At 72.0% G+C, this 45,404-nt stretch carries 48 protein-coding genes, 1 tRNA gene and 1 riboswitch; of the genes, 23 read left to right on the top strand and 26 right to left on the bottom strand.

Annotation, left to right across the window (positions count from 1 at the left end; genetic code table 11):
* Window positions 1-132 precede the first annotated feature (132 nt).
* From ACZ62B_RS37560 to ACZ62B_RS37540, 5 genes are all read right to left on the bottom strand, one after another.
* Window positions 133-537 (bottom strand): VOC family protein, encoded by a 405-nt coding sequence (locus ACZ62B_RS37560; protein WP_468722017.1) that lies wholly within the window; start codon window positions 535-537, stop codon window positions 133-135.
* A 106-nt stretch (window positions 538-643) separates the two neighbouring features.
* On the bottom strand, window positions 644-1,375 hold the full coding sequence (locus ACZ62B_RS37555; protein WP_344559463.1) for a nucleotidyltransferase family protein: 732 nt from the start codon (window positions 1,373-1,375) through the stop codon (window positions 644-646).
* 357 nt (window positions 1,376-1,732) lie between these two features.
* Complete coding sequence (locus tag ACZ62B_RS37550; RefSeq protein WP_344559461.1) at window positions 1,733-2,176, bottom strand: hypothetical protein; 444 nt, start codon at window positions 2,174-2,176, stop codon at window positions 1,733-1,735.
* Window positions 2,177-2,358: 182 nt separating this feature from the next.
* Window positions 2,359-3,447 carry an ABC transporter ATP-binding protein gene (locus ACZ62B_RS37545; RefSeq protein WP_344559459.1) on the bottom strand — a complete coding sequence of 363 codons (1,089 nt, stop codon included), beginning with the start codon at window positions 3,445-3,447 and terminating at the stop codon, window positions 2,359-2,361.
* A gap of 277 nt (window positions 3,448-3,724) precedes the next feature.
* The gene (locus ACZ62B_RS37540; protein ID WP_469693809.1) at window positions 3,725-4,696 is read right to left on the bottom strand and encodes a helix-turn-helix transcriptional regulator; all 972 of its coding nucleotides are present in this window, start codon (window positions 4,694-4,696) and stop codon (window positions 3,725-3,727) included.
* A 92-nt stretch (window positions 4,697-4,788) separates the two neighbouring features.
* Here ACZ62B_RS37540 and ACZ62B_RS37535 point away from each other — a divergent pair, with 92 nt between their 5' ends.
* Entirely contained in the window at window positions 4,789-5,202 is a 414-nt protein-coding gene (locus ACZ62B_RS37535) for a DUF3224 domain-containing protein (protein WP_468722021.1), read from the top strand.
* Window positions 5,203-5,286: 84 nt separating this feature from the next.
* Window positions 5,287-5,360: transfer RNA gene (locus tag ACZ62B_RS37530), tRNA-Thr, on the top strand.
* A 42-nt stretch (window positions 5,361-5,402) separates the two neighbouring features.
* Here ACZ62B_RS37530 and ACZ62B_RS37525 read toward each other — a convergent pair.
* The 3 genes from ACZ62B_RS37525 to ACZ62B_RS37515 are packed head-to-tail and all read right to left on the bottom strand — an operon-like array spanning window position 5,403 to window position 8,503.
* Entirely contained in the window at window positions 5,403-6,317 is a 915-nt protein-coding gene (locus tag ACZ62B_RS37525; protein WP_469693813.1) for an aminoglycoside phosphotransferase family protein, read from the bottom strand.
* Window positions 6,314-7,288 carry a zinc-binding dehydrogenase gene (locus ACZ62B_RS37520; protein ID WP_469693807.1) on the bottom strand — a complete coding sequence of 325 codons (975 nt, stop codon included), beginning with the start codon at window positions 7,286-7,288 and terminating at the stop codon, window positions 6,314-6,316. Before ACZ62B_RS37520 ends, ACZ62B_RS37525 begins: the two co-directional genes overlap by 4 nt.
* Before the next feature lie 54 nt (window positions 7,289-7,342).
* Complete coding sequence (locus ACZ62B_RS37515; RefSeq protein ID WP_344559421.1) at window positions 7,343-8,503, bottom strand: FAD-dependent oxidoreductase; 1,161 nt, start codon at window positions 8,501-8,503, stop codon at window positions 7,343-7,345.
* 133 nt (window positions 8,504-8,636) lie between these two features.
* Between ACZ62B_RS37515 and ACZ62B_RS37510 the strand changes: the two genes are divergently transcribed.
* The gene (locus ACZ62B_RS37510; RefSeq protein WP_469693805.1) at window positions 8,637-9,314 is read left to right on the top strand and encodes a pentapeptide repeat-containing protein; all 678 of its coding nucleotides are present in this window, start codon (window positions 8,637-8,639) and stop codon (window positions 9,312-9,314) included.
* A gap of 15 nt (window positions 9,315-9,329) precedes the next feature.
* Here the strand turns inward: ACZ62B_RS37510 and ACZ62B_RS37505 are convergent, their stop codons facing one another.
* The gene (locus ACZ62B_RS37505) at window positions 9,330-9,830 is read right to left on the bottom strand and encodes a hypothetical protein (RefSeq protein ID WP_469693803.1); all 501 of its coding nucleotides are present in this window, start codon (window positions 9,828-9,830) and stop codon (window positions 9,330-9,332) included.
* Window positions 9,831-9,880: 50 nt separating this feature from the next.
* Between ACZ62B_RS37505 and ACZ62B_RS37500 the strand changes: the two genes are divergently transcribed.
* Window positions 9,881-11,284: a M1 family metallopeptidase gene (locus ACZ62B_RS37500; protein ID WP_468885491.1), complete on the top strand. Its 1,404-nt coding sequence runs from the start codon at window positions 9,881-9,883 to the stop codon at window positions 11,282-11,284.
* A 68-nt stretch (window positions 11,285-11,352) separates the two neighbouring features.
* Here ACZ62B_RS37500 and ACZ62B_RS37495 read toward each other — a convergent pair whose 3' ends face one another.
* Complete coding sequence (locus tag ACZ62B_RS37495; RefSeq protein WP_030864397.1) at window positions 11,353-11,928, bottom strand: TerD family protein; 576 nt, start codon at window positions 11,926-11,928, stop codon at window positions 11,353-11,355.
* Between the two features lie 173 nt (window positions 11,929-12,101).
* Here ACZ62B_RS37495 and arfB point away from each other — a divergent pair, with 173 nt between their 5' ends.
* Complete coding sequence (gene arfB, locus ACZ62B_RS37490; protein WP_073934378.1) at window positions 12,102-12,539, top strand: alternative ribosome rescue aminoacyl-tRNA hydrolase ArfB; 438 nt, start codon at window positions 12,102-12,104, stop codon at window positions 12,537-12,539.
* A 131-nt stretch (window positions 12,540-12,670) separates the two neighbouring features.
* Here arfB and ACZ62B_RS37485 read toward each other — a convergent pair whose 3' ends face one another.
* Complete coding sequence (locus ACZ62B_RS37485; protein WP_469693801.1) at window positions 12,671-13,144, bottom strand: GNAT family N-acetyltransferase; 474 nt, start codon at window positions 13,142-13,144, stop codon at window positions 12,671-12,673.
* Window positions 13,145-13,208: 64 nt separating this feature from the next.
* On the bottom strand, window positions 13,209-13,793 hold the full coding sequence (locus ACZ62B_RS37480; protein WP_468889575.1) for a flavin reductase family protein: 585 nt from the start codon (window positions 13,791-13,793) through the stop codon (window positions 13,209-13,211).
* A 316-nt stretch (window positions 13,794-14,109) separates the two neighbouring features.
* Here ACZ62B_RS37480 and cdgB point away from each other — a divergent pair, with 316 nt between their 5' ends.
* Window positions 14,110-15,816, top strand: a complete 1,707-nt coding sequence (gene cdgB, locus ACZ62B_RS37475) for a diguanylate cyclase CdgB (RefSeq protein WP_344559408.1) — start codon at window positions 14,110-14,112, stop codon at window positions 15,814-15,816.
* A 117-nt stretch (window positions 15,817-15,933) separates the two neighbouring features.
* Window positions 15,934-16,869, top strand: a complete 936-nt coding sequence (locus ACZ62B_RS37470) for a carbohydrate-binding protein (protein ID WP_344559406.1) — start codon at window positions 15,934-15,936, stop codon at window positions 16,867-16,869.
* A gap of 6 nt (window positions 16,870-16,875) precedes the next feature.
* On the opposite strand, the gene ACZ62B_RS37465 is transcribed toward ACZ62B_RS37470, so the two are convergent.
* From ACZ62B_RS37465 to ACZ62B_RS37455, 3 genes are all read right to left on the bottom strand, one after another.
* Window positions 16,876-17,805: a 1-phosphofructokinase family hexose kinase gene (locus ACZ62B_RS37465; protein ID WP_344559741.1), complete on the bottom strand. Its 930-nt coding sequence runs from the start codon at window positions 17,803-17,805 to the stop codon at window positions 16,876-16,878.
* Window positions 17,806-17,925: 120 nt separating this feature from the next.
* A complete protein-coding gene (gene nagA / locus ACZ62B_RS37460; protein ID WP_468722049.1) occupies window positions 17,926-19,071 on the bottom strand; it encodes an N-acetylglucosamine-6-phosphate deacetylase in 1,146 nt (381 codons plus the stop codon).
* Window positions 19,071-20,033 (bottom strand): ROK family protein, encoded by a 963-nt coding sequence (locus ACZ62B_RS37455; protein ID WP_344559402.1) that lies wholly within the window; start codon window positions 20,031-20,033, stop codon window positions 19,071-19,073. The genes nagA and ACZ62B_RS37455 overlap by 1 nt, the downstream gene beginning before the upstream one ends.
* Window positions 20,034-20,153: 120 nt before the next feature.
* Between ACZ62B_RS37455 and ACZ62B_RS37450 the strand changes: the two genes are divergently transcribed.
* Together ACZ62B_RS37450 and ACZ62B_RS37445 are read left to right on the top strand one after the other, a co-directional pair.
* Window positions 20,154-21,422 carry an extracellular solute-binding protein gene (locus ACZ62B_RS37450; protein ID WP_344559400.1) on the top strand — a complete coding sequence of 423 codons (1,269 nt, stop codon included), beginning with the start codon at window positions 20,154-20,156 and terminating at the stop codon, window positions 21,420-21,422.
* Between the two features lie 10 nt (window positions 21,423-21,432).
* Window positions 21,433-21,690 carry a DUF3263 domain-containing protein gene (locus ACZ62B_RS37445; RefSeq protein ID WP_344559398.1) on the top strand — a complete coding sequence of 86 codons (258 nt, stop codon included), beginning with the start codon at window positions 21,433-21,435 and terminating at the stop codon, window positions 21,688-21,690.
* Window positions 21,691-21,807: 117 nt separating this feature from the next.
* On the opposite strand, the gene otsB is transcribed toward ACZ62B_RS37445, so the two are convergent.
* Genes otsB through ACZ62B_RS37430 form a run of 3 tightly spaced genes read right to left on the bottom strand, consistent with a single transcriptional unit; the run spans window position 21,808 to window position 25,162 of the window.
* The gene (gene otsB / locus ACZ62B_RS37440; protein ID WP_344559396.1) at window positions 21,808-22,671 is read right to left on the bottom strand and encodes a trehalose-phosphatase; all 864 of its coding nucleotides are present in this window, start codon (window positions 22,669-22,671) and stop codon (window positions 21,808-21,810) included.
* 60 nt (window positions 22,672-22,731) lie between these two features.
* Window positions 22,732-24,132 carry an alpha,alpha-trehalose-phosphate synthase (UDP-forming) gene (locus ACZ62B_RS37435; protein ID WP_468722055.1) on the bottom strand — a complete coding sequence of 467 codons (1,401 nt, stop codon included), beginning with the start codon at window positions 24,130-24,132 and terminating at the stop codon, window positions 22,732-22,734.
* A gap of 58 nt (window positions 24,133-24,190) precedes the next feature.
* Window positions 24,191-25,162: a glucosyl-3-phosphoglycerate synthase gene (locus ACZ62B_RS37430; protein ID WP_344559392.1), complete on the bottom strand. Its 972-nt coding sequence runs from the start codon at window positions 25,160-25,162 to the stop codon at window positions 24,191-24,193.
* A 140-nt stretch (window positions 25,163-25,302) separates the two neighbouring features.
* Window positions 25,303-25,450, top strand: a riboswitch (SAM riboswitch).
* Window positions 25,451-25,467: 17 nt separating this feature from the next.
* On the opposite strand from ACZ62B_RS37430, the gene thrC reads away from it, so the two are divergent.
* From thrC to groL, 4 genes are all read left to right on the top strand, one after another.
* Window positions 25,468-26,754 carry a threonine synthase gene (gene thrC / locus ACZ62B_RS37425; protein ID WP_344559390.1) on the top strand — a complete coding sequence of 429 codons (1,287 nt, stop codon included), beginning with the start codon at window positions 25,468-25,470 and terminating at the stop codon, window positions 26,752-26,754.
* A gap of 81 nt (window positions 26,755-26,835) precedes the next feature.
* The gene (locus ACZ62B_RS37420; RefSeq protein ID WP_030864454.1) at window positions 26,836-27,111 is read left to right on the top strand and encodes a ubiquitin-like small modifier protein 1; all 276 of its coding nucleotides are present in this window, start codon (window positions 26,836-26,838) and stop codon (window positions 27,109-27,111) included.
* A gap of 430 nt (window positions 27,112-27,541) precedes the next feature.
* Complete coding sequence (locus ACZ62B_RS37415) at window positions 27,542-27,745, top strand: cold-shock protein (protein ID WP_004929928.1); 204 nt, start codon at window positions 27,542-27,544, stop codon at window positions 27,743-27,745.
* A gap of 325 nt (window positions 27,746-28,070) precedes the next feature.
* Window positions 28,071-29,693 (top strand): chaperonin GroEL, encoded by a 1,623-nt coding sequence (groL, locus tag ACZ62B_RS37410; RefSeq protein ID WP_073934393.1) that lies wholly within the window; start codon window positions 28,071-28,073, stop codon window positions 29,691-29,693.
* An 86-nt stretch (window positions 29,694-29,779) separates the two neighbouring features.
* Here the strand turns inward: groL and ACZ62B_RS37405 are convergent, their stop codons facing one another.
* Window positions 29,780-30,136, bottom strand: a complete 357-nt coding sequence (locus tag ACZ62B_RS37405; protein ID WP_344559386.1) for a hypothetical protein — start codon at window positions 30,134-30,136, stop codon at window positions 29,780-29,782.
* A 156-nt stretch (window positions 30,137-30,292) separates the two neighbouring features.
* On the opposite strand from ACZ62B_RS37405, the gene ACZ62B_RS37400 reads away from it, so the two are divergent.
* Complete coding sequence (locus ACZ62B_RS37400; RefSeq protein ID WP_344559384.1) at window positions 30,293-31,423, top strand: NADH:flavin oxidoreductase; 1,131 nt, start codon at window positions 30,293-30,295, stop codon at window positions 31,421-31,423.
* 248 nt (window positions 31,424-31,671) lie between these two features.
* Window positions 31,672-33,144, top strand: coding sequence for an MFS transporter (locus ACZ62B_RS37395; protein WP_469693797.1), 1,473 nt, complete (start codon window positions 31,672-31,674; stop codon window positions 33,142-33,144).
* Window positions 33,145-33,346: 202 nt separating this feature from the next.
* Here ACZ62B_RS37395 and ACZ62B_RS37390 read toward each other — a convergent pair whose 3' ends face one another.
* The 3 genes from ACZ62B_RS37390 to ACZ62B_RS37380 form a co-directional block, all read right to left on the bottom strand.
* The gene (locus ACZ62B_RS37390; protein WP_344559380.1) at window positions 33,347-33,916 is read right to left on the bottom strand and encodes a hypothetical protein; all 570 of its coding nucleotides are present in this window, start codon (window positions 33,914-33,916) and stop codon (window positions 33,347-33,349) included.
* A 49-nt stretch (window positions 33,917-33,965) separates the two neighbouring features.
* Window positions 33,966-34,901, bottom strand: coding sequence for an N-acetylmuramic acid 6-phosphate etherase (murQ, locus tag ACZ62B_RS37385; protein WP_468722064.1), 936 nt, complete (start codon window positions 34,899-34,901; stop codon window positions 33,966-33,968).
* Window positions 34,902-35,002: 101 nt separating this feature from the next.
* A complete protein-coding gene (locus ACZ62B_RS37380; RefSeq protein WP_469693795.1) occupies window positions 35,003-35,944 on the bottom strand; it encodes a MurR/RpiR family transcriptional regulator in 942 nt (313 codons plus the stop codon).
* A gap of 56 nt (window positions 35,945-36,000) precedes the next feature.
* On the opposite strand from ACZ62B_RS37380, the gene ACZ62B_RS37375 reads away from it, so the two are divergent.
* Together ACZ62B_RS37375 and ACZ62B_RS37370 are read left to right on the top strand one after the other, a co-directional pair.
* Window positions 36,001-36,414, top strand: a complete 414-nt coding sequence (locus tag ACZ62B_RS37375; RefSeq protein WP_344559374.1) for a hypothetical protein — start codon at window positions 36,001-36,003, stop codon at window positions 36,412-36,414.
* Window positions 36,411-36,689: a DUF4031 domain-containing protein gene (locus ACZ62B_RS37370; RefSeq protein ID WP_073934401.1), complete on the top strand. Its 279-nt coding sequence runs from the start codon at window positions 36,411-36,413 to the stop codon at window positions 36,687-36,689. The genes ACZ62B_RS37375 and ACZ62B_RS37370 overlap by 4 nt, the downstream gene beginning before the upstream one ends.
* Here ACZ62B_RS37370 and ACZ62B_RS37365 read toward each other — a convergent pair.
* Entirely contained in the window at window positions 36,671-37,759 is a 1,089-nt protein-coding gene (locus ACZ62B_RS37365; protein WP_469693793.1) for a GNAT family N-acetyltransferase, read from the bottom strand. The two genes, ACZ62B_RS37370 and ACZ62B_RS37365, sit on opposite strands and share 19 nt — an antisense overlap.
* Before the next feature lie 10 nt (window positions 37,760-37,769).
* Window positions 37,770-38,432, bottom strand: coding sequence for an HD domain-containing protein (locus ACZ62B_RS37360; RefSeq protein WP_344559369.1), 663 nt, complete (start codon window positions 38,430-38,432; stop codon window positions 37,770-37,772).
* A gap of 48 nt (window positions 38,433-38,480) precedes the next feature.
* Between ACZ62B_RS37360 and ACZ62B_RS37355 the strand changes: the two genes are divergently transcribed.
* The 3 genes from ACZ62B_RS37355 (at window position 38,481) to ACZ62B_RS37345 (ending at window position 40,393) form a co-directional block, all read left to right on the top strand.
* Window positions 38,481-38,894 carry a cytidine/deoxycytidylate deaminase family protein gene (locus ACZ62B_RS37355; RefSeq protein ID WP_344559367.1) on the top strand — a complete coding sequence of 138 codons (414 nt, stop codon included), beginning with the start codon at window positions 38,481-38,483 and terminating at the stop codon, window positions 38,892-38,894.
* Window positions 38,895-38,927: 33 nt separating this feature from the next.
* Window positions 38,928-39,608 (top strand): maleylpyruvate isomerase family mycothiol-dependent enzyme, encoded by a 681-nt coding sequence (locus ACZ62B_RS37350; RefSeq protein WP_344559365.1) that lies wholly within the window; start codon window positions 38,928-38,930, stop codon window positions 39,606-39,608.
* Window positions 39,609-39,703: 95 nt separating this feature from the next.
* Window positions 39,704-40,393: a copper homeostasis protein CutC gene (locus ACZ62B_RS37345; RefSeq protein WP_344559363.1), complete on the top strand. Its 690-nt coding sequence runs from the start codon at window positions 39,704-39,706 to the stop codon at window positions 40,391-40,393.
* Window positions 40,394-40,613: 220 nt separating this feature from the next.
* Here the strand turns inward: ACZ62B_RS37345 and ACZ62B_RS37340 are convergent, their stop codons facing one another.
* Window positions 40,614-42,722, bottom strand: coding sequence for a HelD family protein (locus ACZ62B_RS37340; RefSeq protein WP_469693790.1), 2,109 nt, complete (start codon window positions 42,720-42,722; stop codon window positions 40,614-40,616).
* 277 nt (window positions 42,723-42,999) lie between these two features.
* Between ACZ62B_RS37340 and ACZ62B_RS37335 the strand changes: the two genes are divergently transcribed.
* Window positions 43,000-43,185, top strand: a complete 186-nt coding sequence (locus ACZ62B_RS37335) for a hypothetical protein (RefSeq protein ID WP_344559354.1) — start codon at window positions 43,000-43,002, stop codon at window positions 43,183-43,185.
* Between the two features lie 10 nt (window positions 43,186-43,195).
* On the opposite strand, the gene ACZ62B_RS37330 is transcribed toward ACZ62B_RS37335, so the two are convergent.
* Window positions 43,196-43,936 (bottom strand): helix-turn-helix domain-containing protein, encoded by a 741-nt coding sequence (locus ACZ62B_RS37330; RefSeq protein WP_344559740.1) that lies wholly within the window; start codon window positions 43,934-43,936, stop codon window positions 43,196-43,198.
* A 221-nt stretch (window positions 43,937-44,157) separates the two neighbouring features.
* Between ACZ62B_RS37330 and ACZ62B_RS37325 the strand changes: the two genes are divergently transcribed.
* Window positions 44,158-44,826 (top strand): DUF4097 family beta strand repeat-containing protein, encoded by a 669-nt coding sequence (locus ACZ62B_RS37325; protein WP_469693788.1) that lies wholly within the window; start codon window positions 44,158-44,160, stop codon window positions 44,824-44,826.
* Window positions 44,827-44,874: 48 nt separating this feature from the next.
* Window positions 44,875-45,404 (top strand): ABC transporter ATP-binding protein (locus ACZ62B_RS37320; protein ID WP_469693784.1); only part of this gene is annotated, 530 nt, incomplete at its 3' end.

Below are 45,404 nucleotides of genomic sequence, written 5' to 3'. Positions count from 1 at the left end.
TTTCCCCCCTCCCCGGAACCACACCCCTCCCCCCCCCCCCCCCCCCCCCCCCCTCTCCGCCTCCCCCCCCCCCCCCCCCCCCCCCCCCCCCCCACCGCCGTAGAGCGGTGGCTACGGACGGCCGGCCGTCCGTCATGCCCCGCTCGCCCGGCCGCGCTGGCGCAGTGCGATCCGGTTGCCGTCCGGGTCCACGGCCTCGATGCGCACCCCGAACGGGTAATCCTCCGGCTCGGGCTGGTCGAACGTCACACCGCGGTCGCGCCACACCGCGAAGTCCTTCCGCAGGTCGTCCGATTCGAGGAAGACCACACCGAGCGCCCTGCCGTCCGGCTCACCCTCGGCCGGCCGCCCCGCGCCCGCCGCGTGCGGCCACAGGAGGAACTCCAGAGCACTGCCCGGGACACCCACCGTGAGGAAGCGCCCCTCGGGGCCCGGATGGTCCACACGCTTCTCCAGGCCGAGCTGGTCCGTGTAGAACCTCAGAGCCCGGTCCTGGTCGGTCACGTTGATCGTCACGTACATGACGCTGGTCAGCATCGTGCGGCCCCTTCCCGCCACCCGTCCGACGCGGCGGGTCGCCACGTCGTGTCACGTCACTGACGGACGACGGCCGGACGATGTGACGGGTGGAAGGAGAAAGACTTCAGCGGCTCTGCGCCGAGAGCTCCTTCGCCGCCTCCGTCAGGTCCTTCGCGGTGTCGATCGCCCGCCAGTAGGAGCCCTGGGGGATGGGGAAGCCCGCCAGGCGGCGTTCGCGCGCGAGGTGCGGGAACGTGGTGCGCTCGTGGTCGCCGCGCTCCGGGAGCAGGCCGGCGAACTCGGGGGAGAAGACGTACACGCCCGCGTTGATCTCGAAGGTCGACGGCGGGGCCTCGATGAAGTCGGTGATGTGCCCGAAGCCGTCCGTGCGCACCGCGCCCCACGGGATGCGCGGGCGGGCCAGGGCGAGGGTCGCGACGGCGTCGCGCTCGGTGTGGAAGTCGGCCATGTCGCGCAGCGAGAAACGGGTCCAGATGTCGCCGTTGGTGGCGTACCAGGGCCGGTCCGGGTGCGGGAGGTGCGCGGCGGCGTACTTCAGGCCGCCGCCGCGGCCGAGGGGTTCCGTCTCGACGACGGTGGTGACGGAGAGGGGCAGGTCGGCGGTGTCCAGCCACTCCTGCAGGACCTCGGCGAGGTGGCCGCAGGAGACCACCACGTCCGTCACGCCCTCCTCGGCGAGCCAGGAGAGCTGGTGGCCGATGATCGGGGTCCCCGTGCCGGGGATCTCGACCATCGGCTTGGGGCGGTCGTCGGTGTACGGCCGCAGCCGGGATCCCTGGCCTCCGGCCAGGACCACGGCTTGTACGGGGCGGGCGACGGCTCGCGGATCGGTCATGCCCGCACTTTACGCGGCGCGGCGTTCGGTGCCTTTGCGGGTGCCCTGTGCTGGCGCCGGCCGGGGGTGGGTCGTGGGACCCGGTGCTTTGCGGGGTCCCACGGTGGTGTGGGCCGGGGGTGTTCGCGCGGCCCGGCGCTCACGGGGTGCCTCCCCCACTCTCGGCTTCTCCCCCACTCTCGGCTTCGCTCGAGCGGGAGGTGCCCCCATCGCCCTGGGGGCACCTCCCAGGCCCTTGAGGCACTGGGGGAGGCACGACTGCCCGCGGCGGGCGCGGCAGGCGGCTGCCCGTGGAGGGCGGGGCGGCGGGCTGCCCGGGAGGGCGCGGCAGGCGGCTGCCCGTGGAGGGCGGTGGGGTCAGCGGTTGGCCGTCGTGACGCCTGAGGCGAAGGAGGTGTCGCAGACCGGGCGGGCGTAGGACTGGGCCCTGGTGGGGCCGTAGACGCGGACCGCCGCCTTGCCGAGGGCGCGGGCGATGGACGCGCAGTGCTTCGCCAGCGACGGGCGGTCGTTCACCGCCTGCTGGAGGTGGGTGAGCGCCACGCCCGGGTTCTCCTCCTGCAGTTCCACCAGCAGCTTGTCCCGCAGCACATGCTGCGGCGCCTGGGCGTCGGCACGGGAGGACGCGCCGGAGGCGGCCGTGAGCACGGGGCTCGAGGAGGCCCCCGACCAGTTGACCCGCGCGACCGCGAAAGTCCCGGAGAGCACCAGGACGACGGGCAGGACGAAGGCGAGGGAGCGGCCGATCCGGCGGGCGGGGCCCTGGCCGCGACGCGTCTGACGGTTAGTGGAGTGCTTCACGCGTGTGAGGGTAGCGCCCGGTAGCGACAAGAAAACATTCCGTCACCGTTACGGGGGACAAGGAACCCTGGACTCCGGGCGCAGTGTTGACGTACAGGGTCGAAATGACCGATGTGCCGGGGTATTTGTCGACAACGCGAAGGGCCCCGCAGCGATCTGCGGGGCCCTTCCACGGAACAGCGTCAGTCGGACAGGCGCGCACCGGTCGACGTCGAGAACACGTGGCTCTCGCCCGTACGCGGCACGACGTGCAGCTGGCTGCCCTTCTCCGGGACCTCACGGCCACCGACGCGGACGACGATGTCCTTGGACTCGCCACCGACCTGCGTGGTGCCGTAGACGTACGCGTCGGAGCCCAGCTCCTCGACGACGTTCACGGTGACCGCGACACCCTGGTCGGAGTCGGCGCCGGCCACGTCGAAGTGCTCGGGGCGGACGCCCACGGTGACGGTCTTGTCGCTGGTCGCGGAGAGCGCGTCACGCTGCACCGGCACCACCGAGTTGCCGAACTTCACACCGCCGTCGGTGACCGGGACCTCGATCAGGTTCATGGCCGGGGAACCGATGAAGCCGGCGACGAACAGGTTCGCGGGCTTGTCGTACATGTTGCGCGGGGTGTCGACCTGCTGGAGCAGACCGTCCTTGAGGACCGCGACGCGGTCACCCATGGTGAGGGCCTCGACCTGGTCGTGGGTGACGTAGACGGTGGTGATGCCCAGACGGCGCTGCAGCGACGCGATCTGCGTACGGGTGGACACACGGAGCTTGGCGTCCAGGTTGGACAGCGGCTCGTCCATGAGGAACACCTGCGGCTCACGCACGATGGCGCGGCCCATCGCGACACGCTGGCGCTGACCACCGGAGAGCGCCTTCGGCTTGCGGTCCAGGTACTCGGTCAGGTCGAGGATCTTCGCGGCCTCCTCGACCTTCTGCCGGATCTCCGCCTTGTTGACACCGGCGATCTTGAGCGCGAAGCCCATGTTGTCGGCGACCGTCATGTGCGGGTAGAGCGCGTAGTTCTGGAACACCATGGCGATGTCCCGGTCCTTCGGCGGCAGGTGCGTGACGTCGCGGTCACCGATGCGGATCGCGCCGCCGTTGACGTCCTCGAGCCCCGCGAGCATGCGGAGCGAGGTGGACTTGCCGCAACCGGACGGGCCGACCAGGACGAGGAACTCGCCGTCCGCGATGTCGATCTCCAGGGCGTCGACGGCGGGCTTGGTGGAGCCGGGGTAGACCCGGGTCGCCTTGTCGAACGTGACAGTGGCCATGGTGAATGGTCCCCTTCTACCGGCAGGAACGTGCCGGACGATCCGAGTAGGAAGGTGTTGCCACGACGGGTGTTCCGTTGTGGTGTTGGTCCACACGAGTGAACTGGCACAGGACGGTACCTGGCGTTCATTTGCTTGTCAGCAGTTCCAGGGCTGTGAATTTCACGGAAACTTTCGACCGTGGGGGTGACGGCCCGGTTGCGTAAGCGATCACCGGTCGGCCGCGTACGGGGTCACCGCCCGGCCCGTACAAGGTGATACCCGGTCGTGCAGGGGATCACTGCTCAGTCCCGTACCGGTCCGCCAGCACCGCCACCGCCGACGCGACCGCCTCCCGCAGCCCCGCCGGACCGAGTACCTCCGCCTCGACGCCGAGCCGCAGCAGATCGCCGGTCGCGACCGGCTCCGACTCGACGGCCAGCTCCACCTCCACCCAGCCCCGCCCGTCCGCCGGCCCCGCGTCCGCGAGCGCCCGCACCCCCGCCGCCCCGAACTGCATCGGCAGCAGCTTCTGCCCGCGCGGTGACAGCCGCAGCCGGGCCGTGCCCTGCCGCGTCGCCGCCTCCATCCGCCGGGAGGACTCCGTCCAGTACGCGGCCAGGTCGAAGCCCGGGGGCCGGGTGAACTCCACGCCCGTCTCCGTCACCGCCTGGAACCGCGACACCCGGTAGGTGCGCACCGAGTCCTCCGCCAGCGCCACCAGGTACCAGATGCCGCCCTTCAGGACGAGCCCCAGCGGACGCACCTCCCGGTGCACGTCACCGCGCCAGCGCCGGTAGTGGGTGCGCAGCACCCTCCGCTCCCACACCGCCCGCGCGACGGCCTCCAGATGCGGCACGGGGTCGGCGTCCCGGAACCAGGCCGGCGCGTCCAGGTGGAACCGCTCGCGCACCCGCCGCGCCTGATCCGCCAGTTCGCCCGGAAGGGCGGCCTCCATCTTCAGCTGGGCGCTCGCCAGGACGGCACCGAGGCCCAGGTCCCTGGCCGGTCCGGGCAGCCCCGCCAGGACCAGCGAACCGGCCTCCGCGTCCGTCAGCCCGGTCAGCCGCGTGCGGTAGCCCTCCATCAGGCGGTAGCCGCCCTCGGGCCCGCGCTCGGCCCGCACCGGTACCCCGGAGGCGCCGAGCGCCTCGACGTCCCGGTAGACGGTGCGCACCGACACCTCCAGCTCGGCCGCCAGCTCGGAGGCGGTCATCCGGCCGCGGTTCTGCAGCAGCAGGAGCAGGGAGAGAAGCCGGTCGGCACGCATGGGAACCATTGTCCGGCCGTACCTGACAGAAGGTGTCAGGTACGGCCGGAAGAGTGGGGGCACACCGTCGGCCACCCCGGAAGGGAACACACATGCCCACCACCACCGAGCTCACCGGCCACTTCACCTTCGCCGACTGGAAGGAGAGTGCCGTCACCGGCGAGGACGGCCTCCCCCGGCTCGCGAACGCCACGGTCACCAACGCCTTCTCGGGCGGCATCGAGGCCGAGGCCACCACCTGTGACTACTCGATCGCCTACCTGACCGGGGGCACCGGCACCTTCGCGGGCATGGAGCTCGTCAGCGGCCGGGTCGACGGCCGCGCGGGCACCTTCGTCCTGGAGGAGCGCGGCCGCTTCGAGAGCGACGGCACCGTCCACTGCGCCCTCGAGGTCGTCGAGGGCTCGGGCACCGGGGAACTGACGGGACTGCGCGGCTCGGGCGGGTTCACCTACCGGCACGGGGAGACGAAGGTGGCGTACACCTTCGAGTACGGCCTGGGGTGACCGGGAGGGCCCCACTCCCACAAGTGCGTGGCTCGGCGAAACCGGCTCTGTGTACAGTGGACCAGCCTTCGCGCGCCGCGCGGTGCCTCCTTAGCTCAGTTGGCCAGAGCAACGCACTTGTAATGCGTAGGTCGTCGGTTCGAATCCGACAGGGGGCTCTGTCGAAATCCCAGGCCGGAACTGCTCCGGCCTGGGGTTTCTCATGCCGTACGACCGCGCAGCCGGCGCGCGATCTCCAGGTCCGCCTCGTCCAGGGGGCGGCCGTCCTCGATCTCCCAGAGGCAGTTCTGCAGCAGCCTGCCGTACGTCCACGCGCGCGCCCGCGCGCGGTCCAGGCCGAGGACGTCGGTCATGGCGTCGAGGCGCCAGACGACGTCGTCGGGGTCGAAGTTGTTGGCGAGGGCGGGCCAGAGGTCGAAGCCGGGGTCGCCGGCCAGGGGTTTGGGGTCGATGGCGAGCCAGGGGGCGCGGTCGGCGGCGAGGACGTTCTCGTCGTGCAGGTCCCAGTGGAGGAGGCGGTCGCCGGGTTCGTCGGCGACCTCGCGTACGGCGGCGGCGCAGTCGGCGACGAGGCGGCGGGCGGCCGGGTCCGGGACGCGGTCCAGGGCCGCGGGGGTCCGTTCCAGCATGGCCGGTGCGATGTCGCGGAGGTGGCGCATGCCCTCGGGGGCCGGGGTGGTGTGGAGGTGGGCGAGGAGGCGGGCGATCACCAGGACGCCCTCGTGGACGTCCTCCTGGTGCGAGAGCATCCGGGAGGCGTCGAGGCGCTCCAGGAGCATGGTGCCGGTGGGTTCGTCGTGGTCGAGCAGGCGGACCGCGCCGTCACCGTTCCACAGGCGCAGGGCGACCGGTTCGCCGTCGGTCTCGTGGTCGCGGATCTGGAGCTTCAGCACCGCGTGTGTGCCGTCCGCGCGGGCGACGGGGAGGACCAGGGCGCTCACGCCGTGCATGGGCGTTCCGATGACGCGCAGCTCCCAGCGGTCCAGGAAGGCGTCGGTGAGGTCCGGCAGGGCGGCGATGAAGGCGCGGCCCGCCTCCTTGTTGTACTTCTCCTGGGCGGCGGCGAGTTCCGCGGGGATGTCGATCACCTCTCGCACAGTAGTGGTGCCCGCTATGGCTCCAGTACGACTTTTCCGGTCGTGGCCCTGTTCTCCAGGGCCCGGTGGGCGGCGGCGGCCTCGGCGAGGGGGAAGCGGTGCACGGCGGGGGTGAGCCTGCCCTCGGCGGCCTGGGCGAGGGCGCGTAGTTCGAGGGTGCGGACGGGGTCGGGGCCGCCGGCCCTGCGCATCATCTCGGGGCCGAGGACGTTGTGGGAGACGCCCTCGACGACGTACGGGCTGTCGCCGTCGATGCCTTGGGAGGACCAGCCGAACACGATGTGCCGGCCGTCGGGGGCGAGGAGACCGACCGCCGCGCGGGCGACGTCTCCGCCCACGCCGTCGTACACGACGGTGACCTTGCCCCGGTGGGCGTCGAGCAGTCCGGGCCAGTCCGGGTCCGTGTAGTCGACGGCGAGGTCGGCGCCGTTCGCTGCCACCCGGGCCTTCTTCGCGGGGCCGCCGGCCAGGCCGATGACGGTGGCGCCGGCGTTCTTGGCGTACTGCACGAGGAGCGTGCCGATGCCGCCGGCCGCCGCCGGGATGAGCACCACGTCCGCGGGGCCCGGTTCGGCGAACTGCACGATCCCCATCGCCGTACGGCCCGTGCCGATCATGGCGACGGCCTCGGCGAAGTCCAGGCGTCCGGGGATCTCGTGCAGCCGGCCGGCGTCGGTGACGGCCAGTTCCGCGTAGCCGCCGGGGGCGAAACCGAGGTGGGCGACCACGCGGCGGCCGAGCAGGTCCTCGGGGGCGCCCTCGCCGAGCGCGTCGACCACTCCGGCGACCTCGCGGCCGGGGACGGTCGGCAGGGCGGCCGGGGCCGGGCCGGGGCCCCGCATGCCCTCGCGCAGGGCGGTGTCCAGGAGGTGGACGCCGGCCGCGCGGACGGCGACACGGACCTGCCCCGGGCCCGGCCGCGGGTCCTCGACCTCCTCGTGGGTGAGGTTCTCGGCCGGACCGAAGGCGTGCAGACGGATGGCGTGCATGTGGGATCCCCCAGGAGTCGGGTCGTGCGCCGCTACGGCTCCCACTCTTCGACCTCAAGCATGCTTGAGGTCAAGGGTGTTCCGGCCGAGGGCGAGGGAGACGGCCGTCAGGGCGCTGTTGAAGGAGACCTCGGAGAGCACTCCGGGCGCGGCGACCTGGTCGCCGGCGAGGTAGACGCCGTCGCCGCGGTCGACGGCGGGGCGGTCGCGCCAGCTGGTGCCGGGCAGGTCGACGGCGCCGGTGCGGCCGTTCGCCACCGCGTCCCGCCGCCAGGTGACCCGCTCCCGCCAGCCCTGGAAGGCGAGGTCCAGCAACTCCTCCGCGCGGGCGGCGCCGTCCGCCTTGGACTCGTGCGGGCCGATGGGGATCTGACCCTGGACGAGCTGCTCGCCGGCGGGGGCGAGGGTGCGGTCCTGGGCGGTGAAGCGCTCCAGCCAGCCGGGCGCGTCCAGGTCGGACACGGCGAACGCGTCGCCGCGCCGGGTGCGCACGGCGAGGTCGACCAGGACGGTGCGGCCGCTCGGCCAGGCCAGTGAGGGGTCGCCGAGGAGGCGGCGGGCGGAGTCCAGCGAGGTGGCGACGACGACGGGGGTGTCGGTGGGCAGGGTGTCGACGCGGGACAGCGTCTCCAGGCGCACGCCCAGGTTCCACGCGCGGGCGGCCATCCGGTCGACGAGGCCGCCCCAGCCGCCGCGCGGGTAGTGGGCCTCCGGGGGCAGTTTGGTGGCGCGGCGCAGGCGTTCCTGCACGAACGCGGCGGACAGGGAACCGGGGTCGTGGTGGAACAGCGCGACCGCGGCGTAGTGGGCGGCGGCCCGCGCGCCCTCCTCGCCGGCGATCCCGGTGGCCCAGGTGAGGAAGTCGGTGTCGACGGGGGCTTCGGCGCCGCCGCGGCGCAGCAGCTTGAGCATGGCGAAGGGCGGGGTGCGGCGCAGGGCGCCCCGGTGGCGGAGCCGCAGCCGGGCCGCCTCCAGGGGCGGGAGCGGGGCGAGGGGGCCGATGAGGCCGCGCTGTCGGAGCCAGGTCCAGTGCGGGCCGCCGTTGTAGAGGGCGTGGGGTCCGTCGTTGGTCCGGTAGGGGCCTTCGGCGGTACGGGCCCGGCCGCCCAGGGTGTGGTGGGCCTCGTGGACGGTGACCTTGGCGCCGGCCTCCGCGGCGGTGATGGCCGCGGTGAGTCCGGCGAATCCGCCGCCGATGACGGTGATGCGGTGCATGGCTGGGGGTCTCCCTCGGTCGGGGTCGCCTTCCGGCTTTGCGCATACGACGGAGTGAGGGCGCGGGGATGTGACATGCGCGGTGTTTTCGCAGGTCGGGGGGTTTGTCAGTGGTGGGGTGCAGCATGGGGTCATGGCGAGGAGAGCGGTGGGCGGTACGGGAGTGAAGGGGGCGCTCCGCCCCGAGTTGCGGCTGCCCGCGCTGGAGCGGTGGGAGGGGGGCGGGCTGGAGCCGGACGGGGATTACGACGGGCTGGAGTTCCGGGAGGCGGACCTCGCCGGGCAGGACGGCGGCGGGGCGCGCTTCATGGACTGCGCGCTGACGGGGTGCGCGCTGGACGGGACGCGGCTGTCCCGTGCGCGGCTGCTGGACTCGGCGCTCGCCGGTGTCCGGGGCGTGGGCACCGACCTGGCCGAGGCGACCCTGCGCGATGTCGAGCTGACCGACGCGCGGCTCGGGGGGACGCAGTTGCACGGGGCCGCGCTGGAGCGGGTGCTGGTCCGGGGCGGGAAGATCAACTTCCTGAACCTGCGCTCGGCCCGGCTCAAGGACGTCGTCTTCGAGGGCTGTGTCCTGGTCGAGCCGGACTTCGGCGGTGCCCGGCTGGAGCGCGTGGAGTTCGTGGACTGCGCGCTGAAGGGCGCGGACCTCTCGGGGGCCACGCTGAAGGACGTGGACCTGCGTGGGGCCGCGTCGCTGGAGATCGCGAGGGGGGTGGACCGGTTGTCGGGGGCGGTGGTCAGCACGGCCCAGTTGCTGGACCTGGCGCCGGTGCTGGCGGGGGAGCTGGGGATCCGGGTGGAGGACTGAACCGAGGGGAGGGGGTCACTTCACGCGGGGGAAGCGGGCCTGGAGGGTCCAGATGGCCGGGTTTTCGCCGAGGTCCTCGTGGAGGTCGGTCAGGTCGGCGAGGAGGTCGTGGAGGAAGTCGCGGGCCTCGCGGCGGAGTTCGGTGTGGGAGAAGGTCAACGGGGGTTCGGCGGCGGGCAGCCACTCCGCTTCGATGTCCACCCAGCCGAAGCGGCGTTCGAAGAGGAGGCGGTCGGTGGACTCGGTGAAGTCCAGTTCGGCGTACTGGGGGCGGGAGGCGCGGGAGCCGGCCGGGTCCTGGTCGACTCGCTCGACGATGTCGCACAGTGCCCATGCGAAGTCGAGCACCGGCACCCATCCCCAGGCTGTGGACAGCTCGCGGTCCGACTCGGTGTCGGCGAGGTAGACGTCCCCGCAGAACAGGTCGTGCCGCAGGGCGTGGACGTCCGCGCGGCGGTAGTCGGTCTGCGGGGGGTCGGGGAAGCGGTTGGAGAGGGCGTAGCCGATGTCGAGCACGGGGGTGATGGTGTCACGTCGTGGCGCGCCGGCCCTCATAGGATCTTGGGGTGCGCTTCCACCGTCCCGGTTCCCGCAGTGTCGTCGCCGCTCTGCTCGTGGTGTCCGTGGCCGCCTGCGGGGGTGGGGGAGGGGCTTTCGCCGGTGGCTCCGGTGTGGGGGATCCGTACTTCCCGAAGGCCGGTAACGGCGGCTACGACGTCCGTCACTACGCCCTCGACCTCGCCTACGACCCCCGCGCGCACCACCTCACGGGCACCGCGACGATCACCGCCCGCGCGACGGAGGATCTCTCCGCGCTGAACCTCGACCTCAGGGGTCTCGACGTCGAGGAGGTCACCGTCGACGGTGTGGCCGCCCGCTGGAGCCGGGCGGGGCAGGAGTTGACCGTCCGCCCGCGCGAGGCGGTGGAGGGCACCTTCCGGGTGACGGTCCGCTATGCCGGTGCCCCGGTGACCGTCACCGACCCTGACGGTTCCGAGGAGGGCTGGCTGCGTACCGCCGACGGGGCGCTGGCGCTGGGGGAGCCGGTGGGGTCGATGGCGTGGTTCCCGGGCAACCACCACCCCTCCGACAAGGCGACGTACAGCCTCGCGGTGACCGTGCCGAAGGAGCTGCGGGTGGTGTCCAACGGGGAGCCGGCCGGTGAGGAGCGCGAGGGGAGCCGTACGACGTACCGCTGGCGCACCGGTGAGCCGATGGCGAGCTATCTCGCGACGCTGGCCGTCGGCAGGTACGACGTCCGCCGCACGGCTACGGACGGCGGGTTGCCCGTGTACACGGCCGTCGATCCGGAGCAGGCGGGGGAGAGCCGTGCGGTTCTGGCGCGGATCCCCGAGGTGCTGGCTTGGGCGGAGCGGACCTTCGGTCCGTATCCCTTCTCCTCCGCGGGTGCGATCGTCGAGCGCCCCGAGGACGCCGGGTACGCCCTGGAGACCCAGAGCCGGCCCGTTTTCCCCGGTGCCCCGGACATCGTGCTGCTGGTCCATGAGATCGCCCACCAGTGGTACGGCGACTCCGTGACGCCGCGTACCTGGCGGGACATGTGGCTCAACGAGGGCTTCGCGACATACGCGCAGTGGTTGTGGCAGGAGGACCACGGCGGCGACACCGCGCAGCGGACCTTCGACCTGCTGTACGCCGGTTCGTACTTCCCGGACGCGGGGACCGCCGAGGCGCTCTGGTCCTTCCCGCCCGCGGAGCCGCCGGACGCGGCGAGCGTCTCCGCCACCCCCGTGTACTGGCGCGGCGCGATGGTCCTGCACAAGATCCGGCAGGCGGTCGGCGACGACGCCTTCTTCGCCCTGCTCCGGGGCTGGGCGCGGGAGCACCGTCACGGCAACGCGGACACCGGCGACTTCACGGCGTACGTGGAGAAGGCGGCCCCGGGCGAGGACTTCGCCGGGATCTGGGAGGAGTGGCTGTACGGGGAGGGGCGGCCGGAGCGGCCCTGACGGCGCGCCGGAGCCCCGGCCGGGCGGCTACTGCCCGGCCGGGGGCTCCGTCACGAGCGGGGCGTCCGTCAGACGTTCACGCCGAAGTCCTGGGCGATGCCCACGAGGCCCGAGGCGTAGCCCTGGCCGACCGCGCGGAACTTCCACTCCGCGCCGTTGCGGTACAGCTCGCCGAAGACCATGGCGGTCTCGGTGGCAGCGTCCTCCGACAGGTCGTAGCGGGCGATCTCGGAGCCGCCGGCCTGGTTGATGATGCGGATGTAGGCGTTGCGCACCTGGCCGAAGTTCTGGCTGCGGTTCTCGGCGTCGTAGATCGACACCGGGAAGACGATCTTGTCGATGTCGGCCGGGAGGGCGGCGAGGTTGACGTTGATCGCCTCGTCGTCGCCGGCGCCCTCACCGGTGCGGTTGTCACCGGTGTGGACGATGGTGTTGTCCGGGGTCTGCTTGTTGTTGAAGAACACGAAGTGGGCGTCGGAGTAGACCTTGCCCTGCGTGTTGACCGCGATCGCCGAGGCGTCGAGGTCGAAGTCCGTGCCGGTGGTGGTGCGGACGTCCCAGCCGAGGCCCACGGTGACGGCGGTCAGGCCCGGAGCCTCCTTGGTGAGCGAGACGTTGCCACCCTTGGACAGGCTTACAGCCATTGTTGGGAGTCCCTTCCCTCGTTTGCGTACGGCTAGAAGCTACAGCTACCCCATTGAACGCGGAGAGGGGTACGAGAGGTTCCAGGTCGCTTTACTTTCTTTACCCGTGTCCCGGGATCCGTGCCCCGCGATCCGGGATATTCGGGTGACGTGGCCCGGTCAGGCGCGGGAACCTGTACGGCATGTCCGGTCCCTATCTCATCCGCGGCTCCGTCTCCCTGCCCGAGGCCGAGCTCATGTGGCGTTTCTCGCGGTCGTCCGGGCCCGGTGGGCAGCATGTGAACACCAGCGACTCCCAGGTCGAACTGCGTTTCGACCTCGCCCGTACCGAGGCGCTGCCCGAGGTGTGGAAGCAGCGGGCGCTGGAGCGGCTGGCCGGGCGGCTGACCGGCGGGGTGATCACTGTTCGCGCTTCGGAGCACCGTTCGCAGTGGCGCAACCGGGAGACGGCGGCGGTGCGGCTGGCGGCGCTGCTCGCGGAGGCGAGTGCGCCACCGCCGAAGCCGCGCAGGCCCACGCGTATTCCGCGGGGGATCAACGAGCGGCGGTTGCGGGAGAAGAAGCAGCGGTCCGAGACGAAGAGGGGGCGCTCCGCGCGGGACTGGGGGTGACCCTCCCGGCTCCCCCGGGTGTGGCCCCGGCCCCGGCACGAGTGTCCCCGCGGGTCCGTCGTGGCTGGTCGCGCAGTTCCCCGCGCCCCTTTGGGGCGCGAAACCCCGCCCCCCGAGAGGGCCCCGGCGTTTCAGTCCAGCTTCAGCACGCCCACCGTCTCCTCCTCGGCGAGTTCGCCGGTCTTGTGGAAGCCCAGTCCCAGGTAGAAGTTCTCGGGGCCGTCGTCGCCGGGGTGCCAGGTGACGTAGAGCTCGTGTACGCCCCGGCGGCGGAGCTCCTCGGCCACCGACCGGACGGCGAAGCGGCCGTAGCCCTTGCCCTGTTCCTCCGCCGCGATGTTCAGCCGCCACAGGCCGGAGCGGATGACGCTGCCGCCGTCCTCGTGCCAGTCGATGTCGAGGAAGGCCATCAGGAAGCCGACCGCGCGGTCGCCGTCCACGATCAGGCGGGGCCAGGCCTTACCGGGATGCACGTAGGCCTCGGCGAGGGAGTTCACCACCGGGTCGACCGCGAATTCCTGGTCGGGACGGACCCGTATGCCGAGGGCGGCCTTGAGGTTCTTCGGGGTGATCTCTTCGAGGCGGAGTGCGGTGGTCGTCGTCACCCGGGCACCCTAAGCGGGTAAATCCCGTCCGGTAAAAGGGATTTCGGCAACGGCGGCAAAGCGTTCAGCCCAACTGCCGGTAACGGCCGCGGAAATACGTCAGCGGACCGCCTTCCGCGCTCGGTACCCGGGCGGTCAGGACGCGGCCGATCACCAGGGTGTGGTCCCCGGCCGGGACCCGCTGCTCGGTGCGGCACTCCAGGGTGGCCAGCGCGCCGCCCACCAGTGGCGCGCCGCTGTGCTCGCCGCGCAGGTACGGGATGTCCGCGAAGAGCAGGCGGTCGCTGACCCTGCCCTTCATCGCGAAGCGGCCCGCGACGTGCCGCTGGCTCTCGGAGAGCACGGACACCGCCCACAGGGGCTGCTCGTCGAGGAGTTCGTCCATGCGGGAGCCGTTGCGCAGGCTGACCAGCACCAGCGGCGGGTCCAGGGAGACCGACAGGAACGCGGTGGCCGTCATGCCGACGTCCTCGCCGGCCGGCCCCGAGGGGTCGTCGGGGTCCAGGGGCGGCTCCTGCGCGGTCACCAGGACCACGCCGGCGGCCAGCCGGGACAGGGCGGCTCGGAACTCGTCGTTGCTCACCCCCTCAGCATGCCGGGTGGCGGCGGGCGGAACGGTGATCATGGGCGGGGCGGAAGTGTTCGGCACGCCGGAAACGCTAATCTCCGCTCCACGGGCACCGCATCGGACCCGGGCCCGAGCCGGGACCTAGGACCAACGCCCGAGACGGGCACAGTCCCTGCACAAGCACCACAAAAACTGTGTTCGTCGAAAGCAAGGGGAAACCGCGGAAAGTCCACGCAATTGTTCACGTTTACCTGTGACTTGAGTCACAAGGGGCAAGAATTGTTGACCCTGTGTACCGAGTGGGCAGCGCGCTGTGATTCAGTGGCGGGGAAGCTGCTGGGACGATACGCCGAAGACAACCCTTGATTCGCTGCGAGGTCTCGGGGGGAGGGCGAGGATGGAGACCGAGTCGGAACCCTACGTCCGTCTTGCGTCGCTGCGACAACTCCACCAAGCCATGGCCGACATGAACACGGCCCGCAGCCTGGCGGACACGCTGCAGACGGTCGCCGACGGCGTCGTGGGCGCCCTCAACTACGATCTGGCGTGCGTCAACCTCGTACGCCACGACGGCGACCTCGTGGTCGCCGCGCTCGCCGGGAACTCCGCCGCCGAGGCCCTCATCACCGGCCGGACCGGCTCCCGCGAGGCCTGGGACCGCCGCCTCAACATGGGTGAACGCTGGGGCGATCTGATCTTCATACCGCACACCGAGGGCTGGGTCCTCGACGACGACGACGTCCCGCAGTGGTACACCGACGGGCCCGCGCCCCGCTTCGAGGACGAGTGGCACCCCTCCGACCGGCTCTTCGCCCCGATGTACGCCCCCGGCCCGCAGGGCGGCGGCACCTCCGGGGAACTGGTCGGCGTCCTGTCCGTGGACCGCCCGCGCAACGGCCGCCGGCCCGGCGCCTGGGGCCGCGAGGCGCTCCAGATGTACGCCTTCCAGGCCGCCATCGCGATCAGCAACGCGCGTCTACGTGCCAACATGCAGCGCGCCCTGGTCCGCCTGGAGCGCGACCAGCAGGCGCTGCGGGCCAGCGAGGAGAGCTTCCGGCAGGCCTTCGAGTACGCCCCCTCCGGCATGGCCATCGCCGAGATGGGCGGCGACCAGCACGGCCGCATCCTGCGCACCAACGACGCCCTGTGCCGCCTCCTGGGCCGTCCCGCCTCCGCGATGCGCCGCTACTCCTTCTCCGACCTGGTCCACCCCGAGGACATAGGCACCCTGCTGCGCACCTCCGCCGAGGGCGGCCGGGCCGAGCTGCGCCTGTGCCGCCGCGACGGCACGTACGTCTGGGTGTCCCTGCGCAACAGCGTCGTCGCCGACGCCGCCGACGGCCCCCGCTTCCTGCTCACCCACGTCGAGGACATCGAGGAGCGCAAGCGCCGCGAGCTCCAGCTCGCCCACCGCGCCTCCCACGACTCGCTCACCGGACTGCCGAACTCCGCCGAGCTGCGGGCGCGGCTGTCCGCCCGGCTGTGCCGGCAGCAGCCGCAGGGCGTGCTGCCCGCCTCCGTCGACTCCATGGAACCCTTCGAGTCCTTCGACTCCGCGGACTCCTTCGACGCCGCCTACGGCGCACCCGCCTTCGACCGGGGGCACGACTTCGACTTCCCGCCGGGCACGGAGGGGCACGGGGGCTACGACGGCTACGACCACCACGTGCACACCGTCGCGCCCGCCGCCGAGTTCGACGACGGCGCCAAGGGACTCGCGGTGCTCTTCTGCGACCTCGACGGCTTCAAGTCGATCAACGACCGGTTCGGGCACAACGCGGGCGACGCGGTGCTCATCGAGGTCGCCCGCCGGCTCGGCAACGGCGTACGCGACGGCGACACCGTCGCCCGGCTCGGCGGCGACGAGTTCGTGATCCTCGCCGACGGCCTCGGCCGGGCCGACGCCCAGGACCTCGCCGTACGGCTGCGCAACGAGATCATCCAGCCCATCCGGGCCGAGGGACGGGCCGTGCGGGTCGGCGCCAGCTTCGGCATCGGGTGGGCGCACTGCGGGATGACGGCGGACGAAGTGCTGAAGTCAGCCGACGAACGGATGTACGTCGAGAAACGATCTCGTCCCAAACAGCACAGACGTGCGGGATGAAGCGCAGGTCAGTGGGTTGATGCGGTACGGGTCACCCGTTCGGGCCATGGGAAGCGGGTAGGCTCGTTTTCTCCACCACTCGTACCGCACCCGATCCGCAGCTAGGAGCACCAAGGGATGACGGCCGGCAACAACGGCGCGAGCACGCCGGAGGACGACGACCCGTTCGGCTACCTCTACGCCGACGGGCAGGCCAACGGGGCCCAGCCGCCGTCCGGGGGCTACGGCTACCCGAACTCGGTCAACCGGGTGCGGCCGGTCGGGACCCGCCAGTACGGCCAGCAGGCGCAGCCCGCTCCGCAGCAGCAGGGCACGTACGGCCAGGCGAACGCCCACTACGCCGCCCCGGAGACGCTGCCCGGCGGCGCACCCGCCGCCCACTCCCCGCAGCCGTCGCACGGCGGCGGGGGCGGCCGGGGCCGCGGCCCGAACACCAAGGGCCTGCTCATCGGCGCGATCGCGGTGGTCGCCGCGGTCGTGATCGGCATCAGCGTGGCCATGATCGGCGGCGACGACGAGGACACCGGCGGCAACCAGGCGGACTCCACGCCGACCCAGTCCCAGGACAGCGGCGAGCCGACCCCGTCGGCGAGCAAGAGCGCCGGCGAGGAGGAGGCGGTGGAGCTGCCCACCGCCGACGCGAAGGCGATGCGGCTGGGCGGTACGGCCGCCCTCGCGTCGGACGTCGAGGGCGCGCAGTCCGACGGCGGCGCCTACGTGGCCAATCTCAACCAGCCGGGGAACTCGGTCACCTGGACCGTCAACGACATCCCGAAGGACGGTACTTACACCGTCTTCGTGCGCTACAGCACCGCCGACGAGCCCCAGTCGATGACGCTCACCGTCAACGGCAAGGAGTTCGGCTCCAAGCTCAACATGGACAACTTCGCCCGCGCCAAGGACGGCGACTTCTCCAAGGGCTGGACCCAGACCTACGCCTGGCCGACGCTCAACAAGGGCTCCAACACCATCTCGGTCTCCTGCGCCGACGGCGACAAGTGCAACGTCCTGCTGGACCAGCTGTGGCTGAAGGAGGGCCAGGTCGAGAAGTGACCCGCCCTACGCCGCGGTCGCTTCCCCGGTCACCGTGACCCCGGTCAGCAGCTCCTCGTAGGCCGCCCGGTCGACGTCGCCGGCCGTCGGGGACAGGACCGTCGCCGCCGACAGGGCGACCGCGCGGGCCAGCCGGTCCGGCCAGGGACGGTGCTCCACCAGGGCCGAGAGCAGGCCCGCGACGGCCGAGTCGCCGGCGCCGGTCGGGTTGCCGCGCAGCCGCCGCGGAGGGGCCGCGCGCCAGCGGCCCTCGGGGGTCACCGCGAGCAGGCCCTCCGGGCCCAGGGAGGCCACCACCGCGCCCGCGCCGCGCCGGCGGGCGTCCTGGGTGGCGCGCAGCGGCTCGTGGGAGCCGGTGAGTTCGGCCAGTTCCCCGGCGTTCGGCTTGAGGACGTCGGGCCGTCCGGCGACCCCGCGGCGCAGCGCCGCGCCGCTGGTGTCGAGGAGGGTCGGGACCCCGGCCGCGCGGGCGGTGCGGATCAGGCCCGCGTACGCGCCCACCGGGACGCCCGGGGGCAGGCTGCCGCACAGGGCCACCGCCGAGGCGTCGGCCAGCAGATCCTCGTACACCTCCTGGAACGCGGACCACTCGGCGTGGCCGATCACCGGGCCGGGCTCGTTGAGCTGGGTGGTGGTGCCGGAGCGCCCGTCGACGACCGCGACGGTGCGCCGGGTCGTGCCGGAGACCGGCACCAGCGCGTCCGTCAGGCGCGGGACCTCGGCGAGCCGGTCCCGCAGGATCCGGCCCGTCGTGCCGCCCGAGAAGCCGGTGACCGTCACCTCGTGGCCGAGGGCCGCGAGCACCCGCGCCACGTTGACGCCCTTGCCGCCGGGGCGTTCCGTCACCTCGGCGACCCGGTGGGAGGCCCCCGGCCGCAGGGACGGTACGCGATAGGTGATGTCGAGAGCGGTGTTCAGCGTGACCGTGAGGATCACCGGGCCGACCTCCCCCTTGGTGCCTGCGCTTGCCGTGAAACCCGTGGTCACGATCATGCCAAACGGACGGCGGTCGGCCCACCCCCCGGACCGGCCACCGTCCGTCGGCGGCGGGACGGATCAGCCCAGTCGGGGATCGACCACCCATTCCCCCCGCCGCATGACGCCCACCAGGTCAAAGCCGGCGTCCAGAACCACCAGGTCGGCGTCCTTGCCGGGCTCCAGGGAGCCGATCCGGTCGTCCAGGCCGAGCAGGCGGGCCGGGTTGGCGGAGATCGCCCGTACGACGTCCTCGACGGGCAGCCCGTCCACCGTCACCGCCCGCTTGAAGGCGCGGTCCAGGGTGAGCGTGGAGCCGGCGATCGAGCCGCCCTCCACCAGCCGGGCCACCCCGTCCGCGACCTCGACCTCCATGGAGCCGAGCATGTAGCGGCCGTCGCCGAAGCCGGCCGCGTCCATCGCGTCGGTGATGAAGGCGACCCGCGCGGCGCCCGCGTGGTGGAAGGCGAGCCGGAGTGCGGCCGGATGCAGATGGGTGCCGTCGTTGATCAGTTCGACGGTGACCCGCTCGTCCTCCAGCAGGGCGGTGATCGGGCCGGGGGAGCGGTGGCCGAGCGGCGGCATCGCGTTGAACAGGTGGGTGGCGACGGTCGCGCCCGCGTCGATGGCCTGGAGCGTCTGCTCGTACGTGGCGTCCGTGTGCCCGACCGCCGCGATCACCCCGTGCTCGGCGAGCAGCCGTACGGAGTCCAGGCCGCCCGGCAGCTCGGTCGCCAGGGTGACCATCCTGGCGTGCCCGTGCGAGGCGTCGAGCAGTTTGCGGACCTCGGCCGGGTCGGGGTCGCGCAGCAGCCCCTCGTCGTGCGCGCCCTTGCGGCACGGGGAGATGAACGGCCCCTCGAAGTGGATGCCGGCGATGTCGCCCTGCTGGGCCAGCTCCGCGAGCATCCCGGCCTGACGGCCGAGGGAGTCCAGGTCACCGGTGACGGCGGAGGCGACCACCGTGGTGGTGCCGTGCAGGTGGTGGGTGTGCACGCCCTTGAGGACGTCCTCGGCGGTGCCGCCGGTGAAGGACGCCCCACCGCCGCCGTGGTTGTGGAGGTCGACGAAACCGGGGACCACCCAGTGGCCGCTCAGGTCGACCGTCTCGGCGTTCTCGGGTGCCGTGCCCGCGATCCGCGTGCCCTCGACGGTCACGCGGCCGTCGTCCACGGTCCCGGTGGGCAGGACCACCCGGGCACCGGCGAGAACCTTGGTGGGGGCCATCAGGTGGTTACCTCCGAGGGGTACGAGGGATACGAGGGGTCGGTGGTGTCGATCAGGTCCCAGGCGAGGAGTCCCGCGCCCAGGCACCCGGCGGTGTCCCCGAGAGCCGCGGGGACCAGGGACGGCAGCTTCTGGAAGGTGACCCGCCGCCGGACGGCCTCCCGCAGCGGTGTGAACAAGGTTTCCCCCGCCTCGGCGAGCCCGCCACCGATGATCAGCGCCCGGGGGTCCAGCAGGGTGAGCGCGGTGACCAGCCCGTCGGCGAGCGCGTCCACCGCGTCCTGCCACACCTGGCGGGCCCGCACGTCCCCGGACTCGACGGCCTTCGCGCAGTCCGCCGCGTCCGCGTCCGGGTCCCCGCAGGCCGCCGCCCACGCCTCGCTCACCGCGGCGGCGGACGCGAACCGCTCCAGACAGCCGCGCTGTCCGCACGGACAGGGGGCACCCTGGGGCCGTACGACGATGTGGCCGATCTCGCCCGCGAAGCCGTGCGCGCCCGCCTCCACCCGGCCGTCGATGCCGATGGCGCCCGCGATACCGGTGCCCAGCGGCACGAACAGGAAGCGGTCGGCGCCCCGGCCGGCTCCGATGCGGCCCTCGGCGAGACCGCCGGCGCGCACGTCGTGGCCGAGGGCGACGGGGACGCCGCCGAGCCGTTCGGTGAGCAGCGCGCGCAGCGGGACGTCACGCCAGCCGAGGTTGGCCGCGTAGACGGCGACGCCCTCCGCCTCGTCGACGATGCCGGGGACGGCGACGCCGGCGGCGGACGCGGCCTCGCCGTACTGCCGCACGCCGTGGGCGCGCAGCTCGGCCGCGAAGTCGAGGATGTCCGCGACGACCGCGTCCGGGCCGCGTTCGCGGCCGGTGGCCCGGCGGGCCTGGTGCAGCAGCGTGCCGTCCGCCCCGACCAGGGCGGCCTTCATCCCGGTGCCGCCCACATCGAGGGCGATGACGTGTTTCACGTGGAACAGTGTGGCCCCCGGACCCGCGAGAGGTCTAGTCCACTCACGTGGTGTAGACCTTATTCCGATTATCGAAAACGTTTCGGATGGCGCGGACGCGCCGGGGTAGGGGCAAGGCAAGTGCAGCGGCGGGTCAGGACAAGGACGATCGCGGCGGTGTCCGCACTGGGGCTGATGGGAGTCCTCGGCGGATGCGGGCTCGGCGGCGGGTCCTCCGACGTGACCTTGAAGCTGGTCGCGGCCGACTACGGCGACAGCGCGGCCAACAGCTCCAAGAAGTACTGGGCCGACCTGGTCGAGCGGTACGAGTCCAAGCACCCCGATGTGAAGATCGACGTGGACGTCTACTCCTGGAACGACGTCGACCGCAAGGTCAAGGAGATGGTCGACGCGGGCGACCCGCCGGACATGGCGCAGATCGGCGCGTACGCCGACTACGCGGCCGAGGGCAGGCTCTACAAGGCCGGCGACCTGCTCTCCATCCCCGTCCAGGCGGACTTCCTCGCCCAGCTCACCACCGCGGGCGAGGTCAACAGCGTGCAGTACGGCCTGCCGTTCGCCTCCTCCACGCGCGTGCTGTTCTACAACAAGAAGCTGTTCGCCGAGGCCGGCGCCACCCCGCCTCAGACCTGGGACGAGCTCGCCGAGGCCGCCGAGGCGCTCGACGCGGAGGGCGTGAAGTACCCGTACGCGCTGCCGCTCGGCCCGGAGGAGGCACAGGCCGAGACCATGCAGTGGCTGCTCAGCGGCGACGGCGGCTACACCGACATCATGGGCACGTACAGCATCGACTCCGCGCAGAACGTCGAGACCTTCACCTGGCTGAGGGACGAACTGGTCGGCAAGGGCCTGACCGGTCCCGTCGCGCCCGGCAAGCTCGACCGGGCCGACGCGTTCGCGGCGTTCGCCGCCGGGGACGTCGGCATGCTCAACGGACACCCCTCGCTGATGGAGATGGCGAAGGAGAAGGGCGTGGAGTTCGGCATGGTGCCGACGCCGGGCGCCGACGGCGTGAGCCCGGCCACGCTCGGTGTCGCCGACTGGATGATGGCCTTCAAGAAGAACGGCCACCGCGACCAGGTCGGCGAGTTCCTCGACTTCGTCTACAGCGAGGAGAACGTGCTCGACTTCTCCCGCGAGTACAACCTGCTGCCGGTCACCACCTCCGCGTCCCGGACGATGGCCGCGTCCGACCAGGACAAGGACCTCAAGCCCTTCCTCGACCAGCTCGCGACCTCGGAGCTCTACCCGGTCGGCAACACCTCCTGGGCGGCGGTCAACGCGGCGGTCAAGAAGCAGATCGGCAAGGCGGTCGGTCCGGGCGGCAGCCCCGCCGGTGTCCTCGGCGGACTCCAGGCGACGGCGACGCGCGCGGAGAGCGCGGAGTAGTCTGCGGGGCATGGACACGGGGGGCGAGGAGCACGAGGCCGGCGCGGGGCTGGCCCGTCGCGAACAGGACATCCTCGCGATGGAGCGCCGGGGGTTTTCCGGGCCCGGCGTCAAGGAACGCGCGATCCGTGAGGAGCTGGGGCTGGCGCCCGTGCGCTACTACCAGCTCCTGAACGCGCTCCTGGACGATCCCCGGGCTCTCGCCCACGATCCGGTGACGGTCAACCGTCTTCGCCGGGTGCGGGAGACCCGCCGCACCGAGCGTTGATCGCTCCCGCCGCCCCTTCCCGTCCCTGGGGCTCCGCCCCGGACCCCGCTCCTCGAACGCCGGAGAGGCTGAGAACCAGCCTCTCCGGCGTTTGAGGAGCGGGGACGAGAAAACCGGTCAGGGCATCCGCTCCGCCAGCCACCGCAGCAGCCGCACCACCCCCGCAGGCCCGTCGACCACCACATCCGCACGCTCCCGAAGCTCCGCGACCTCGTCGCTGCCGCTGCACACCAGCAGCCCCGGAGTGCCGGCGGAGCGGAGCTTGTCGACGGCCGTGTAGGCGGGGAGGTCGCCCAGGTCGTCACCCGCGTACAGGACCGACTCCGCGCCGATGTCCCGCGCGTACTCCATCAGGGCGATGCCCTTGTCCATGCCGGGCGGGCGCAGCTCCAGGACCATGCGGCCGGGCTCGACGACGAGGCCGTGCCGGGTGGCGAGGCCGGTGAGCGGCTCGCGCAGGGCCTCGAACGCGGCCTGCGGATCGGCGGCCCGGCGGGTGTGGACCGCCACCGCCCGGCCGCCCTTCTCCTCGATCCACGTGCCCTGCCACGCGCCGACCCGGTCGAGCACCCCCGGCAGCTCCGCGCGGACGGCGGCGACTCCGGGGTGCGGGGCGGGCGCGGTGACCGTGCCGGTGACGGCGTCCCAGCGCTCGGCGCCGTAATGGCCGAGAACGACGAGGTGTCCGAGGCCGGGAACGCCCGCGAAGCCCCCGTGGCGGACCGCGACGCCCGCCGGCCGGCCGGTGACGACCGCGACCGCGGCCACCTTGGGCGCGAGCGCGGCGAGCGCGTCCACCGCGTCCGGGTGCGCGCGGGCCTGCTCGGGATCGGCCACGATCGGCGCGAGCGTCCCGTCGAAGTCGAGCCCGATCAGTGCCTTCCCCGGGCGGGAGAGAAGCGCCTCCAGCCCTTCCCGCCCGGCCTGCGTGGCGGGCGTCGGCGTGGCGTTCGGCTCCGTGGAATCCGTATGGCTGGCCATACCGTCCAACCTATCCGCGCCCGTCCCCCCGCACGCCTGTGTGACCGGCCATACCTCCGGTCAGCCGGGCGTGACCTCCCGCAGCGCGTCCAGCTGCTCCAGGAACCAGCGGGCCGGGGGCAGCGCGGTCGCCGCCGCGGCCAGCCGCTTGGCGCGCTCGGCGCGTTCGTCCGGGCCCATCGTCAGGGCCTCGTGCAGGGCCTCGGCGGTTCCGACGACGTCGTACGGGTTGACCGTGAGCGCGTCCTCGCCCAGCTCCTCGTGGGCGCCCGCCTCCCGCGACAGCACCAGCGCGCAGCCCGCGTCGGAGACGACCGGGACCTCCTTGGCGACCAGGTTCATGCCGTCGCGGATCGGGTTGACCAGCGCCACGTCCGCCATCCGGTACGCGGCGAGCGAGCGCGCGAAGTCGTCCTTGACGTGCAGGACGACCGGCCGCCAGCCCGGCGTGCCGTACCGCTCGTCGATCTCCTCCGCGAGTCGCCGCACCTCGGCGGTGTAGTCGCGGTACACGGCGAGATCCTGCCGGGAGGGGTAGGCGAACGCGACGTGCACGACGCGTTCGCGCCACTCGGGGTGGTCGTCCAGGAGCTGCCGGTAGGCCAGCAGTCCGCGCACGATGTTCTTCGACAGTTCGGTGCGGTCGACCCGGACGATCGTCCGGCGCCCTTCGCCGATCTCCTCCCGGAGCGCGGTCATCCGCTCCTCGACGTCCGCCTCGTGGGCGCGGGCGCGCAGGAAGTCCGCGTCGGCGCCGAGGCCGTGCACGCCGATCCGCGTGTTCCCGAGGCCGTCCGCGAAGCGTTCGCAGCACGCGGTGAACGCGTCCGCCCAGCGGTGGGTGAGGAAGCCGAGCCGGTCGGCGCCGAGCATCCCGCGCAGCACCTGCCGTGCGATGTCGTCGGGCAGCATCGCGAAGTACTCCGGCGGCGCCCACGGTGTGTGCGAGAAGTGCGCGATGCGCAGGTCGGGGCGGAGTTCGCGGAGCATCCCGGGGACGAGCGTCAGGTGGTAGTCCTGGACCAGTACCGCCGCGCCCCGCGCCGCCTCCTCGGCCAGCGCCTCGGCGAACGCCCGGTTGTAGGCCTCGTACGACGCCCACCGCCGGCGGAACTCCGCGTCGAAGACCGGCTCCAGCGGCGTCTGGTACAGCATGTGGTGCACGAACCACAGCACCGAGTTGGCGATCCCGTTGTACGCGTCCGCGTGCACGTCCGCCGGGACGTCCAGCATCCGCACGCCGTCCTCGCCGACCCCGCGCCGCACCGCCTCGCGGTCGCCGTCGGACAGCGCCGAGCACACCCACAGCGCCCCCGCGTCCGGCCCGATCGCCGACAGCCCGGACACCAGCCCGCCACCGCCCCGCCCGGCCCGCAGCGAACCGTCGTCCTCCACCGTGTACGAGACGGGCCCCCGGTTGGAGGCGACCAGCACCTGAGCAGCACCGAAGCTTGAAGCCATACGCTGCAACCTAGCCCGGCCCCACGGGCCTCAAACGTGCGGATCGGCCGTATACGGGTCAGGCCACCCTTCGCGCCTGGTACTCCGCGATCTCCGCCATCGGCGGCCGTTCCTCCGTGTCGACGGAGTACGTACGGGGTTCGAAGTTGTCGCCGGTGCGCTCGAACTGGGTCAGGGACGGGCGGATCAGATGGCCGCGGGCCAGGCGGAGCTGGGCGGTGCGGTAGATCGCGGCGGCCATCCGGCCGAGGGCCTGGCCGTCCTGGTGGCGGTGCTTGCGGACACCGACGTCCACCTGGGCGAGGGCGTCCAGGCCGACCAGGTGCAGGGCGTCGACCAGCATGCCGAGCTCGACGCCGTACCCGACCGGGAACGGGAGCTGCTCCAGCAGGGAGCGGCGGGCCGCGTACTCGCCGCCGAGCGGCTGGACGAAGCCGGCGAGCTGGGGCCAGTGCATGTTCAGCAGCGGGCGGGCCATCAGCTCCGTGACCCGGCCGCCCTGACCGGCGGCGATCGTGCCGGAGGCGCGTCCGTCGGACACCGTGAGGGGACGGTCGTACATGGCCTTGACCAGGTGCACGTCCGGCTCGGTGAGCAGCGGGCCGACGATGCCGGAGACGAAGTCGGAGGAGAACTCCCGCAGATCCGCGTCGACGAAGCACACGATGTCGCCGCGGGTGACGAGCAGGGAGCGCCACAGCACCTCGCCCTTGCCGGGCACCGCCGGTATCCGGGGCAGGATCGCGTCCCGGTGCACCACGGTCGCGCCCGCAGCCGCCGCCACCTCGGCCGTGCGGTCGGTCGAGCCCGAGTCGACCACCACCACCTCGTCGACCAGCGGGACCTGGAGCACCAGGTCGTGCCGGATCACCGAGACGATCTCGCCGACCGTCGCCTCCTCGTCGAGCGCGGGCAGCACCACGCTCACCGTCTGCCCCGTGGCACGTTTCGCCGCCAGGATCCGGTGGAGCGGGCGGTCGGCCACGGACCAGGAGCGGTCGATCAGCCAGCGCTCGACTTCTTCCAGCACGGTCCCGGACTCCTCACTGGCCTGTGATCCATCTCGCGGTGCGGACGACTATCTCAACCATGCAGGCCTTCGGTTACAGTCTTGAGCAACGCCGACGACCACCGCATGCCGGGGTCACCGCGCGGACGACAACTGAACACCGCTCATCCAGAGGGGCAGAGGGATACGGCCCGATGAAGCCCCGGCAACCCTCCAGTCGGTTCTTGTCACACGGACGTGGCGAGGCTCCCGGCTAGGGAAGGTGCCAAATCCGTCTCACGGCGAGGTGCGTCGTGAGGAAGATGAGGAGAAAGGGCCTCGCCTCCATGGCTGTGCAGACCGTTGCAAGCACCACCGATTCCGCTGTAGACCTCGGCCCCGCCGCCGCGCTCTCCTGCCGCGAATGCGGACACCGCGTGCCCCTCGGCCCGGTCTTCGCCTGCGAGGAGTGTTTCGGCCCGCTGGAGATCGCGTACGACTTCTCGGCCCACGACACCGAGGAGCTCCGCAAGCGGATCGAGGCGGGACCCGCGAACATCTGGCGCTACGCGCCGCTGCTGCCCGTCCCGGCGGACGTGGCGACCAAGCCGAACCTGAACCCCGGCTGGACCAAGCTCGTCCAGGCCGACAACCTCGCGCGTGAGCTGGGTGTCGACGCCGGCAAGCTGTTCGTCAAGGACGACTCCGGCAACCCGACGCACTCCTTCAAGGACCGCGTCGTCGCCCAGGCCATCGAGGCCGCCCGCGCCTTCGGCTTCACCACCCTCTCCTGCTCCTCCACCGGCAACCTCGCCGGCGCCGTCGGCGCCGCCGCGGCCCGGGCGGGCTTCCGGTCCTGCGTGTTCATCCCGCACGACCTGGAGCAGGGCAAGGTCGTCATGGCCGCCGTCTACGGCGGTGAACTCGTCGGCATCGAGGGCAACTACGACGACGTGAACCGCTTCTGCTCCGAGCTGATCGGCGACCCGGCCGGCGAGGGCTGGGGCTTCGTCAACGTCAACCTGCGGCCGTACTACGCGGAGGGGTCCAAGACCCTCGCGTACGAGATCTGCGAGCAGCTCGGCTGGCGGCTCCCGGACCAGATCGTGGTCCCGATCGCCTCCGGCTCCCAGCTCACGAAGATCGACAAGGGGCTGCAGGAGCTGATCAAGCTCGGGCTGGTCGAGGACAAGCCGTACAAGATCTTCGGCGCGCAGGCCGAGGGGTGCTCGCCGGTGTCCACCGCGTACAAGGCGGGGCACGACGTCGTACGTCCGCAGAAGCCGGACACGATAGCCAAGTCGCTGGCGATCGGGAACCCGGCGGACGGGCCGTACGTGCTGGACATCGCCCGTCGGACGGGCGGGGCGGTGGAGGACGTGAACGACGAGCAGATCGTGGACGCGATCAAGCTGCTGGCGCGTACCGAGGGGATCTTCGCGGAGACCGCCGGTGGTGTGACCGTGGGGGTCACCAAGAAGCTTCTTGAGAGCGGTGCCCTCGACCCGTCTTTGACCACCGTGGTGCTCAACACGGGTGATGGTCTGAAGACGTTGGACGCGGTGGCGGGGACGGGGCTTACGGCGACGATCCGTCCGAGCCTCGAGTCGTTCCGTGAAGCCGGGCTTGTCTGAGTCGTTCGTCTGCGGACCGTCTGTGGCTGGTCGCGCAGTTCCCCGCGCCCCCAGGGTGCTGTCCCTTCCGGAGGTTTTGTCGTGAGCGTGACTGTCCGTATCCCCACCATCCTGCGTACCTACACCGGTGGGCAGGCCGAAGTGAGCGCCGAGGGGGCCACCCTCGGGGAGGTCATCTCGGACCTGGAGAAGAACCACACCGGGATCGCCGCCCGGGTGCTGGACGATCAGGGCAAGTTGCGGCGGTTCGTGAACGTCTACGTCAATGATGACGACGTGCGGTTCGAGCAGGGGCTCGAGACGGCCACCCCGGACGGGGCCGGCGTGTCGATCATTCCGGCGGTGGCCGGCGGCTGATCATTACCTTCGGTAATGACGGTTACCGAGCGTTTGGGACTTTGCCCCCTCCGTGAGAGATGCGGAGGGGGCAATTCCATGGGGTTGAGCGCGGTAGAGTTGGGGAACGCGCTCCCGATCCACTGATCGGAAACACTGAATTCCTGCCGCAGACCCGACTGGATGTAGCCAAAGTGCGGGCACCTTTCGCGGCATTTGTGACCTTTGCGCAGCCCGACTTGCCCTGGAATGAGGCGAATTCTCGCCACATTCCGGACCGGCGTCGTCCAGATTTCTCGTCCGATTGACCTGTTGCAGACGGCAGTTGGACAGATACATTCAGCCGCGGTCGACGCGTTCCGGCGCACGCCCCCAACCGTTGGGGGGTGAGGTCTGACCCGGATCCGCGAAGTGTGGATCTGTGCAAGGGCCAGTAATAGGGGAGTTAGGCATGGCTCAGGGCACCGTCAAGTGGTTCAACGCGGAGAAGGGGTACGGCTTCATCGCGGTCGACGGTGGTGCGGATGTTTTCGTCCACTACAGCGCGATCCAGATGGACGGCTACCGCACCCTCGAAGAAGGCCAGCGGGTCGAGTTCGAGATCTCGCAGGGTCAGAAGGGCCCACAGGCCGACATGGTTCGTCTCAGCGCCTGAACGCGCTACCAGTCGCAAGCATCTTCTGCCGACGAAGGGCCCGCACCTCCCGGGGTGCGGGCCCTTCGCCGTGCCCACGCGCGGCCGAGCGGCGTTCGCGTGCGGCTGAGCGACCCCGTGTACTCCCCATGGGCGCTTGCACTCGCATGGGTCGAGTGCTAATCATTGGCGTTAGCACTCTGAAGGTGAGAGTGACAACGAAGGACCGGGTCGGTGAGGCCCGCGGGCCGTGTGGGGCAAGGAACCACGGGGCCGGCGAGCCGTCCGTCGCGGGCGCGGGCGCGGTCCGAAGGAATCACCCCCAGTCCTGGAGGGACCACTTCACATGGCCAAGATCATCGCGTTCGACGAGGAGGCGCGGCGCGGCCTCGAGCGCGGCATGAACCAGCTCGCGGACGCCGTCAAGGTGACGCTCGGCCCCAAGGGCCGCAACGTCGTCCTCGAGAAGAAGTGGGGCGCCCCCACGATCACCAACGATGGTGTGTCCATCGCCAAGGAGATCGAGCTCGAGGACCCGTACGAGAAGATCGGCGCCGAGCTGGTCAAGGAAGTCGCCAAGAAGACGGACGACGTCGCCGGTGACGGTACGACCACCGCGACCGTTCTCGCCCAGGCCCTGGTCCGTGAGGGCCTGCGCAACGTGGCCGCCGGCGCCAACCCGATGGCCCTGAAGCGCGGTATCGAGAAGGCCGTCGAGGCCGTCTCCGGTGCCCTGCTGGAGCAGGCGAAGGACGTCGAGACCAAGGAGCAGATCGCCTCCACGGCCTCCATCTCCGCCGCCGACACCCAGATCGGCGAGCTGATCGCCGAGGCCATGGACAAGGTCGGCAAGGAAGGCGTCATCACCGTCGAGGAGTCCCAGACCTTCGGTCTGGAGCTGGAGCTCACCGAGGGTATGCGCTTCGACAAGGGCTACATCTCGGCGTACTTCGCCACCGACATGGAGCGTATGGAGGCCGTCCTCGACGACCCGTACATCCTGATCGCGAACTCCAAGGTCTCCAACGTCAAGGACCTGCTCCCGCTCCTGGAGAAGGTCATGCAGTCGGGCAAGCCGCTGCTGATCATCGCCGAGGACGTCGAGGGCGAGGCCCTGTCGACCCTGGTCGTCAACAAGATCCGCGGCACCTTCAAGTCCGTCGCCGTCAAGGCCCCGGGCTTCGGCGACCGCCGCAAGGCCATGCTCGGTGACATCGCCATCCTCACGGGCGGCGAGGTCATCTCCGAGGAGGTCGGCCTCAAGCTGGAGAACGCGACGCTCGACCTGCTGGGCAAGGCCCGCAAGGTCGTCATCACCAAGGACGAGACCACCATCGTCGACGGTGCCGGCTCGGCCGACCAGGTCCAGGGCCGCGTGAACCAGATCCGCGCCGAGATCGAGAACAGCGACTCGGACTACGACCGCGAGAAGCTGCAGGAGCGCCTGGCGAAGCTCGCCGGCGGTGTCGCGGTCATCAAGGCCGGTGCCGCCACCGAGGTGGAGCTCAAGGAGCGCAAGCACCGCATCGAGGACGCCGTGCGCAACGCCAAGGCGGCCGTCGAGGAGGGCATCGTCGCCGGTGGTGGCGTGGCCCTGCTCCAGGCCTCCCAGGTCTTCGAGAAGCTGGAGCTCGACGGTGACGAGGCGACCGGCGCCAACGCCGTGAAGCTCGCGCTGGAGGCCCCGCTGAAGCAGATCGCCGTCAACGGTGGTCTCGAGGGCGGCGTCGTCGTGGAGAAGGTCCGCAACCTCACGGTCGGCCACGGCCTGAACGCCGCGACCGGCGAGTACGTCGACATGATCGCCGAGGGCATCATCGACCCGGCGAAGGTGACGCGCTCCGCGCTGCAGAACGCCGCCTCCATCGCCGCGCTGTTCCTCACCACCGAGGCCGTCATCGCCGACAAGCCGGAGAAGGCCGCGGCCCCGGCCGGCGGCGGCATGCCGGGCGGTGACATGGACTTCTGATCCTTTTCGAGGATCGGATCCGTCCGTCGTACGACCGAGGGCGGCACCCCCTGTTCCGACAGGGGGTGCCGCCCTCGGGCGTTGTTTCAGGCGGCGCACCACGGCACGCGGCAGACGTGCGGTGACGCGCCCTGCGGGCACAGGCCCCGCAGCACCTCCTTGCGGATCGCCCGCCAGGTCCGCAGCGAGCACACCAGGCGGACGCGCAGCTCGACCGGTTCCCGTGCGCCGCTGCTTCGGCCCGGGTGCTCCAAGCCCCACTGTTCCGCCAGGTGGTCGTAGAGGTCGGCGGTCGTCATCCCGCTGCCGGGGAGCGTGCGGACGACGGCCCGGCCGACGGTCCGGGCGTTCCGGAGCGCTATGGCCCGGTCGACGACCGAGCCGGCCCACGCCAGCCCTTCCTCGTCCGCGTACAGACCGAAGCGCAGAAGGCGTGTTCTCATCGGACGACCGTACCCGGTGCGCGGGAAGGCGTCCCGTGTCCGGAGTCACACCTGTGTCCCGAGGGGAATTCCTCTTCCCCCTTCCCGGTTGGTGCCGAACGTGCATTAAATGCATGCGCACATACTGACCGGTATTCGAAGCAGAGGAGCCCCCACGTGACCGTCACCTCCCCGGACACCACCGCCCGAGCCGCCGGGATCCTCTCCCGGCCCGTCACGATCAACGGCCTGACCGTCCCCAACCGCATCGCCATGGCGCCGATGACCCGGATGTTCTCGCCGGGCGGTGTGCCCGGCGAGGACGTCGTGTCGTACTACTCGCGTCGTGCCGCGGCCGGCGTCGGGCTGATCGTCACCGAGGGGACGTACGTGGGGCACGAGTCGGCCGGGCAGAGCGACCGGGTGCCGCGGTTCCACGGGGAGGAGCAGCTCGCGGGCTGGGCGAAGGTCGCCGAGGCGGTGCACGCGGCGGGCGGCACGATCGTGCCGCAGCTCTGGCACATCGGCATGGTCCGCGAGCAGGGCCAGGCGCCGTACCCGCAGGCTCCGGCGGTCGGCCCGTCCGGGGTGCGCACGGACGGCACCGAGGGCAAGGGCGAGGCGATGACGCAGACCGACATCGACGACGTCGTCGCCGCGTTCGCCCGCGCCGCCGCCGACGCCGAGCGCATCGGCTTCGACGGCGTGGAGCTGCACGGCGCCCACGGCTACCTCATCGACCAGTTCCTGTGGTCCGGCACCAACCGCCGCACCGACGCCTACGGCGGTGACCCGGTGGCCCGCGCGCGGTTCGCGGCGGAGGTCGTGGCGGCGGTGCGCGCCGCCGTGTCGCCCGAGTTCCCGGTGATCTTCCGCTACTCGCAGTGGAAGCAGGACGCCTACGACGCCCGGCTCGCCGAGACGCCCCAGGAACTGGAGGCGATCCTCGCCCCGCTCGCCGCGGCCGGTGTCGACGCCTTCCACGCGTCCACGCGCCGCTACTGGCTCCCGGAGTTCGAGGACTCCGACCTCAACCTGGCCGGCTGGACGAAGAAGCTGACCGGCAGGCCCGCCATCACCGTCGGCTCCGTCGGTCTGAACGGCGAGTTCCTCAAGGCCTTCCAGGGGCAGGGGGCCGAGCTGGGCAGCATCGACAACCTGCTCGACCGGATGGAGCGGGACGAGTTCGACCTCGTCGCCGTGGGCCGCGCGCTGCTCCAGGACCCGAACTGGGCGGCCAAGGTGCTGGCCGGCCGCTTCGACGAGCTGACGCCGTACGAGCCGGCGTCCATGCAGACCCTGAGCTGACGCGGTACGGGCCGGCGTTCCCCGCGGACGCCGAGCTGACGCGGTACGGGTCGGCGTCCCTGTGGACGCCGAGCCGACGCCGTACGACCCGGTGTCCCCTGCGGGCGCCGGGTCGAGCCGGTCGGTGGCGCTCCCGGACGCGGGGGCGCCATCCGCTTGTCACCCGGTTTTAATTTGCTTAAGTCAATCAATCGCCTTAAAGTTGCCTGAGTCAAGTATTGGCCCGAGTCCCGACGGAGACCTCCCACATGCCCGACGCACTCGACCGTTCCCCCACGCCCGGCACCGCCGCGCCGCCCGAGACCGGTGCCGTGGTGCCCGTGCTGGCCTTCGGCGGCATCGTGGTCTCGCTGATGCAGACCCTGGTGATCCCGATCGTGGGGCAACTGCCGCAGTACCTGAACGCCTCCGCCGCGGACACCGCCTGGGCCATCACCGCCACCCTGCTCGCCGCCGCCGTCGCCACGCCCGTCATGGGCCGCCTCGGCGACATGTACGGCAAGCGCCGCATGCTGCTGGTCAGCATGGCCATGCTGGTGGTCGGCTCCGTCGTCGCCGGACTCAGCGACTCCCTGACCCCGATGATCGTCGGCCGCGCCCTGCAGGGCCTGTCGTCCGGTGTGATCCCGCTCGGCATCAGCATCCTGCGCGACGAACTGCCCGCGGAGAAGCTGGGCTCGGCCACCGCGATGATCAGCGCCTCGCTCGGCGTCGGCGGCGCCCTCGGCCTGCCCGTCGCCGCGCTCATCGCCGACAACTTCGACTGGCACATGCTCTTCTGGATCTCGGCCGCGCTGGGCGTGGTCGCGCTGGTCCTGGTGCTGGCCCTCGTACCGGAGTCGAAGGTGCGCACCGGTGGCCGGTTCGACCTGCCCGGCTCGGCCGGCATGGCGGCCGGACTGATCTGCCTGCTGCTGGCGATCTCCAAGGGTGGCGACTGGGGCTGGACGAGCGGCACCACCCTCGGCCTGTTCGCGGCGGCCGTCGTGATCCTGGTGGCCTGGGGCTTCTACGAGCTGCGCGACGACCAGCCGCTGGTGGACCTGCGCAGCACGGCCCGCCCCCAGGTGCTGATCACCAACCTCGCCTCGATCGCCATCGGCTTCGCGATGTTCTCGATGTCCCTGGTCATCCCGCAGGTGCTGCAGCTCCCGGAGGAGACCGGCTACGGACTGGGCCAGTCGCTGCTGACGGCCGGTCTGGTCATGGCGCCGTCCGGTCTGGTGATGATGGCGCTGGCGCCGGTGTCCGCGCTCGTCTCCCGGGCCAAGGGGCCGAAGGTGACGCTCATGATCGGCGCGCTGATCGTGGCCGCCGGGTACGGCCTGAACGTGCTGCTGATGAGCGAGGTCTGGCACTTCGTGCTGGCGTCCTGCGTCATCGGCGCCGGCATCGGCTTCACCTACGGCGCGATGCCCACGCTGATCATGGGCGCCGTGCCCGCCTCCGAGACGGGGGCCGCCAACGCCCTCAACACCCTCATGCGGTCCATCGGCACCTCCGTCGCCAGTGCCGTCGCCGGTGTCGTCCTGGCCCAGATGACCACTGGGTTCGGCGGGTTCGCGCTGCCGTCCGAGGACGCCTTCCGTACGGTTCTGGCGCTCGGGGCCGGTGCGGCGCTGCTCGGATTCGTCATCGCCGCGTTCATTCCGCGGCAGCGGGCCGCGGGGGCGGAGGAAGTGGTCGGTGCCGGGCGGGCGCCGGAGCCGTCGAAGGCGTAGGGGCGGCCGGCGCCGTGTCCGGTGTCGTGGCGGGGGGTCGGGGGCTGTGGTTGTCCGCGGTGGGTGGGGTGTCGCGGCTGTGTTGCTCGCCCCCGCCGCCCCTTCCCTTCCCGTCCCTGGGGGCTCTGCCCCCCCCAGACCCCCGTGCGCAGTTCCCCGCGCCCCTTTAGGCCCAGGCCCCATCGCGCCTACGGCGGGGGCGTCAGGGGTTGCCCATCGGTTCGATGTCGAGTCTGACCGGTGTTCCCCACACGCGCAGTACCTCGTAGTCGGTGAACTCGTGCACGATCCGGTACGCCATGGCGGGGTGGGGCCCGCGCCGCTGTGCCGCGACGAACAGCTCCGCCTCGCGCCGGTCCCGGCGCGGGGTGCCGCACAGCTGCCACGTCTGGCCGTTCCACAGCTCCGGCAGCCAGCGCTGCTGCGGCTGCGGCCGGTCCCCGCGCACCCCGTACCGGGACGGCGCGGGCTCGGCGGGCCGGGCCTGCGGGGCCGGGCCGTTGAACTCGGCGCGGCGGGCGGCACGGCGCCGGGTCTCACAGAGCAGGCACAGGTCGGGGGCGCTCTCGTCGACCGGTCCGGTCGGGTGCTCGGCGCAGCGCGTGCTGGGCGCGGCCGTGGTGACGCTCTCCTCCAGCAGGTCCAGGGCCCGCCGCAGGTCGTCCTTCACTTCGTGCAGCCGGGCGTCCGGGGTGTCGGCGGACAGCGCCTCGCCGTGCTCCCCGAGCACGCGCAGGGCGCGGCCCAGGGCGGTGAGCTGCGCGTGGTTCATGGTTCCTCTCCGGGTCGGGTGCCCTCCAGTATCCGCCCACGGATTCCTTCTACTCCCGCGCCCTGGTGAGCGCCGCGCGCAGACGGCCGTCGGACTCCGCGAGCAGGCGGGCGGCCGTCGGGCCGTCCACGTCCGCCAGGATGACCAGGATCGCGTGCTTGACCTCGCCGTCCGTGGCGGTCAGGGCCCGCTCGACGACGTCGTCCGCCGCGCCCGTCGCCTGCGCGACGATACGGCGGGAGCGGGCGCGCAGCTTCTCGTTGGAGGCCCGCACGTCGACCATCAGGTTCCCGTACGTCTTGCCCAGCCGGATCATCGTGATCGTCGACAGCATGTTCAGCACCAGCTTCTGCGCCGTACCGGCCTTCAGGCGCGTGGAACCGGTGAGGAACTCCGGGCCCACGACGACCTCGATGCCGTGCTCGGCCGCCGCCGCCAGCGCACTGCCCCGGTTGCAGGCCAGGCCCACGGTGAGGGCGCCGCGCGCACGGGCGTACGCGACGGCGCCGACCGCGTACGGGGTCCGGCCGGAGGCGGAGACGCCGACCACCGTGTCGTCGGCGGTCAGCTCCAGGGCGGCCAGGTCGGCCTCGGCCAGCTCACGCGAGTCCTCGGCGCCCTCCACCGAGGTGACCATGGCGTCGGGGCCGCCCGCGATCAGGCCGACGACCCGCGCCGGATCGGTGTTGAAGGTCGGCGGGCACTCGGAGGCGTCCAGCACCCCCAGCCGCCCGGCGGTGCCCGCCCCCGCGTAGATCAGCCGCCCGCCCCGGGCCATCCGCTCGGCGACGGCGTCGATCGCGGCGGCGATCACCGGCACCTGCTCGCCCACGGCCCCGGCCACGGTGGCGTCCTCGCCGTTCATCAGCCGCGCGATGTCGAGGGTGGGCAGCCGGTCGACGTCCGCCAGCTCGGGCCGGAACGCCTCGGTGGTGAGGGTCTCCAACTGGGAGCGGAGGTCGCGGTGGTGGGAGGGGGAGGTCATGACGGTGTCTTTCCAGTCTGGGGTCGGGCGGCCAACCTAGGGGCGCGGGGAACTGCGCGATCAACCACGGATCACCCGCGGACAACCACGGCGGCGCGGCCCTACGGCCCCTTGCGGAGCACCCGGTGCCGGTGCGCCAACGCCTCGTACGAAGCGGACAGCGCCGGCGCCGCCGACTCGTACGTCCGCTGAGCGACGCCCACGAACAAACAGTCCACCACCAGCAACTGCCCCGTCCGGGACGACATCGCGGCCGGCCGCAGCTCGCTCTCCCGTGCCGTGGACGTGGTCAGGACGTGATCGGCGTACTGCGTGACGGGACTGTCCGGGCGCCCGGTGACCGCCACCGTCGTCGCCCCGCGCTCGAAGGCGACCCGGAGCGGTTCGATGACGTCCCCGGTCGACCCGGAGTGCGTGACGGCGATCGCCACGTCTCCCGACCGCAGCTGCACCGCGTTGGTGACGGCGAGGTGCGGATCGCTGTGGGCGTGCGCCATCAGACCTATGCGCAGCAGCTTCTGGGTGAGGTCCTGGGCGACGAGCCCCGACGCGCCGACGCCGTACACATCGGTGCGGCGGGCGCCGGCCAGGGCGGTCACGGCGGCGGCGAGCTGCACGGTGTCCAGTCCGGCCGCGGTGTCGGCGAGGGTCTGCTGCTCGTCGTAGGCGAGTTTCGCCACGACGTCGGCTATGGGGTCGTCCACCGCGATGTCGGTGGTGATGGCGGGTGCGCGCCCGGACTGCTGCTGGGCGGCGAGACCGGCCAGCGCCAGGCGCAGGTCGCGGTAGCCGGGGTAGCCGAGCAGGCGGGCGGTGCGTACGACGGTGGCCTCGCTGGTGCCGGTGAGTTCGGCGAGTCCGGTGACCGTGAGGGCCGCGCAGCCGGCCGGGTCGTCGGCGACGGCCTCGGCGACCCGCTGCATGGAACGGGTCATCGACGGGGCCAGCGTGCGCACCTTGGCCGCCAGGGCGGCGGGCGCGGGAGGGGAGGGCGTGCTGCCGCCCGAACCGTTCCCGAAAATTTCCTTCACGTCACGGGTCACGACATGAAAGATATTTTCGTTCCGGTCGTGCGGTCAAGAGTGCGCACAATGGGGGCATGGACCCCCACGATCCGCCCGGTGGACCCGGCGCCCCCGAGCCCCACCCGGTCAGCCCCATGGAACAAGCCTTGCACGCGGCGCGCGCCCTCGTGCTCGCCGACCTGGTCGCGCGCGAGGTCGCCGAGGCGGACGTGGTGTCCATGGTCGAGGAGTCCGTCACGCACCGGCGCTGGTGGGTGGAACAGTGGCCGGACGGCGCCGACTTCCTGGCCGGCCTGGTCGCCCAGGACGTACAGGACGCCCTGCTGGAGCGGCACGGGCGCTGGCCGCTGTGCCCGGTCTGCGGCACCGGCGACCCGCACGCGCTGGAGGTGGAGCCGGAACTCGGCCCCGACCCGCACTGGGTGTGCCACAAGGCGGGCGTGAAGGTCGCGGCGGTGGGCCGGCTGGGCGGGGCGGTCCCCTCGTGACCGTCTACATCGACCCGCCCACCTGGCCGGGCCACGGCCGGATGTGGTCCCACCTCGTCAGCGACCTCTCCTACGACGAACTGCACACCTTCGCCGACCGCCTGGGCGTCCCCCGCCGCGCCTTCGAACGCGACCACTACGACGTCCCCGCCCACCGGTACGCCGACGCGGTGCGCGCCGGGGCGGTCGAGGTCAGCAGCCGCGAGGTGGTGCGGCTGCTGCACGGGGCGGGGCTGCGGCGCCGCAAGGGCGCGGCTCAGCCGCGGAGTTCGTAGGCGAACTCGCCCTCGCTCCCCTCCCCGGTCCGGGTGAAGCCGGCGCGTGTGAGGACGGCCTGGGACGGGAGGTTGCCCGGGTCGGTCCTCGCGCACACCGACGTCACCTCCTCGTGGCCCAGCGCCCACGCCGACAGCGCGCGCAGCGCCTCGGTGGCGTAGCCGTGGCCGCGGGCGGCCTCGGTGAGGTCGTAGCCGATCTCCACCCGGCCGTTCTCGTCGGGCGTCCGGTGGAAGCCCATGCCGCCGACCGCGCGGTCGTCCTCCCGGCGCACCAGCACGAACATCCCCCACTCGGGCCGGAGCACGCCCTCCTCGTACTGCTTGAGCAGTATTTCGGCGGCCGTCCGCGTGCCCTCGAACGGTCCCGGACCGAGCCAGTCGAACCCGCCCTCGCCGCCCACGGCCAGATCGGCCGCGACCGCCGGGGTGACGCCCTCCAGGGTGAGCCGCCCGGCCGGTATCACCAGGTTGTTGCACCACTTCCACTCGGTGACGGGCGCCCGGCCCGGCAGATCACCGCGCCCGGTGGCCCACAGCAGCGTCCGCCACGGCGTGGGACCGGGCTGGACCTGCGGGAAGATCCGGGTGAGGACGAAGGCGGCCAGCTCGGCCGGCGGCTCGTAGCCGATGCCCATCCCCTCGGCGACGTCGTGCGTGTGCAGCAGCACCTCGGCGACGCCCATCGCGGCGAAGCCCTCGCGGTTCGCGTGCCGGAAGGGGAACGGGTGGAAGGCGCGGACCGCGCGCGGGGTGGTGCGGACGGCGGCGGCGAGCAGGGCGCCGGTCGCGGTGACCACCTGGAGGCAGCCGGCGTTGTCGGCGGGGTCCAGGCCGCCCTCCCTGCCGTCGAGGCTGATCTCGAAGGGCGTGTACGCGTCCTGCGTGCGCCCGGCGATCTGGCCCGCGTACGCGATGAGATCGCTCGCGATGTGCACCACCGTCTCCCGGCAGTTCCACTCCAGCCGCCCGGCCCGCACCCCCGTCCAGTCCCGGTCAGTGACCGCCCCCAGCGCCGCCACGCAGTCCGCGACGGCTTCCTCCACCTGTTCCGCTCCCACAGCATGCATGCGGGGCAGGCTAGGCGGGCGGTACGGCCGGGGTCGACAGCATTTCCAGCTCGCCGCGCATGTTGTAGCGGGCGGTGGCCTCCCAGTGCTCCCGCCCGTACGGCGTACGGAACAGGCGCGGCAGGGCGAGGAGTTGCCGCAGCACATCGGCCCGTCCCGCGCGGAACGCGTCGTTCGGCACGAAGTGGTACTCCTCGCGGACGGCGGCGGTGTAGGCGGCGTACGACGACGGCGACGCGGCGAGGATCGCGAGGTCGGCGTCGCACAGCACCTGCCCGTCCCGGTCGTCGTCGGCCGGATCGTGCGTGACGGTGAGCCGCACCAGCCGGGCGACCTCGGCGGTCTTCTCCGCGGACACCCCGGCCTCGGGGAGCGCCCGCTCGGCGAGCCGGGCGGAGCGCTCCTCGTTGGTGGACCGGTCCGGCAGGTAGACCGCGTCGTGGAACCAGGCGGCGAGCCGTACGACGTCCGGGTTGTCGGCGTACTCCTCCAGCACGTCGATGTGGTCCAGGACGGCGGTCAGGTGGGTGAGCGTGTGATAGTGCCGCTGGGGCTCCGACCAGCGGCGCAGCAGCGCGTCGGCGTACTGGTGCGGCTCGGGGTGGCACGCGCCGTCCCGTGCCGGGAGGAGGGCGCGCAGCCAGCGGGCACGGAGGGCGTCGGTGTCGGCCATGGACCCATTGTCCGCCCCGGCTCTTGTCGCCTGCCGCAGACTGAGGGGATGACCACGCAGAACCACTCCGTCGACCGTGAACTCGTCGAGGCCGCCGCCCGGGTCGCCCGTACCCGTTGCCGGGGCGACAACCACACCATGGCGGCCGCCGGCCGCGGCCGGGACGGGCGGATCGTCACCGCGGTGAACGCCTACCACTTCACCGGGGGGCCCTGCGCCGAGCTGGTTCTCGTCGGGGCCGCCGCGGCTCAGGGGATCTACGAACTGGAGACGATCGTCGCCGTGGGGGACCGGGACCGGGGGGTCGTTCCTCCGTGCGGCCGGTGCCGGCAGGTCCTGCTCGACTACTTTCCCGGGCTCGAGGTCATAGTCGGCGGGGGCGAGGACGTCCGTGCCGTCCCCATCGCCGAGCTGCTGCCCGTGAGCTATGTCTGGGCCGACCACCAGGTCGACGCCCAGTAGGCCGCGCGCCCCCGCCGCACTAGCGTGGGCGGCATGACGACTCCTGCGGATGTGCGGAACGTACGAGACCCCGAACTGCCCGGCCGGCTGCTGGCCGTCGAGCGGGACGCGCTGATCCCGCTGCTGCGGGGGAGGGCCGAGGGGGACTTCGCGCTGCCGGTGGCGGCGTGTCCGGGGTGGACGGTGCGGGATGTGCTGGCGCACTGTTCGGCCGCGTTCACCCGGGTCCTGGAGCGGCGGTTCGAGGCCGGGGTGTTCTCGCCCGAGAGCAATGAGCGGGACATCGCCGAGCGGGCCGAGTGGACGAACGCCCGGGTCGTGGACGAGCTGGAGCGCGGGATGGCCGAGGTGGGGCCCGTGATCGCCAAGTCGGGCGGGGCGCTGGACGTGCTCGCGCTGGGCGAGTGGGTGCACGCCGGGGACGTACGGGTCGCGTTCGGGGAGGCGGGGGCGTACGCGGGCGCGGGACTGCCGTACGCGCTCACCCTGCTGGGCCAGGTGACCGGCGGGAAAGGGCATCTTCCGCTGCACGCCGACCTCGACGACGCCGACGAGCCGCTGCGGCTGGGCGACGCCACGGGCGAACGTCCCCCGGCCCGCTACATCGGGGACGGGCCGACCCTCGTACGGCTGTACGCGGGGCGTCCGGTGGACGGTGCCGCGTACGAGCTGGCCGGGGCGGAGGCGGCGGAGCTGAACATTTTCGGGGACTGAGCGGAGGGGCGGGGCAGCCTCGGGCGGGCGGGCGGGCGTAGTCTTGGATTGGACTAGACCTGTAGTCGCCGTCTGATGCCGAGGAATGGGGTCCCATGAGCAAGCGTGCAGTCCTGGAGGTGATCGCCCTCGACGTCGAGGACGCGGTGGCCGCCCAGGCCGGAGGTGCGGACCGCCTCGAGCTGGTGACCGACATGGCGGCGGACGGGCTGACGCCTTCGGCGGCGACCGTCGCGGGGATCCGGGCGGCCGTGGACATTCCGGCGCGGGTGATGCTGCGGCTGGCGGACGGGTTCGCCGCGGGGGACGTCGAGCGGCTGGTGGGTGCCGCGTGCGAGATGCGCGAGGCCGGGGCGGAGGAGTTCGTGCTCGGGTTCCTCGGTCCGGGCGGTGATGTGGATCTGGGGGCGGTGGAGCGGGTCGCCTGTGTGCTGGAGGGGTGCCGGTGGACGTTCCACCGGGCGATCGACCGGGCCGCCGACCGGGATGCCCTGCGCAAGCAGCTCGACGGGGTGCCGGGGCTGGACACCTATCTGACGGCCGGGGCGGCCGAGGGCGTGGACGCCGGGTTGCCGGTTCTGCTCGCGGAGGCCCGGCGGCGGGGGGAGCCGGGGTACGAGCAGCAGTTGCTGGTGGGGGGCGGGCTGGGGCTGGAGCATGTGCCCACGCTGCTGGATGCCGGGATCGACGGGTTCCACATCGGTGGGGCGGCTCGGCCCGGAGGATGGGCCGGGCCCGTGTCGGCGGAGGCCGTCGCCGAGTGGCGGCGGGTGCTGGGGGGCTGAGCGTTCGCTCCCTTGTCACCGGGCGTCGGGCTGGGCGGGGTCGCCGCTGGGCGGGGGTGGGTCGCGCTGCCCGGCGCTTGCGGGGTGCCTCCCCCACTCTCGGCTTCTCCCCCACTCTCGGCTTCGCTCGAGCGGGGGGACCCCTATCGCCCTGGGGGTACCTCCCAGGCCCTTGAGGCACTGGGGGAGGCACGATTGCCCGCGGAAACGCGGGGAGGGGTTACGTCAGCTGCTCCGGCAGGGGTGCGTTGTGGGTGACGATCAGGCCTGATACCGCTCGGGTCAGGGTGACGTAGAGGCGGCGGAGGCCGGTGCGTTCGTCCGGTTCGGCGGCGACCACCGCGCGGGGTTCGTCCAGGAGTACGTAGTCGTACTCCAGGCCCTTCGCCAGGGAGGCCGGGACCAGGGTCAGGCGGGTTTCGTGGGTCGTCTCCTCGCCGGGGGCGATGTAGGTGATGCCCGCCGCCGTCAGCGCCTTCGCCAGGTCCGGGATGTGGGGGTCCGCCGCGATCAGGCCCACCGAGCCCTCGTTGCGCAGGAGTTCGCGGCACGCGGAGACCACGTCGTCCGTCCCCTCGGACCGGCGGACCTCGAAGAAGCCCGGGTTCTCGCGGATCGACGCCACCGGGGTCAGACCCGGTGCGATGTGCGTCAGGAGCCGGGAGGCGTAGGTGATGACGTCCGTGGGGACGCGGAAACCGGCCGTCAACTCCTCGATCACCGCGTCCTGTTTGCCCAGGTGGAGCAGGGCTTCGTCCCAGCTGCGCGTCGCCCACGGCGTGGTGCCCTGGGCCAGGTCGCCGAGGACGGTCGCAGAACCGGTCGTGCAGCGGCGGCCCACCGCGCGGTACTGCATGGGGGACAGGTCCTGCGCCTCGTCGAGCACCACGTGTCCGAGGGAGTGCGTGCGCTGGACGAGGTCCGTCGCCTCGTCGATCAGCACCGCGTCCGCCACCGACCACTTCGCCGACTTCACCGAGCGGGCGGGTTTCTCCCACAGGATCGTCTTCTGCTCCTGCTCGTCGAGCAGACCCTCCGCGTGCTCCGCCAGGAACTCCGGGTCGCTCAGCAGCCGTAGCACCAGCTTCGCCGGGTCCACGGCCGGCCAGACCGTCTTCACCGCCGCCTTCACCGCGCTGTTGCGGGCCACCGCGTCCTGGACGCGGTCGTCCGGCGCCTCGCCCGCCCGCTCCATCTGCACCAGCACGGCGTGCGCGATGCGCTGCGGGAGGGCGTCGCGGGCGGCCCCGTAGCGGATGCCGCGCTCGAGCAACTGCCGGACGATCTCCTCCAGTTCGTACGCCGGGACCCGCCAGCGGCGGGAACCGCGCACGACGACGACCGGCTCGGTGGGCATCGTGACGTGTGCGTAGAGGGCCCTGCGCAGGACCTCCGCCATCCGGGCGTCGCCCTTGACCACCGCCGCCGGGGCGTCGTCCGTCCCGCGCACCTCCACGTGCGCCACCAGGTCGTCCACCGTGGCCTGCGCGACCGTCAGCTCGCCCAGCGCGGGCAGCACCTGCTCGATGTAGTGCAGGAAGGAACGGTTCGGTCCGACGACCAGCGTGCCGGTGCGGGCCAGCCGCTCGCGGTGGGCGTAGAGGAGATAGGCGACCCGGTGCAGGCCGACGGCCGTCTTCCCGGTGCCGGGGCCTCCCTGCACGCACACGCTGCCCGACAGCCCGGACCGTACGATCTCGTCCTGCTCGGGCTGGATCGTCGCGACGATGTCCCGCATCGGGCCGACGCGCGGACGCTCGATCTCCTGCTGGAGCAGCTTGCTGGTGGTCGCCGCCTCGGAGGGATCGGAGAGGTGCTCGTCCTCGTACGCGGTGAGGTCGCCGCCGGTGTAGCCGAAGCGGCGGCGCAGCCCGATGTCCAGCGGGTCCTTCTTGGACGCCCGGTAGAACGGCTGGGACACCGGCGCACGCCAGTCGATCACCATCGGGTCGCCGTCCGCGTCGTGCACGTGCCGGCGCCCGATGTGCAGTGTCTGATAAGCGGCCTCCGGCCGCGGGCGCTCGCCCTCCGCGCCCTCGGCCTGCTCGGCGCCGGGGGAGTGCAGATAGTCGAGGCGGCCGAAGAACAGCGGGGTGTCGCTGAGGTCGGCCAGCGCCTTGATGCGCTCGTCGATCTGGTGCGCCAGCGCGGCCGCGTTGACCCAGTTCGCCGTGACGTCGCTGATGTCGAGGGCCTCGACGTCCTCACGCATGGCGCGCAGTGCGGAACGGGACGCGGCGAGGTGGGAGCGTTCGCGGGCGAGCGGGTCGTCCGAGGGGGTGGTCGCGGGACCGTCTACGGGCTCGTCTACCGGTGTGGACGCGGACAAGGGTGTGCCTCCGGGAGAACTGCTGCTGAAGTTGCTGCGAGATACCGGCCGGTTTCCGTCCGGACGGCGGCGCTCCGTGAGGGGAGGCGGGCAAGAGCGGAGATTCTAGGGCGCCGGGCCGGTGCGCTCCAAACCATTTATCGTCCGCCCCTCGCCCCCTAGGGGCGGGAGCTCCTGCCTGAGAAGTACGGGTCGCCCCGGAGACGTACGCGGAGGGTCCGCGGACCGGTCCCTTCGGCCGATGCCCGTCCCGCGGCCGGGGAGCAACCATGGAGACATGAGCGCAGCGACCGTCAACCCCACCACACCGCCGGTGCGGCCGACCGGCGCGACCCCGGTCCAGGGCAGCCACCCGCACCGCCTCGGCGACGCCCTGCGCGCCGTGAAGGTGTTCCTCGGCGCGGCCTTCGACGTGATCCTCCTCGGCGAGTACGCCGAGGAGGCGGGCGTCCGCCGCAAGTAGGCGGCGCCCCTCACTCGACCGTGCCGTCCGGGGCCGTTTTGGGCTTCGTGTGAAGGACCTCGCGGGCCTGCTCGGCGGCGCGGGCGATCGCCTCCGAGATGAAGTCGAGGTAGCGGGCGATGTTCTCCAGGCGCGTGGCGGCCGGTGTGCCGTGCCCCATGATGCCGACGCCCTGCCGTGAGGTCTCGGCGACCTGGGCGGTGGACCGGGCGCTGGCCATCATCGACTGGTGCCAGATGTCGTCGTCGACGCCGTAGCGCTCACGGCGGCCTTCTTCGCGTTCCCGGCGGATGAGCCCCTGGCCCTCCAGGAACGTGACCGCCTTGGAGACGGACGCCGGGGAGACCTCGAGGCGCTGCGCGAGTTCGGCGGCGGTGAGGCTGCCGGTGTCGGTGAGGGTCAGGCAGGCCATGACCCTGGCCATCATCTTGGGCGTGCCCGACGCTATGAAGACGGTGGTGAGCGTCTCCTCGTACTCGCGCACGGCCTCCGCGTCGCGTCCGTGCTCCTCCGGGAGCGCCTTCGCCCCCCTGGGCGCCGCGGCCTGTTTGCGCCGGTGGGCGCGGCGTTCGGTGGCGCGGTGGGCCAGGTCCGCGCGGTAGGCGGTGGGTCCGCCGTTGCGCATCACCTCACGCGTGATCGTCGAGGTGGGGCGGTCGAGACGCCTGGCGATCTCCGCGTAGGCGAGCCCGTCGGCCAGCCCTGTCGCGATCTGCTGGCGTTCCTGCTGGGTGAGCCTGCCTCCTGGCAACGCGATCCCCTCCGTGGTCCGTGGTGGCTCCAGCATAGCCTTCACTCTCAATTCATTGCAACGAACCGAGCTTGTTTGTTGCGTTAGATTCCAAACCGTTGCAACGATATTGCTGCTCTGAACTGCGTGAATCATCTTTCTATGCAACGAAGTTGTTGCCGTAATCATGAACGCAACGTAGCGTTTTCGATGTCAGAAACGACAGCCCGAAGGAGCGCACGATGCAGTTCGACACCCCCACCCCCGTCTCGGTCGTCCTCGACGTCCCCGCCGGCCGCATCCGGTTCATCGCCGCCGACCGGGCCGACACCGTGGTCGAGGTCCTGCCCGCGGACGCCACGAAGAGCCGCGACACGAAGGCGGCGGAGCAGACCGGGGTCGAGTACGGCGACGGAGTCCTGCGGATCGCCGGCCCGCCGGCGAAGAACCAGATCCTCGGCCCGTCCGGGGCCGTCGAGATCACCGTCCAACTGCCCGCCGGCTCCCACGTCGAGGCGAAGGCCGCCGGCGCGGAGCTGCGGGGCGTCGGCCGGCTCGGCGACGTCGTCTTCGAGGGCGCGCAGGGTCCGGTCAAGCTCGACGAGACCGCGAGCGCCCGCCTCGCCGTCCTCGCCGGCGACATCTCGGTCGGTCGCCTGGGCGGCCCCGCCGAGATCAGCACCCAGAAGGGCGACATCCGCGTCACCGAGGCCGTGCGCGGCGCGGTCATGCTGCGCACCGAGCACGGCGACATCACCGTCGGCGCCGCCCGCGGAGTCTCCGCCTCCCTCGACGCCGGCACCGGTTACGGCCGGATCCACAACACGCTCAGGAACGCCGACGGCGCCGCCGCCGGCCTGACCGTCCACGCGACCACCGCCTACGGCGACATCACCGCCCGCAGCCTGTAGATCCGCGGCCCGTAAAGGCCCGTAAGGGCATGTAAAGGAGAAACCCCCATGACCGGCTTGGCCATCGCGGCGAACGGGCTGCGCAAGTCCTACGGCGACAAGACCGTCCTGAACGGCGTCGACCTGACCGTCCCGGAAGGCACGATCTTCTCCCTGCTCGGCCCGAACGGCGCCGGCAAGACCACCGTCGTCAAGATCCTCTCCACCCTCGTCACCGCGGACGCCGGCGACCTGCGGGTCGGCGGCCACGACCTCACCACCGACCCCCAGGCCGTGCGGGCCGCGATCGGTGTCACCGGGCAGTTCTCCGCCGTGGACGGCCTGATCACCGGCGAGGAGAACATGCTCCTCATGGCCGACCTGCACCACCTGTCCAAGCGCGAGGGGCGGCGGGTGGCCGCCGAGCTGCTGGAGCGCTTCGACCTGGTCGAGGCCGCGAAGAAGCCCGCCTCCACCTACTCCGGCGGCATGAAGCGCCGCCTCGACATCGCCATGACCCTGGTCGGCGACCCGCGGATCATCTTCCTCGACGAACCGACCACCGGACTCGACCCCCGCTCCCGCCACACCATGTGGCA

The organism is Streptomyces sp. NPDC053426 (assembly GCF_055585405.1).
This window is presented reverse-complemented; position numbering and strand designations above follow the sequence as displayed.

Excerpts from the sequence above, each read along its gene's own strand:
- ACZ62B_RS37390 (WP_344559380.1), bottom strand. The coding sequence starts at position 33,916 with ATGAACCACGCGCAGCTCACCGCCCTGGGCCGCGCCCTGCGCGTGCTC.
- ACZ62B_RS37515 (WP_344559421.1), bottom strand. The coding sequence starts at position 8,503 with ATGCACCGCATCACCGTCATCGGCGGCGGATTCGCCGGACTCACCGCG.
- ACZ62B_RS37345 (WP_344559363.1), top strand. The coding sequence starts at position 39,704 with ATGAGCAAGCGTGCAGTCCTGGAGGTGATCGCCCTCGACGTCGAGGAC.
- nagA (WP_468722049.1), bottom strand. The coding sequence starts at position 19,071 with ATGGCCCCCACCAAGGTTCTCGCCGGTGCCCGGGTGGTCCTGCCCACC.
- ACZ62B_RS37555 (WP_344559463.1), bottom strand. The coding sequence starts at position 1,375 with ATGACCGATCCGCGAGCCGTCGCCCGCCCCGTACAAGCCGTGGTCCTG.
- ACZ62B_RS37560 (WP_468722017.1), bottom strand. The coding sequence starts at position 537 with ATGCTGACCAGCGTCATGTACGTGACGATCAACGTGACCGACCAGGAC.
- ACZ62B_RS37470 (WP_344559406.1), top strand. The coding sequence starts at position 15,934 with ATGACGGCCGGCAACAACGGCGCGAGCACGCCGGAGGACGACGACCCG.
- ACZ62B_RS37360 (WP_344559369.1), bottom strand. The coding sequence starts at position 38,432 with ATGGCCGACACCGACGCCCTCCGTGCCCGCTGGCTGCGCGCCCTCCTC.
- ACZ62B_RS37375 (WP_344559374.1), top strand. The coding sequence starts at position 36,001 with ATGGACCCCCACGATCCGCCCGGTGGACCCGGCGCCCCCGAGCCCCAC.
- ACZ62B_RS37445 (WP_344559398.1), top strand. The coding sequence starts at position 21,433 with ATGGACACGGGGGGCGAGGAGCACGAGGCCGGCGCGGGGCTGGCCCGT.
- ACZ62B_RS37510 (WP_469693805.1), top strand. The coding sequence starts at position 8,637 with ATGGCGAGGAGAGCGGTGGGCGGTACGGGAGTGAAGGGGGCGCTCCGC.
- murQ (WP_468722064.1), bottom strand. The coding sequence starts at position 34,901 with ATGACCTCCCCCTCCCACCACCGCGACCTCCGCTCCCAGTTGGAGACC.
- ACZ62B_RS37365 (WP_469693793.1), bottom strand. The coding sequence starts at position 37,759 with ATGCATGCTGTGGGAGCGGAACAGGTGGAGGAAGCCGTCGCGGACTGC.
- ACZ62B_RS37520 (WP_469693807.1), bottom strand. The coding sequence starts at position 7,288 with ATGCACGCCATCCGTCTGCACGCCTTCGGTCCGGCCGAGAACCTCACC.
- ACZ62B_RS37415 (WP_004929928.1), top strand. The coding sequence starts at position 27,542 with ATGGCTCAGGGCACCGTCAAGTGGTTCAACGCGGAGAAGGGGTACGGC.
- ACZ62B_RS37535 (WP_468722021.1), top strand. The coding sequence starts at position 4,789 with ATGCCCACCACCACCGAGCTCACCGGCCACTTCACCTTCGCCGACTGG.
- ACZ62B_RS37335 (WP_344559354.1), top strand. The coding sequence starts at position 43,000 with ATGAGCGCAGCGACCGTCAACCCCACCACACCGCCGGTGCGGCCGACC.
- ACZ62B_RS37495 (WP_030864397.1), bottom strand. The coding sequence starts at position 11,928 with ATGGCTGTAAGCCTGTCCAAGGGTGGCAACGTCTCGCTCACCAAGGAG.
- ACZ62B_RS37325 (WP_469693788.1), top strand. The coding sequence starts at position 44,158 with ATGCAGTTCGACACCCCCACCCCCGTCTCGGTCGTCCTCGACGTCCCC.
- ACZ62B_RS37350 (WP_344559365.1), top strand. The coding sequence starts at position 38,928 with ATGACGACTCCTGCGGATGTGCGGAACGTACGAGACCCCGAACTGCCC.
- ACZ62B_RS37405 (WP_344559386.1), bottom strand. The coding sequence starts at position 30,136 with ATGAGAACACGCCTTCTGCGCTTCGGTCTGTACGCGGACGAGGAAGGG.
- ACZ62B_RS37540 (WP_469693809.1), bottom strand. The coding sequence starts at position 4,696 with ATGCGTGCCGACCGGCTTCTCTCCCTGCTCCTGCTGCTGCAGAACCGC.
- ACZ62B_RS37355 (WP_344559367.1), top strand. The coding sequence starts at position 38,481 with ATGACCACGCAGAACCACTCCGTCGACCGTGAACTCGTCGAGGCCGCC.
- ACZ62B_RS37395 (WP_469693797.1), top strand. The coding sequence starts at position 31,672 with ATGCCCGACGCACTCGACCGTTCCCCCACGCCCGGCACCGCCGCGCCG.
- otsB (WP_344559396.1), bottom strand. The coding sequence starts at position 22,671 with ATGGCCAGCCATACGGATTCCACGGAGCCGAACGCCACGCCGACGCCC.
- groL (WP_073934393.1), top strand. The coding sequence starts at position 28,071 with ATGGCCAAGATCATCGCGTTCGACGAGGAGGCGCGGCGCGGCCTCGAG.
- thrC (WP_344559390.1), top strand. The coding sequence starts at position 25,468 with ATGGCTGTGCAGACCGTTGCAAGCACCACCGATTCCGCTGTAGACCTC.
- ACZ62B_RS37435 (WP_468722055.1), bottom strand. The coding sequence starts at position 24,132 with ATGGCTTCAAGCTTCGGTGCTGCTCAGGTGCTGGTCGCCTCCAACCGG.
- cdgB (WP_344559408.1), top strand. The coding sequence starts at position 14,110 with ATGGAGACCGAGTCGGAACCCTACGTCCGTCTTGCGTCGCTGCGACAA.
- ACZ62B_RS37545 (WP_344559459.1), bottom strand. The coding sequence starts at position 3,447 with ATGGCCACTGTCACGTTCGACAAGGCGACCCGGGTCTACCCCGGCTCC.